General features: G+C 60.9%; 51 protein-coding genes. 22 read left to right on the top strand and 29 right to left on the bottom strand.

From position 1 onward, the window contains the following. Positions 1-409: 409 nt before the first annotated feature. From ACLD1Y_RS08400 to ACLD1Y_RS08390, 3 genes are read right to left on the bottom strand one after another with little or no spacing between them, the layout of a single operon-like run. Complete coding sequence (locus ACLD1Y_RS08400; RefSeq protein WP_429477165.1) at positions 410-1,321, bottom strand: DMT family transporter; 912 nt, start codon at positions 1,319-1,321, stop codon at positions 410-412. Continuing rightward, positions 1,315-2,283: a 2OG-Fe(II) oxygenase gene (locus tag ACLD1Y_RS08395; RefSeq protein ID WP_429477164.1), complete on the bottom strand. Its 969-nt coding sequence runs from the start codon at positions 2,281-2,283 to the stop codon at positions 1,315-1,317. Before ACLD1Y_RS08395 ends, ACLD1Y_RS08400 begins: the two co-directional genes overlap by 7 nt. Continuing rightward, positions 2,252-3,283 (bottom strand): L-histidine N(alpha)-methyltransferase, encoded by a 1,032-nt coding sequence (locus tag ACLD1Y_RS08390; protein WP_429477163.1) that lies wholly within the window; start codon positions 3,281-3,283, stop codon positions 2,252-2,254. Before ACLD1Y_RS08390 ends, ACLD1Y_RS08395 begins: the two co-directional genes overlap by 32 nt. A 160-nt stretch (positions 3,284-3,443) precedes the next feature. On the opposite strand from ACLD1Y_RS08390, the gene ACLD1Y_RS08385 reads away from it, so the two are divergent. After that, the gene (locus ACLD1Y_RS08385) at positions 3,444-4,301 is read left to right on the top strand and encodes a LysR family transcriptional regulator (protein WP_429477162.1); all 858 of its coding nucleotides are present in this window, start codon (positions 3,444-3,446) and stop codon (positions 4,299-4,301) included. On the opposite strand, the gene ACLD1Y_RS08380 is transcribed toward ACLD1Y_RS08385, so the two are convergent. Continuing rightward, positions 4,291-4,632, bottom strand: coding sequence for a helix-turn-helix domain-containing protein (locus ACLD1Y_RS08380; protein WP_429477161.1), 342 nt, complete (start codon positions 4,630-4,632; stop codon positions 4,291-4,293). The genes ACLD1Y_RS08385 and ACLD1Y_RS08380 overlap by 11 nt on opposite strands. A gap of 88 nt (positions 4,633-4,720) precedes the next feature. After that, entirely contained in the window at positions 4,721-4,936 is a 216-nt protein-coding gene (locus ACLD1Y_RS08375) for a hypothetical protein (RefSeq protein ID WP_429477160.1), read from the bottom strand. Between the two features lie 661 nt (positions 4,937-5,597). Between ACLD1Y_RS08375 and ACLD1Y_RS08370 the strand changes: the two genes are divergently transcribed. After that, positions 5,598-7,253 carry an ABC transporter substrate-binding protein gene (locus tag ACLD1Y_RS08370; protein WP_429477159.1) on the top strand — a complete coding sequence of 552 codons (1,656 nt, stop codon included), beginning with the start codon at positions 5,598-5,600 and terminating at the stop codon, positions 7,251-7,253. Between the two features lie 19 nt (positions 7,254-7,272). Here ACLD1Y_RS08370 and ACLD1Y_RS08365 read toward each other — a convergent pair whose 3' ends face one another. From ACLD1Y_RS08365 to ACLD1Y_RS08355, 3 genes are read right to left on the bottom strand one after another with little or no spacing between them, the layout of a single operon-like run. After that, on the bottom strand, positions 7,273-7,800 hold the full coding sequence (locus ACLD1Y_RS08365) for a GNAT family N-acetyltransferase (RefSeq protein WP_429477158.1): 528 nt from the start codon (positions 7,798-7,800) through the stop codon (positions 7,273-7,275). 32 nt (positions 7,801-7,832) lie between these two features. Continuing rightward, a complete protein-coding gene (locus ACLD1Y_RS08360) occupies positions 7,833-9,404 on the bottom strand; it encodes a sensor domain-containing diguanylate cyclase (protein WP_429477157.1) in 1,572 nt (523 codons plus the stop codon). A 48-nt stretch (positions 9,405-9,452) separates the two neighbouring features. Then, positions 9,453-12,005, bottom strand: a complete 2,553-nt coding sequence (locus tag ACLD1Y_RS08355) for a PAS domain-containing protein (protein ID WP_429477156.1) — start codon at positions 12,003-12,005, stop codon at positions 9,453-9,455. A 116-nt stretch (positions 12,006-12,121) separates the two neighbouring features. Between ACLD1Y_RS08355 and ACLD1Y_RS08350 the strand changes: the two genes are divergently transcribed. After that, positions 12,122-13,930 carry an ABC transporter ATP-binding protein gene (locus ACLD1Y_RS08350; RefSeq protein ID WP_429477155.1) on the top strand — a complete coding sequence of 603 codons (1,809 nt, stop codon included), beginning with the start codon at positions 12,122-12,124 and terminating at the stop codon, positions 13,928-13,930. A gap of 27 nt (positions 13,931-13,957) precedes the next feature. Here the strand turns inward: ACLD1Y_RS08350 and ACLD1Y_RS08345 are convergent, their stop codons facing one another. Then, positions 13,958-14,803 carry an aldo/keto reductase gene (locus tag ACLD1Y_RS08345; protein ID WP_429477154.1) on the bottom strand — a complete coding sequence of 282 codons (846 nt, stop codon included), beginning with the start codon at positions 14,801-14,803 and terminating at the stop codon, positions 13,958-13,960. Positions 14,804-15,003: 200 nt separating this feature from the next. On the opposite strand from ACLD1Y_RS08345, the gene ACLD1Y_RS08340 reads away from it, so the two are divergent. Further along, positions 15,004-15,909, top strand: a complete 906-nt coding sequence (locus tag ACLD1Y_RS08340; protein ID WP_429477152.1) for a tetratricopeptide repeat protein — start codon at positions 15,004-15,006, stop codon at positions 15,907-15,909. Positions 15,910-15,935: 26 nt separating this feature from the next. On the opposite strand, the gene ACLD1Y_RS08335 is transcribed toward ACLD1Y_RS08340, so the two are convergent. From ACLD1Y_RS08335 to paaG, 17 genes are all read right to left on the bottom strand, one after another. Further along, positions 15,936-16,532: a hypothetical protein gene (locus tag ACLD1Y_RS08335; protein ID WP_429477150.1), complete on the bottom strand. Its 597-nt coding sequence runs from the start codon at positions 16,530-16,532 to the stop codon at positions 15,936-15,938. Positions 16,533-16,597: 65 nt separating this feature from the next. Beyond that, entirely contained in the window at positions 16,598-17,251 is a 654-nt protein-coding gene (locus ACLD1Y_RS08330; RefSeq protein WP_429477148.1) for a 3-oxoacid CoA-transferase subunit B, read from the bottom strand. 3 nt (positions 17,252-17,254) lie between these two features. Beyond that, the gene (locus tag ACLD1Y_RS08325) at positions 17,255-17,941 is read right to left on the bottom strand and encodes a 3-oxoacid CoA-transferase subunit A (protein WP_429477147.1); all 687 of its coding nucleotides are present in this window, start codon (positions 17,939-17,941) and stop codon (positions 17,255-17,257) included. A 413-nt stretch (positions 17,942-18,354) separates the two neighbouring features. Continuing rightward, positions 18,355-19,515 (bottom strand): GGDEF domain-containing protein, encoded by a 1,161-nt coding sequence (locus tag ACLD1Y_RS08320; protein WP_429477145.1) that lies wholly within the window; start codon positions 19,513-19,515, stop codon positions 18,355-18,357. A 363-nt stretch (positions 19,516-19,878) separates the two neighbouring features. Next, on the bottom strand, positions 19,879-21,933 hold the full coding sequence (gene paaZ, locus ACLD1Y_RS08315; protein ID WP_429477143.1) for a phenylacetic acid degradation bifunctional protein PaaZ: 2,055 nt from the start codon (positions 21,931-21,933) through the stop codon (positions 19,879-19,881). Between the two features lie 29 nt (positions 21,934-21,962). Continuing rightward, positions 21,963-23,609 carry a cation acetate symporter gene (locus ACLD1Y_RS08310; protein WP_429477141.1) on the bottom strand — a complete coding sequence of 549 codons (1,647 nt, stop codon included), beginning with the start codon at positions 23,607-23,609 and terminating at the stop codon, positions 21,963-21,965. Further along, the gene (locus ACLD1Y_RS08305) at positions 23,606-23,914 is read right to left on the bottom strand and encodes a DUF485 domain-containing protein (protein ID WP_429477139.1); all 309 of its coding nucleotides are present in this window, start codon (positions 23,912-23,914) and stop codon (positions 23,606-23,608) included. The genes ACLD1Y_RS08310 and ACLD1Y_RS08305 overlap by 4 nt, the downstream gene beginning before the upstream one ends. Positions 23,915-23,961: 47 nt before the next feature. Then, positions 23,962-25,038, bottom strand: coding sequence for a 1,2-phenylacetyl-CoA epoxidase subunit PaaE (gene paaE / locus ACLD1Y_RS08300; RefSeq protein WP_429477137.1), 1,077 nt, complete (start codon positions 25,036-25,038; stop codon positions 23,962-23,964). A 33-nt stretch (positions 25,039-25,071) separates the two neighbouring features. Next, positions 25,072-25,596 carry a 1,2-phenylacetyl-CoA epoxidase subunit PaaD gene (paaD, locus tag ACLD1Y_RS08295; RefSeq protein WP_429477135.1) on the bottom strand — a complete coding sequence of 175 codons (525 nt, stop codon included), beginning with the start codon at positions 25,594-25,596 and terminating at the stop codon, positions 25,072-25,074. Continuing rightward, positions 25,583-26,344 (bottom strand): 1,2-phenylacetyl-CoA epoxidase subunit PaaC, encoded by a 762-nt coding sequence (paaC, locus tag ACLD1Y_RS08290; protein WP_429477133.1) that lies wholly within the window; start codon positions 26,342-26,344, stop codon positions 25,583-25,585. Before paaC ends, paaD begins: the two co-directional genes overlap by 14 nt. Positions 26,345-26,352: 8 nt before the next feature. After that, positions 26,353-26,634: a 1,2-phenylacetyl-CoA epoxidase subunit PaaB gene (paaB, locus tag ACLD1Y_RS08285; protein ID WP_007943393.1), complete on the bottom strand. Its 282-nt coding sequence runs from the start codon at positions 26,632-26,634 to the stop codon at positions 26,353-26,355. Between the two features lie 15 nt (positions 26,635-26,649). Further along, positions 26,650-27,639, bottom strand: coding sequence for a 1,2-phenylacetyl-CoA epoxidase subunit PaaA (gene paaA, locus ACLD1Y_RS08280; RefSeq protein ID WP_122486330.1), 990 nt, complete (start codon positions 27,637-27,639; stop codon positions 26,650-26,652). 336 nt (positions 27,640-27,975) lie between these two features. After that, the gene (gene paaK / locus ACLD1Y_RS08275; RefSeq protein ID WP_429477131.1) at positions 27,976-29,301 is read right to left on the bottom strand and encodes a phenylacetate--CoA ligase PaaK; all 1,326 of its coding nucleotides are present in this window, start codon (positions 29,299-29,301) and stop codon (positions 27,976-27,978) included. 105 nt (positions 29,302-29,406) lie between these two features. Further along, the gene (gene pcaF / locus ACLD1Y_RS08270; protein WP_429477129.1) at positions 29,407-30,612 is read right to left on the bottom strand and encodes a 3-oxoadipyl-CoA thiolase; all 1,206 of its coding nucleotides are present in this window, start codon (positions 30,610-30,612) and stop codon (positions 29,407-29,409) included. Then, the gene (gene paaI, locus ACLD1Y_RS08265) at positions 30,605-31,054 is read right to left on the bottom strand and encodes a hydroxyphenylacetyl-CoA thioesterase PaaI (RefSeq protein WP_429477127.1); all 450 of its coding nucleotides are present in this window, start codon (positions 31,052-31,054) and stop codon (positions 30,605-30,607) included. Before paaI ends, pcaF begins: the two co-directional genes overlap by 8 nt. Continuing rightward, positions 31,047-32,564, bottom strand: a complete 1,518-nt coding sequence (gene paaH, locus ACLD1Y_RS08260; RefSeq protein ID WP_429477125.1) for a 3-hydroxyacyl-CoA dehydrogenase PaaH — start codon at positions 32,562-32,564, stop codon at positions 31,047-31,049. Before paaH ends, paaI begins: the two co-directional genes overlap by 8 nt. A gap of 3 nt (positions 32,565-32,567) precedes the next feature. Continuing rightward, the gene (gene paaG, locus ACLD1Y_RS08255) at positions 32,568-33,359 is read right to left on the bottom strand and encodes a 2-(1,2-epoxy-1,2-dihydrophenyl)acetyl-CoA isomerase PaaG (RefSeq protein WP_429477617.1); all 792 of its coding nucleotides are present in this window, start codon (positions 33,357-33,359) and stop codon (positions 32,568-32,570) included. Between the two features lie 335 nt (positions 33,360-33,694). On the opposite strand from paaG, the gene paaY reads away from it, so the two are divergent. The 3 genes from paaY to feaR all read left to right on the top strand — a co-directional run bounded on the left by paaY (position 33,695) and on the right by feaR (position 36,291). Beyond that, complete coding sequence (gene paaY, locus ACLD1Y_RS08250; protein WP_429477123.1) at positions 33,695-34,291, top strand: phenylacetic acid degradation protein PaaY; 597 nt, start codon at positions 33,695-33,697, stop codon at positions 34,289-34,291. Positions 34,292-34,370: 79 nt separating this feature from the next. Beyond that, complete coding sequence (gene paaX / locus ACLD1Y_RS08245) at positions 34,371-35,294, top strand: phenylacetic acid degradation operon negative regulatory protein PaaX (protein ID WP_429477121.1); 924 nt, start codon at positions 34,371-34,373, stop codon at positions 35,292-35,294. Positions 35,295-35,376: 82 nt separating this feature from the next. Next, on the top strand, positions 35,377-36,291 hold the full coding sequence (feaR, locus tag ACLD1Y_RS08240) for a transcriptional regulator FeaR (RefSeq protein WP_429477119.1): 915 nt from the start codon (positions 35,377-35,379) through the stop codon (positions 36,289-36,291). A 114-nt stretch (positions 36,292-36,405) separates the two neighbouring features. On the opposite strand, the gene tynA is transcribed toward feaR, so the two are convergent. Beyond that, positions 36,406-38,694 (bottom strand): primary-amine oxidase, encoded by a 2,289-nt coding sequence (gene tynA / locus ACLD1Y_RS08235; protein WP_429477117.1) that lies wholly within the window; start codon positions 38,692-38,694, stop codon positions 36,406-36,408. Between the two features lie 686 nt (positions 38,695-39,380). Here tynA and ACLD1Y_RS08230 point away from each other — a divergent pair. From ACLD1Y_RS08230 to ACLD1Y_RS08165, 14 genes are all read left to right on the top strand, one after another. Further along, positions 39,381-40,094, top strand: coding sequence for a hypothetical protein (locus tag ACLD1Y_RS08230; RefSeq protein WP_429477115.1), 714 nt, complete (start codon positions 39,381-39,383; stop codon positions 40,092-40,094). 138 nt (positions 40,095-40,232) lie between these two features. Beyond that, complete coding sequence (locus tag ACLD1Y_RS08225) at positions 40,233-40,502, top strand: hypothetical protein (RefSeq protein WP_429477113.1); 270 nt, start codon at positions 40,233-40,235, stop codon at positions 40,500-40,502. A 353-nt stretch (positions 40,503-40,855) separates the two neighbouring features. Further along, a complete protein-coding gene (locus ACLD1Y_RS08220) occupies positions 40,856-41,704 on the top strand; it encodes a glycine betaine ABC transporter substrate-binding protein (protein WP_429477111.1) in 849 nt (282 codons plus the stop codon). Positions 41,705-41,793: 89 nt separating this feature from the next. Continuing rightward, a complete protein-coding gene (locus ACLD1Y_RS08215) occupies positions 41,794-42,906 on the top strand; it encodes a quaternary amine ABC transporter ATP-binding protein (protein WP_429477109.1) in 1,113 nt (370 codons plus the stop codon). Beyond that, entirely contained in the window at positions 42,903-43,751 is an 849-nt protein-coding gene (locus tag ACLD1Y_RS08210; protein ID WP_429477107.1) for an ABC transporter permease, read from the top strand. Before ACLD1Y_RS08215 ends, ACLD1Y_RS08210 begins: the two co-directional genes overlap by 4 nt. Next, positions 43,748-44,593, top strand: a complete 846-nt coding sequence (locus ACLD1Y_RS08205; protein WP_429477105.1) for an ABC transporter permease — start codon at positions 43,748-43,750, stop codon at positions 44,591-44,593. The genes ACLD1Y_RS08210 and ACLD1Y_RS08205 overlap by 4 nt, the downstream gene beginning before the upstream one ends. A 1-nt stretch (position 44,594) precedes the next feature. After that, positions 44,595-45,608, top strand: a complete 1,014-nt coding sequence (locus tag ACLD1Y_RS08200; RefSeq protein ID WP_429477103.1) for a GlxA family transcriptional regulator — start codon at positions 44,595-44,597, stop codon at positions 45,606-45,608. Between the two features lie 138 nt (positions 45,609-45,746). Beyond that, entirely contained in the window at positions 45,747-46,469 is a 723-nt protein-coding gene (locus tag ACLD1Y_RS08195; RefSeq protein ID WP_429477101.1) for a GntR family transcriptional regulator, read from the top strand. 82 nt (positions 46,470-46,551) lie between these two features. Further along, on the top strand, positions 46,552-47,871 hold the full coding sequence (locus ACLD1Y_RS08190; RefSeq protein ID WP_429477099.1) for an NAD(P)/FAD-dependent oxidoreductase: 1,320 nt from the start codon (positions 46,552-46,554) through the stop codon (positions 47,869-47,871). A gap of 160 nt (positions 47,872-48,031) precedes the next feature. Continuing rightward, entirely contained in the window at positions 48,032-49,363 is a 1,332-nt protein-coding gene (locus tag ACLD1Y_RS08185; protein ID WP_429477098.1) for an MFS transporter, read from the top strand. A gap of 39 nt (positions 49,364-49,402) precedes the next feature. Next, entirely contained in the window at positions 49,403-50,305 is a 903-nt protein-coding gene (locus ACLD1Y_RS08180; RefSeq protein WP_429477096.1) for a dihydrodipicolinate synthase family protein, read from the top strand. Continuing rightward, positions 50,305-51,801, top strand: coding sequence for an aldehyde dehydrogenase (locus ACLD1Y_RS08175; RefSeq protein ID WP_429477094.1), 1,497 nt, complete (start codon positions 50,305-50,307; stop codon positions 51,799-51,801). Before ACLD1Y_RS08180 ends, ACLD1Y_RS08175 begins: the two co-directional genes overlap by 1 nt. Before the next feature lie 116 nt (positions 51,802-51,917). Continuing rightward, the gene (locus ACLD1Y_RS08170) at positions 51,918-52,796 is read left to right on the top strand and encodes a DMT family transporter (RefSeq protein WP_429477092.1); all 879 of its coding nucleotides are present in this window, start codon (positions 51,918-51,920) and stop codon (positions 52,794-52,796) included. A 282-nt stretch (positions 52,797-53,078) separates the two neighbouring features. Beyond that, complete coding sequence (locus ACLD1Y_RS08165) at positions 53,079-53,570, top strand: hypothetical protein (RefSeq protein WP_429477090.1); 492 nt, start codon at positions 53,079-53,081, stop codon at positions 53,568-53,570. 142 nt (positions 53,571-53,712) lie between these two features. Here ACLD1Y_RS08165 and ACLD1Y_RS08160 read toward each other — a convergent pair whose 3' ends face one another. Next, entirely contained in the window at positions 53,713-54,339 is a 627-nt protein-coding gene (locus tag ACLD1Y_RS08160) for a helix-turn-helix domain-containing protein (protein ID WP_176995578.1), read from the bottom strand. Between the two features lie 5 nt (positions 54,340-54,344). Next, entirely contained in the window at positions 54,345-54,503 is a 159-nt protein-coding gene (locus ACLD1Y_RS08155) for a hypothetical protein (protein WP_236418504.1), read from the bottom strand. 222 nt (positions 54,504-54,725) lie between these two features. Between ACLD1Y_RS08155 and ACLD1Y_RS08150 the strand changes: the two genes are divergently transcribed. Then, on the top strand, positions 54,726-56,825 hold the full coding sequence (locus ACLD1Y_RS08150) for a TonB-dependent receptor family protein (RefSeq protein ID WP_429477087.1): 2,100 nt from the start codon (positions 54,726-54,728) through the stop codon (positions 56,823-56,825). Positions 56,826-56,985 lie beyond the last annotated feature (160 nt).

Raw genomic sequence — 56,985 nt, 5'->3', positions numbered from 1 at the left:
GTGTTGACTACCGCCGTGAGGCGGCGCCTGTAGGTAGGTTGAAAAATATTACGCGATCTCGCTTGCGAAGAAGTGACTGAGGTGCGCCTGCTGCAGATTTTGCCTTCAGCGACGGGCTATCCGTGACACGTTTTCAACCATCGCGGTCTCTTGGTAGTGCAACTCAACATCGAACCCCTGGCCCTGAGCGTGACACGCCTGGGTAGTGTGCTCAGTGTCGACAGCCAATTGACCCTGCTGCACCTCACCGCAACACCCCCAGCCTGAGTTAACGCATTGGCGCGGAGAAGGCGAATAACCCGATTACCCAACGAAGTTTCGACGGGTTTGTGTTGCCGAGAACGTTGCTGGAAGAGCGGGAGGGGAACGCGACGACAGGCAAGCTTACGCAACGTTGATAGGTAACGACTTACTCGTCCGTAAAGGAGAGCTTGGCGGTGCCACGCGTGATCAAAATGCCCACGGCAACCACCGCGATTCCGGCGTAGGTGGTCCACTGAATCACCTCCCCAAACATCCATGCCGCCCAGATCAAGGTCACCGGCGGCTCCAGGTACACCAGGGCCGCCGCACGGGTCGCTGACATCCCTTTCAGCAGGCTCCACAGGCTGAGGTAGGCGACAAACGTCGAGAATACGGTCAGCCAGGCAACGGACACCCAGACCTGCGGGCTGCTCGGTAGCTCAATCAAACCCAGTGGCAGGCCTGTGCCCGTTAGCAGGATCAGTGTCGCCACCGATTGCAAAAACAGCGGCATCAGTAACCCATCCCTGCTGTGATCGGTAGCCAACAATGCTTGCCGTCGTTGATACAGCGTGGCGATGGACAGGGTAAGCGCCGCGATCAGCGGCAGCGCGTACAGCCCGAGGTTGAGACGCTGGGTGGAGAGGCTGTATTCGCCAGCAATTACCACACTGACCCCGGCGAACCCGACCCCCAGTCCCAGCCATTCCTGCACGCCGCTGCGTTCATGCTGGCCGCGGCTGTTGATGGCGGCCGTGATCAAGGGTTGCAAGGCACAGATGATCGCGGCGATCCCGGCGGGCAGGCCGCCGCGAATGGCAATGTAGACGCTGACCAGATAGGCAAACTGAGCCAGAAAACCGATGACCGCGTTGTAGCGCACCTGCGCCCAGGTCAGCGCCCGCAGCCGGTGCAGTACCCACGGTAGCAGGCAAAGGCAAACCAGCAAAAAACGCCAGAACAGCAGGTTGATCGCCCCGGCGTCCTCGGTGCCAAGGCGCGCGCCGATAAAGCCGGAGCTCCATGACAGTACGAACACCCCCTGCAGCAGGAGCAGGTACAGCGGATGGGCTAACACGCGGGCGCCGTGACCCGACCCAGCTCTTCAAAGGTAATCGGATCGATACCGAGCGCCGCAAACTGGTGTGCAGCCTTTCGGCGCAGGCTCCATTGCAGGTGCAGCCAGTTGGGTAGCGTCGCGGGAATGCCGTCGTCGGAGGCCAAGTGCCAAAAGCGGTTGGCGTCCTCGGTGGTGTAGGGGCAGTGGAAGGACAGCACCAGTGACAGCCGACGCCCCGATTTTACCGGTCGCACGCCGTGGAACAGGTGGCTGCCATAGATAAACAACGCATCGCCCGGTTCAGCCAATGCGGCAGTTTCGAAGGTGCGATGGTCCAGGGCGTCGAAGGTGTCGATGGTGCGGTTGTGGAACAGAAATTCGCCACCGATGAAGTCGGAGGGATCGGATAGCAGAATGTTCAGCACGTAGTGGGTGCCGTCGGTGTGCCACATGCCGAGCTGTTCCCGTGGCTGTTCGGCTGACTTGGGGTAGAAATAGTTGACCTGAGCGCGGGCGTTGAGCAGCGGGTAGGGCACCAGCGGCACGCCAGCAATGCGCGAGATCGCCAGCAGGAATGCGCGGCTGCGCATCATATCGTGGAGGAACGGCGACAGTGCGGTGACCCCGCGTGTGCGGCGCGAAATGATCCAGTCGCTGTCGCCTGCGCAGTGTTCAAGCTCGGCGGCGATGCGTTGCAATGCTGCTACGGCGTCGTGGGTGAACAGGCCATGCACGGCGCTCAGGCCGGTAATGGTTTGCACCGCGATATTGGCGTGGGGGCTGCGCGTGTAGCCCAACTCGGCCAAGGTACGACTGTCGCTGATCAATGGGCCGGTCGGTGCCAGCAGGCTGTCCTGCCACTGCAGGTGTTCAAGCGGCGGGGCGGGCAATTTGGGCGTGCGCTGCAAGGTCGATTTGAACGCCAGTTTCAGGCGACCCAGCCCGCGTTCAAAGAGGGGATGCGTATTTGTGCGATCCATGGTTGTTCGCTCCGCAGTGAGGTGGCAGGTACTGGGCGATCTGGTAACGCACCGAGCCATCGCCGCTGACCAGTTCCTCCAGCACGGTGCAGTTGCCATGCAGTGAGCGCATGCGGCGAAATTGTTCGGGCGTGTATTTGATGCAGCTATTGGTCAGCAGGTAGCCGTGGTGGTCCAGGTGCTGCACGGGTTGCAGGGTGACGACGACATGCAACAGGTCATCGGGGATTTTCAGACGCAGCAGGGTGGTTTCGTGCTCGCCGATAGGAAGAAAACCCTGCTGACGCGCAATCAGTTGCGAGAAGCTGTGCATATGCGGGTTGGCGTAGAAGGCATGGATGCACGACTCAAGGCCTTCTTCGTACATCTGCATCTCCGAGATGATGTAGGTCGCTTCGCCAGCCAGGCTACGAATCAGGCGCCCGGTAGCGGCGGGGGCTTCGTTGCCTTCCTGGAAGCCGAGCATGGTGATCAGGGTCAGGTCTTGATCATGACGCAGTTGTGCGTGGGATACGGTGCGATAGTCAGCGGCAAGATAATGAACGCTGCCGCGCTCGGCGATGATGGGCGTGACCGCATCGCGCATGATGCTTTCGGACGTGGCATTGATGTCGATGGCCGTGTAGCGCAGGTTGTTGGCGGCCCGGGCAATCTGCGTCAGTAGAGGCACGGTCTTGATCGGCTCCGGTCCCAGTTCGACGTAGTGCACCCGTTGACCCTGGCTCAGCCTGGCGAGTCGGTCGGCCAGTTGGGTGAGGAGGCTATTGAGCGAGCCGTGGCCCTGAGCGTCGGCGCACAGCCCCTCGGTGTTGACGCCTTGCTCGTTGAGGGTGCACATCAGCAGGAAAAGCTGATGGTTGATGCGCTGCTCCTGCTGGGGGGTGTTTGCGGTATGTTTCAAGGTCGAGTACTTGGCGTGGTTCTCGACGCTCCAGAGCACGTGGCCTTGATACGGCGGGGTGTGTGCCAGCGCCTGGACCACAAGGTTGTTCAAGTTCATCCCTGGGACTCCCTTTCTTGGTTTTGTGAGGTGTTCACTCCTGTTGAGCGGCTAAGTGGGGCAGGGGATCTGCCTTGACCGCACCATAGGCAGGGCGGAAAAATCTGTACAGACGAATAAAGTGAATCGGTGATTCAAGGCAACGAAATCAGGTGATCCCATGGGCACAAGCTTCAATGTCGAGGTGCTGAGAACCTTCCAGGCTGTGGCGCGGCTCGGGCGCTTCAAGGATGCGGCCGAGTACGTGCACCGCAGTCCCTCGGCAGTCACGGCGCAGATCCAGAAATTGGAAGAACAGGTCGGGCAGCAATTGCTCCTGCGCAGCAACCAGTCGGTCACGCTGACTCCGGCGGGGCAGCAACTGTTGAATGAGGCGACGCGTTTTTTGCTGGCGCATGACCGGCTACAAGCGACGCTCTCGCCACAAAAGATGATTGGCAAGGTGCGACTGGGCGTGCCCGAGGGGTATGCGGCAAACGTGATGAATGACCTGTTGCCAGCAGTGGCCGCCAGTCAGCCGAATCTGGCGCTGGAAGTGGTGGTGCGTTCCAGCGCGGAACTCATGGCGCTGTTTGCGCGCCAGCAATTGGACCTGAGTGTGGTCGTCAGTCGTGAGGCATTGGCGCAGGGTGAGAGGCTCGGTGCAACCCAACCGTGCTGGGCGTCGGCACCGGGGTTTCGTCACGATCCGCGCGTGCCCTTGCCACTGGCGCTGCCGTTGAAAGGCTGTCCGTACCGCGAGATGGCGCTGGCGGCGTTGAAAACGCAGGGGATCGCACACCGCGTGCTGCTGGAAAGCGCCAATTGGCAGGCGGTGCGGGCGTGCATGGAAAGTGGTGTGGCGGTGGGGATTGTCGAGCGGCTGGACACTGCGCAGACGCCGCTGGTGTCTGTCAAAGGGATGCACCTACCGCGTCTGCCGCACCATCACGTGTACCTGCTGGCGAATCCCGCCCAGCCTGTCGCTCCCCCGTTACAGGCGCTGATGGTATCGACGCTGCGCCTCTTCAGGGGATAGTCGGCGCGCCTTTGAGTAGCTGCACCGTGTGCATGAGCAATTCAGACTGGCGCTTCAGGTGCTTGAGCTGGCGCTGATAACGCTGCAAATCGCGGTGTGCCTGTACCAGGTGCTCAGAAGTCAACGGCGTCAGGTGGCGCTCGCCGGTCAGCACATACAACACATCCACCCCAACAGCAGCAATCGCGGCGAGGTAGTTGGCCTTGGGCGACCGGCTGGCATCCTCGTAGTGCCGCTGGGCATTGGCTTCGACGCCGCCGGCCTCCCCCAAGGCGCGCTGGGACAGTGTCAGGCGTAGTCGTTCTTCGCGTAAGCGTGCGCCGATCGTCATCGTGGTACGTCCCTGTGTGCGCCTGCGTGATCCATCCTTGGTGAGCGGCATTGGGCAGGCAAAGTGCCTGGGACGTCAATGGTTTTGCCTAGCCCTCGACGGGCGTGGCCGATTGGGGCTGGCGAGCCAACTCTGGCCGAGGGCGTTGCAACGCTTGCAGCAGGCAGCGGGTGGCCACGCGGTCGGTGTCTGACAGGTCGCGGTAGTACTGCAGCACCTGAACCTCATCGCGGGTCAGGCGCAGCACGCCCTGCGCACTGCTGCGGGACGCGGGTTTGGCGGATGACTGAGCCGTGGTCGACATCACGGGGTTCCTCCTCGGGTGGGTCAGTGGGACAGGCGTTCGTCGGGCAGGTCGCGACCGAACGCGCCGGTACGGGTGACTACATAGCGCATTTGCCTGCAACTGGCCTGTGCTTTTTCGCCTGATATCGCGTTTTCAGAACGGGCTGTCGGCGACACCGCACAAGCGTCTCAGACGTGACTGACACGCGAGGCCGGTAGGGCGTGCAACGCCTCCGCCGGGAGGGGGGTTGCCAGCGTAAAAGAGTGAGTACATAATTGCGTACATCGAAACCGCTGAAGTTGAAAAAACTCTAGCTGTTTCAAGGAGATAGAGCGGGGGTCTGAGTCTCGTTTCCCGCTCCAAGCATTAAGAAAAAGCCACTCAATAGAGTGGCTTTTTTTTGCCTGCGATTTGGACCTGTCTAAAATCGCCCGGTGAGCAGCGTTTGTGTGGGTGGTTCTCGGCATCGTAGTGAATTTGGCGGCTTTCACCCTTACGGTTACATGAGACGCCTTGCTCATGAAGGGCCAATCTTGGCCGGTAGCCGTCTGTTGCAGGCAAGCGAGGGTAGCGGCCGCTTGCGGCGTGGCGTGCAATTGCTGGCCCCGCATGAGTGATGTCACAATGTCGAGCCACGCCTTGCACGCTCAATCACGAGCGCGATTCACGGACTCTCACGATGCCCAGCCTCTGTTGCTGTTCTAACGCGCTCGACCGGCCGGAGAGACTTCTGTTGGCTCGGCTGCGTCGACTGCTGTGTTTTGTGTTGCTCTCGGCTCAGGCTGCGTGGGCGAGTCCGGGCACTCAACAGAATGGCGCCGAACAGGTGATTGATGTACAGCTGCGTTGGAAGCATCAGTTCCAGTTCGCGGGCTACTACGCCGCCATCGCCCAGGGCTATTACCGCGAAGAAGGACTGGACGTGCGCTTGCACGAAGGTGGCCCCAATGTCACGCCGGTCGAAGAAGTGCTCTCTGGGCGTGCCCAATACGGCGAAGCCAATAGTGAATTGCTCTACGCACGCCTGCATGGCAAGCCCTTGGTTGCGCTGGCGGTGATTTTTCAGCATTCGCCTTCCGTGCTCGTGGCTCGCACAGACCAAGGTGTTCGCACCGTGCACGACCTGATCGGCAAGCCGGTGATGCTGATGGATGCGCAGACAGATGCCGATTTTCTGGCGATGTTCCGTAGCGAGGGTATACCCCTCGAAAAACTACAACTGCTACCCAGTAGTTTTCAAATTGGGGATCTGGCCAGCGGTAAAGTTGCGGCGTTCAACTCGTACCTGACCAACGAGCCCTTCTACCTGCAACAGCGGGGCGTGGAATACAACATCATCTCGCCCGCCACCTACGGGATCGACTTCTACAGTGACATCCTGTTCACCAGCCAGGCCGAGATAGACGAAAACCCACAGCGGGTCGAGGCCTTCCGCCGCGCTACCTTGCGCGGCTGGCGTTACGCGATGGATAACCCCGAGCAAATCATAGACCTGTTGCTCAACCAGTATTCGGTGGAGAAAAGTCGCGCGCATTTGCAATTTGAAGCTCAGGCCATGCGTCCGCTGGTGGTATCTGACCTGATCGAGATCGGTCATATGAACCCAGGGCGCTGGCAACGTATGGCTGAAACTTTCCTCGAACTGGGCATGGTCGACTCTATCGCCGGTCTGGAAAACTTCATTTACGATCCCAACCCGCCGCAACTCGTCGAGCGACTGCGCAAGACCATTGTTCTGATCAGCATCGGCGCTGTGCTTGTCCTGATATTCGCTCTGGTTCTGTTGAATGCCCAGCGCCATCTACGCAACGAGATCAAGTTGCGCAAACGCGCCGAAGAGGAAGTACACAAGCTGGCTTTCTATGACAGCCTGACTGGCTTACCCAACCGCAATAGTTTTATTCCCTTCGCTAATCAGAGGCTGCTCGACGCAAAGAGTCGTGGAGAGCATCTGGCCCTGTGCTATATCGACTTGAACCACTTCAAGCAGATCAATGATCGTTATGGCCACCAGGCGGGCGATGCCATGCTGATCCACGCAGCCTCGGCCATCAAATCCAATATTCGCGAGTTCGAAATAGCCGCGCGTATGGGCGGTGACGAATTCGTAGTGCTGCTCGACTGCGCGCATCACAGAGGCGATATCCAGCGCATCACCCAGGAAATCTGTAAGGCCATCGACCTGCCCATTCCATGGAAAAACAGCCAGATCAAGGTCAGCGCCAGCCTAGGGGTGGCGTGGTATCCGGAAGATGGCGAAGGTCTGGACGACCTGATTTTCAAGGCCGACACCGCCATGTTCCAAAGCAAAGCCAGTATCGCTGCGCAGGTTTGAAGCTGCTTGCGCACTTCTCTCAGTCGGGTTCCAACAAGTGATCGCGCGCATAGACCAGGCTCGGGGCTTGTCCCGGTACGTCATCCAAGTACCCGCAGTGCTTCATCGAGAGCTTTTCCAGGACGTTGATCGAGGCGCTGTGGCTGGGTCGCACCAGTGCCCAAATGCGCTCAACCCCTAGCGATTCAAAGGCGTGGCTGATAGCGGTCGCGCCTAGTTCCGTCGCAAATCCCTTGCCCCAAGCCTCCACGGCGAATCGGTAACCCAGGTTTAGCCTGGGCTCGCCGCCATAGTTGTAGTGAGCGATGCCGCCAAAGCCTATGACAGTTTCCGGCAATTCACGCTGCGCTATAGCCCACCAGCCAAACCCGTGCTCCTGCCAGTGCGCAAGCCAGGTATCCAATACGTCCTGCGCGTCATTGATACTCACGAGTGGGCCGGCGGGGTTGAACTGCTGGGTCCTGGGGTCCCCGTAGATCTCGAACAGCCGCGTGAGGTCTGCGGGTTCAGGCTGTCGGTAAGTCAGGCGTGAGCTGGAAAGGGCCATCGGTGTGTCCTTCAATCAATATCGGCAAGGTTTCACTGAAGAATGGGCGTGGACGCCACGCAATAACAATCCCTGCCGTTCTGCTTGGCCATGTAGAGCATTTTGTCTGCCGAGGTGATCAACAGGCTGGGCGTCACGGGCTGCTCGCAGGGTTGGCTGCCGGCAATGCCGGCGCTGGCTGTCACGTAGCCCTGTGGGTGGGCGCTGTGCTCGATTTTCAGTGAGCGGATGGATTCCAGGATATCCTTGGCCACCACGGCAGCGCCGAGGCTGTCGGTATTGGGCAGCAGCACGGCAAACTCTTCGCCGCCATACCTCACGGCCAGGTCACCGGGCCTTTTTACCGCGCGTGCAATCGCTTGGCCCACGGCGCCGAGGCAATCGTCACCGGCGGCGTGCCCGTAGGTGTCGTTGTAGCGTTTGAAATAGTCGACATCCAGCATGATCAACGACAGGTGGGAGCGTTGCCGCTTGGCCAGCAGAATCTCATCCACCAGGGCGCTGTCGAGGCGTCGGCGATTGCCAAGCCCCGTCAGGCTGTCGGACAGCGCCATATCGCGCATGGATTGATGGGCCACGCGCAAGGCTTTTTCCATCACCATTCGCTGGCGCAACTGATTCAACACAATCAGCCCGAACACCGTGAAGGCGCTGATCAGGAAGAACAACACAAACCCGGTTTTAAACAGGTCCCAGCGCCACGGGGCAATAATGGATTCGCGCGAAAGCCCGGCTTCAACCACCAGCGGGTAGGTAGTCAGCGCTCTGTAGCCATACACGCGCTCGGTGTCATCCACCACCGCTTTGACCTCAGCGATGCCTTCATTGGATACCGGTAGGAAACGCTTGAAGATCGCACTGTCCGCCAGGCTTTTACCGACGATGGAAGGGAAAAACGGACGGCGCACCAGGATGGTTCCACTGCGCAGCGCCAGTACCAACGCGCCTTTGTCATCGATTTTGAAGTCGCCGTAGTAGTCGACGAAATAGCTGACCTTGATCGTGCCGAGCAGCACCCCGGCAAATGAACCATCGGGGTTATTCAGGCGGCGCGAAATGGGGATGATGAGGTCGTCGGTGGACTTGCTCTTGACCACCTCGCCGATGCGCACGTTTCGATCGGTGTGGCTGCGGTGGTACTGGAAATAATCGCGGTCGGCATTGTTCGCAGGTTCGGGAATCACCTCTTTGTCGGTCACGATCCACTGCCCGTCTGGGCCATAGATAAACAAGCCATGTAGCTGCGGCATCAGCTTGGCCTGCTGGACCAACAAATGGTGGATGCGCAGCACATTGATGGTCTGCAATCCGTCGCCTTCCACCCGTTCACCCAGCGCCGCCGTCAGTACGTCGACCTGGCGAATCGCATCTTCGGCGTGCTGCGCCGTTGCCCGGGCCAGGTTGGTGACAGAGTCGCGGGCCGAATCGAAGGCGGCGTGATAGTCGCGCCAGGTCCGCCAGCCTTCAACGGCCAGGAACGCCAGGATCACCGTCAGCATAAAAATGACCGTCAGGCGAAACGCAGCGCCGGGGCTCACGGCTGCGAAGGCAACCGCTTCAGTGACGTTGTGCGCCTGGGTCTTTGGCTGTTTGCGTCCAAGCATCTAAATGTCCTTGTGCTGATGAGAGAAGATAGCTCAAAACCACGCGCCTCAACGCTTGATCAGTGCGTCTACCTGCGCCACCAGCGCTTCAATTGCAAAGGGTTTGGTCAGTACTTCCATGCCTGGCCCAAGGCTCACCTCGCCGATGGCGGCACTCTCGGCATAGCCCGTGATAAACAGGGTTTTCAGATTCGGTCTCACCTCTCGGCCGGCGTCGGCCATCTGGCGGCCGTTCATGCCGCCGGGCAAGCCGACGTCTGTGATCAGCAGGTCAATATGCACATCGGACCGCAGCACCTTCAGGCCGGCAACGCTATCACCGGCCTCTATCAAGCTGTAGTCGAGCCCGCCCAGCACATCCATCAGCAGCATGCGCACGCTCGGTTCATCATCCACGATCAGGATGGTTTCACCGGACTTGGCGGGAGTGGCCGAAGCATGATTGATCTCTCGATTGTCTTCCGACGGCCTACCGTCAAATCGCGGCAGGTAAATATTGATCGATGTACCTTGGCCAACTAAGGAGCTGATGCGGGCGTGGCCACCCGACTGTTTGGCGAAGCCGTAGATCATCGACAGACCCAGGCCGGTGCCCTGGCCGATGGGTTTGGTGGTGAAGAACGGGTCGAAGGCTTTGGCCAGCACCTCGGGTGTCATACCCATACCCGTGTCGGTGACGCTCAGGCACAGGTATTGCCCGGCAGCGATCTCGTGAGCGACGGCCATTTGTGCATCGACAATGACATTGGCGGTCTCGATGCTGATGCGTCCGCCGTGGGGCATCGCGTCACGGGCATTGATGCACAGGTTCAGCAAGGCATTCTCCAACTGGCTGGCATCCACCAGGGTCGGCCAGCTGTTCGCCGCGCACAGGGGTTCGACGGTAATGCTTGGGCCTACCGTACGCTGGATGAGTTCGCCCATGCCTTCCACCAGCCGATTCACATCCGTGGCCCTGGGGTCGAGGGTCTGTCTGCGGGAGAACGCGAGCAAGCGGTGGGTCAATGCCGCCGCCCGTTTAGTCGCGCCTTGGGCTGTGACAATGTATTTGTCGGCCTCCAGCCATCGACCCTGGGCGATCCGCATCGCGATCAACTCCAGGGAGCCCGAGATCCCGGCCAGCAGGTTATTGAAATCATGGGCCAGGCCTCCGGTCAGTTGGCCGACGGCTTCCATCTTTTGCGACTGACGCAGTTTCTCTTCGGCCTGGATCAACTCAGCGGTGCGCTCGGCGACCCGTTGCTCCAGGGTTTCATTCAACACCCGCAGTGCCGTCGTGGCGCGGTCGCGCTCGGCTTCAACCGAGCGCCGGCCTTCAACATCGATGACCACCCCCGGCAGACTTACGGCCGAGCCGTCTTCGGCAAGGTCCACGCGGCCGTTGGCTTCGATCCAGTAATACTTGCCGTCGGCCCGGCGTACCCGGTACTGGTGCGCGTAGGCGCCGCCCCTGAGCAGCGCAGCGGTGATGGCGGTCGACAGCCCCTCGCGGTCCTCCGGATGCACCGTCGCTACCACTTGGGCCATGCTCAGGCCTTCGTGGCCCAGGGCAGGATCCAGGCCGAACGCGTGGGCGAAGGCCTCATCAATGGTGAAACGGTCGTTGGGCACGTCCCAGTGCCAGGTGCCGATGATTGCGCCAGCCGCCAGCGCAAGCTGTACGCGCTGAACGTTTTGCCGGGCAATGGCTTCGCTGATGCGCAGGCGCTCTTGGGCATTCCTGCGTTCGGTGACATCGCTGAAAATGATCGCGATCTGCCGGTCGGCTGGCGCACCCACGCGCACTGCACGCACGTCGAACCAGCGCTTGAAGGCTTCGGCGTAGTTTTCAAAGGTGGCAGGCTCGCCGGTCTTGGCCACATGCCCGTAGGTCTCGAACCAGAAGCGCTCCAGATTGGGGGCAAACTCGGTGACCCATTTACCGCGCAGGTTCACCCCGGCCTGACGCTCGAACGCGGGGTTGGCTTCGACGAAGCAGTAATCGATCGGTTGATCGTCGGCGTCGAACTTGACTTTGACGATGGCGAAGGCGGATTCCACCGTCTCCAGAATCGTGCGAAAACGCTCCTCGCTCTGACGCAATGCGGATTCGGCAATGCGCATGCGCGACAGGTCGAGCATCGCACCAATCATCCGCAGGGCCTTGCCCTCGGCATTGCGGATCACATGCCCGCGGTCGAGCACGTCTACATAGGTTCCATCCAGGCGGCGGAACCGATATTCCTCGGTCCAGGCCGTGCCGCTGCCGTTGATCACGGCAAAGATAGAGGTGCTTACACGCGCACGCTCCTCGGGGTGGATCTGGCTGACCCACCATTCACCCGATGTGTCCAGCGTCGCCAGGCAATAGCCGAAGGTGCTTTGCAGCGCCTCATTCCACAGGATCTGGTCGGTTTGCATATCCCAGTCCCAGATCGTATCGCTGGTGGCCTTGACGGCCAGTCGATAACGTTCTTGGGTTTGCGCCATGGAAATACGCGATACTTGCGCGTCGGCGACGTCCGGCAACGGGTCGCGAGCGCCTTCTGCCAGCTGAGCGCGCAGCCTTACGATCTCTGCTTCCAGCTGATCACGATTGAGTTCACTCAAAGCTTTTTCCATATATCGCTCAGGTAGCCGCGTCAGTCGCGAAGAGTGACAGAGACCATAGTGACAAGCGCGCACGCCACGCGGTTCCGGGCGCTGATCCTACACCTGATAAGGAGCCCATCCCAGCCATGCTGCTGTTCAATCGGTTGAGCGTATTTTCCACCCAGGCGCGCAGGGCACTCGGGCTGGTGTGGGGCACCTCACGCCCCCTGTTCCTGGGCCTGCTGCTGGCGACAATAGTCGCAGGGCTGCTGCCAGCACTCGCGGCCTGGATCGGCCAGCGCATTGTGGATGGGGTGGTGCACGCCATGCAGGTGCACGCCTCTGGCAGCCAGGCACCCGTGTGGCCGGTGATGCGCTACGTTGTGGCCGAGGCCGGTGTGCTGGCGCTGTTGGCCGCTGCGCAACGGGCGCTGTCGATGCAGCAGTCGCTGTTGCGGGTGAGGTTGGGGGTGAAGGTCAACTTGATGGTGCTGGAAAAAGCCCAGACCCTTTCGCTGCTGCAATTTGAAGACGCCGAGTTCTACGACAAGCTGGTGCGCGTACGTCAGGGCGCCTCGACGCGGCCGCTGAGCCTGGTGACCAAAGGCTTGGGGTTGGTGCAGAACCTCATTTCGCTGGTGAGTTTTGCGGTGTTGCTGGTGCATTTTTCGCCCTGGGCACTGTTGATCCTGGTGGTCGGCGCGCTGCCGGTGTTCTTCGCCGAGACGCATTTTTCGGGCAATGCATTCCGGCTGTTCCACCGGCGCGCCCCCGAGACGCGTCAGCAGAATTACCTGGAGTCCCTGCTGTCCCACGAGGCCCACGCCAAAGAGGTCAAGCTGTTTGGCCTGGCCCCGCTGTTACTCAAGCGCTACCGCGACAACGCAAACCGACTGTATGCAGAAGACCGCCTGCTGACCGTGCGCCGCGACGCCTGGGGTTTTGGCTTGGGCCTGTTGGGCACCGCAGCGTTTTACCTGGCCTACGCCTGGGTAGTACTCGACACCGTGCGTGGCCAGACCAGCCTGGGCCAGATGACCATGTACATCGTGCTGTTCAAGCAGGGCCAAAGTGCGATCACCGCCAGCCTCAGCGCAATCGCCGGGCTCTATGACGACAGCCTGTTCCTTTCTGACCTGTATGAATACCTCGAAACGCCCGTGATCATTCCCCATGGCCGGCTCACCCAAGGGGCCCGACCGGGCGATGGCCTGCGCTGCGAGCGGGTGAGTTTTACTTACCCAGGCGCCACATCCGCTGCGCTGCGTAATATCAGCCTGCACTTGGCGCCGGGGCAAAGCCTGGCGCTGGTGGGGGAAAACGGCTCGGGCAAGACCAGCCTGATCAAACTGCTGACCCGTCTGTATACCCCGGACGAAGGCCGTATCCTGCTGGATGGCAGCGACCTGCAGGAGTGGGACGAACAGACCCTGCGCCAGCGTATCGGGGTGATATTCCAGGATTACATCCGCTATCAGATGACCGTCGGCGAGAACCTTGGCGTGGGCGACGTCGACGCCATGAACGACCAGGCCCGCTGGCGCAGCGCGGCCACCCAAGGCGTCGCGGCCGAATTCATCGAGCGTTTGAGTAATGCCTATTCAACGCAGCTGGGGCGCTGGTTTGGTGGCCAGGAACTGTCCGGCGGGCAGTGGCAGAAAGTCGCCTTGTCACGGGCCTATATGCGTCAGGAAGCCGACCTGCTGATCCTCGATGAACCCACAGCGGCGCTTGATGCTGGCGCTGAGGCGGCGGTGTTCGAGCACTTTCGCGAGCATGCCAAGGGCCGTATGACGCTGTTGATCTCTCACCGCTTCTCCAGCGTGCGCAGTGCCGATCACATTATCGTGCTGGAGGCAGGGCAGATTCTGGAGGAGGGCAGCCACCGCCAACTGATGGCGGCGGGAGGGCGTTATGCCCAGCTGTTCGACGTTCAGGCACGGGGCTATCGCTAGACAACTCGACAGCCCCTGCGATAGCGATCAGAACTCCTCGTACACCGCTGGATCCTGATTGTTTATACGGCCGGTGGGGCTGGCGAGCCGAGCAATCACGGCCAGGTCATCGGCTGACAAGGCGAAATCAAACAGGCTCAGGTTTTCGCGCTGACGCTCCACCGAACTCGCTTTGGGCAAGGCAATTGTGCCGAGTTGGTAATGCCAGCGCAGGATCACTTGCGGGATGCTTCTACCCAGGCGCTCGGCGATGCCTTGCAGCGAGGGATCCTTAAGCAGGTGATTGGCTCGCCCCAAGGGGCTCCACGACTGCGTGACAATCCCGTGGGCTTTGTTCCAGGCCAGTTGCTCGTGCTGCGGGAAAAACGGGTGCAGTTCGATCTGGTTTACAGCCGGGGTCACGCCGCTGCCGTTGATCAGCGTCTCCAGGTGCTCCGGCAGAAAATTGCAGACGCCAATGCTCTTCACCCAGCCACGTTTGCGAGCTTCCACCAGTGCCCGCCAGGCCTGCACGTACAAGCCGTTGCTCGGGTTGGGCCAGTGCAACAAGTACAGGTCGAAATAATCCAGTTGGCTGCGATACAACGACTCTTCAATCGTCGTCAACGCCGCTTCAAATTCGTAGTGCCGTCCGGGCAGCTTGGAGGTTATGCGCAGCTGCTCGCGCGCAACCTCACTGCGCCGCACCGCTTCACCCAGCGCGCCTTCGTTCTCATAGTTCACCGCACTGTCGATCAAATGGTAACCGGAGCCGATGGCAGCCCGTATGACCTCAACGCCTTCGGAACCATTGAGTTTATAGGTGCCAAAGCCGACCGCCGGCAGGGTGATGCCATCATTGAGTTCAAGGGTGGGGATGCGTGGTTCAGACATCGCAGATGCCTCCTGTAAAGACGTGAGTCGAGTGCGGATTGAAACTTTTTGAGGGCGTGGGGGGCTCACGGTTCCAATTGATGTGCCGGCGGTGTCGGTTTGGTTGTGACAAGGAAGCCGTCAGAGGTACGCCCTGACGGCTCCTTTGGCTGATCAATGGCATAATCCCGTCCTTTCTTTTCAACGGATGCAAGGACGCGATGTTCAAACCCCTATCCCTCCTGTTTCTCTGCGCCGCGATCACGGGCTGCCAGAGCCTGACCCGACCCGCCGATTACGACTCCTCGCTGGTGAGCATGCGCTGCATGCTGATCGCCGGCAAAAAACCCTTCGAGCGTGACAACCTGCTCTACATCGAGCGCTTTGCCGATTACGGCAATGCCATGTGCAAAACCTCGTTGGGCAAGATGTACAAGGAAGGCGGATACGGTGTCGATCAGGATTTCGCCAAGGCGCGCGCGCTGTTTGTCGAGTCTGCCCAGCTCAATCCCGTCACCCATATTCTGCTGGGGCAAATGGCTGAGCGCGGTGAAGGCGAGCCGGTGGACTACGCCAAGGCGCGGGAGTTTTATCGTCTCTCGGGCAAGAATGCGGCATTGCCATTGGGACGCTTGATGGAGGAGGGCAAAGGCGGCCCGCAGGACCTGCCGGGAGCCTTGGCGCTGTATCTGGCGTCGACCGAGCGGTTTGGTGATGACGCCTGGGAGGCGATGAATCGTTTGCGCCAACAGGGCCAGCCACTGAGTGAGGCGCAGGCGGTGCGGTATCGCCAGCTTTGGATGTCGGGGTTCCTGAAGGAGCAGAACCGCCGCATGGCGGTTCGAGAGGTGTTCGATGCAGTCAATGCCACAGGCGCGGCCAAGAGCGTGAAGTTGTCCTATCGGTTCAAGTCCGACAGCGGTATACCGCAGGTGACGATGGTCAGCGCGTCGGGCGATGGGAATGTAGACAGTTGGGTCATGAAGGCCGCGTCACGCATTTCGATGGCGGACTCAGCGCCGCTGACGGACAGCTCCGGCGAGCAGGAGATCGTGGCGCCGCTGATATTCTCGCCTCAGGATACTCAACATATGAACGGAATATGCGGGAGAAAGCCCTGCAGTTGATGGCCGGATGAGACCGCACGGACGGGCTAATACACCGGCTGCCCCGGCGCCGTAAACGGCTTGTAATTGGGGTCCTTGTAGCGATCATCCTTGTAGTAGGTCTTAGCCCTCGGGCTGTCGTGGGGGTAGGTGACTTCCAGGTTGGGTGTAAGGTGCCAGCCGCTGCCTTTTGGGTCGCGCTCGATCAGCGACGGGTACGCCTTGCAGGTCCCGCTTGAACCCGAGGTCATCTCGAACTGGTAGTAACGGCCAGGCTGGGGGGTGAAGACCGCCGTGATGGAGCAGGACCGCGTATTGGGCCCCTCCCAGAACATGCCCACGTGGGTCTCGATACCCGGTCGCACCTTGGTTTCGTAATAGTCGAACGTCAGGTCCTGCCCGGCCTTGGGCATGCCGATGTCTTGTGTGTGGATAAAGGGCAGGGGCCCACTGCGTATCACGCCGCCTGAGCGCACACCGTTTTCATACTGGTAGATATCGGCATGCTGGGTGAAGTCGACGATGCGGAGATAGGCCGGGTTCGGCTCGTTTTCCGGTGCGGTGAAGTAGTAGGTCTTGGGTAGATACTGGCAACCAGCAAAGAAGGGCAGGATCAGCAAAAGGCGCGAACGGGGAAAAGGCATGATCAGTTCCTGGTCTGAGGTGTTCTACAGACCACAGGTTGAACACTCTATTCCCCGTCCAGGGCTTATCCTTTAGTCGCGTCTACCAGGCGTGCACCCGTCAGGCCTTGCAGCTCGGCAAAGCTCAGGCCCGGGACGATCTCGATCACCTGCAGGCCGGTGTCGGTGACGTTGATCACACACAGGTCCGAGTAGATGCGGTCGACACAGCCCATGCCGGTGACCGGGTAGCTCAGTTGCTCGACGATTTTCGGTTCGCCTTGACGGGTCAGGTGCTCGGTCACGACGAAGACTTTCTTCGCGCCGATGGCCAGGTCCATGGCGCCGCCTACGGCTGGGATCGCATCGGGTTCGCCGGTGTGCCAGTTGGCCAGGTCACCGTTGCTCGCTACCTGGAAGGCGCCCAGCACACAGATATCCAGGTGCCCGCCGCGCATCATCGCAAACGAATCGCCGTGGTGGAAAAAGCTGCCGCCCTTGAGCATGGTCACGAACTCTTTGCCGGCATTGATCAGCTCGGGGTCTTCTTCACCTTCGGCCGGTGGTGGGCCGAACGCGAGCAGGCCGTTTTCCGAGTGCAGGAAGATATCCTTGTCGGCCGGCAAGTAGCTGGCAATTTTCGTCGGCAAACCGATGCCCAGGTTGACGTAGGCGCCTTCAGGAATGTCTTGTGCAACGCGCTGGGCGATGGCGTCGCGGGAAAGCTTGGTGTAAGGCATGGGTTAAACCTCCTTGGCCGGTTGGGCGATGCCGACGCGAACCACGTGCTGCACGAAAATGCCTGGGGTCACGATATGTTCCGGGTCCAGCGCGCCCAGCTCGACGATCTCGCTGACCTGAGCGATGGTGGTCGCAGCCGCCATGGCCATGATCGGGCCGAAGTTGCGCGCCGATTTGCGATACACCAGGTTACCCCAGCGGTCACCTTGGTAGGCCTTGATCAAAGCGAAGTCGGCCTTGATCGGGAACTCCAGCACATAGTGCTTGCCATCGATCTCACGGGTTTCCTTGCCCTCGGCGAGCAGGGTGCCGTAGCCAGTGGGGGTGAACACCGCGCCCAGGCCGGAGCCTGCGGCCTGGATACGGCAGGCGAGGTTGCCCTGGGGCACCACTTCCAGCTCGATCTTGCCGGCACGGTAAAGGCCGTCGAAGACCCACGAGTCCGCCTGGCGCGGGAACGAGCAAATGATCTTGCGCACCTGGCCGGACTTGAGCAGCGCCGCCAGGCCGTAGTCACCATTGCCCGCGTTGTTGCTGACCAATACCAGGTCACGCGCACCGTGTTCGATCAGTGCGTCGATCAGCTCGGCAGGTTGGCCGGCCGGGCCGAAGCCGCCAATCATGATGGTGGCGCCATCCTTGATCTGGCTGACGGCAGCTGTCACAGATTTATCGGTTTTATCGAGCACAATTCCCTCCTGGGGAGTGTTCTGGAATATTGGGTATTCAGGCCGGGCTTATGACATCTTCATCAGGCGCGTAAAGAGCAATTAACTCACCAGGCGGGATAAATAAAAGTGTAAACAAGAGGCGAATAAGGTCCGCACCGATAATGGCTAATTCTTTCGGGCGTTAATGTCACAGCAACCTCGCGGTGCACCTGAGTGCATAAGACGACGGTATGAAAAGTTATACCCGTGGCAAACTAACTGGCGGCTGTTAGTTGCGGATATGCACTATTCGATTGTTATTATTGGGGCTGTTTTGCTGATGGACATCATAACTTTGCACGGCGTACAGACAAGGGTCGAAAGGGGGAAATGTTCGATAATCGCCCAAATTGATTTTTTCGCGATTGAGTCGGCAAGGGGTTATTAGGGGTTTAAAGCGCCTGGGCCAGCGCTGCAAACCGCACGGTATTGCGCCCCGACGCCTTGGCCTCATACAGCGCCGCATCCGCCCTGGCCAGCAAACTTGCGCTGGTATCGGCGTCGTCAGGCACATCGCAACAAACCCCGATACTGATCCGCAGTTCAATACTTGCCTCTGCATACAGCGCCGGTGCCAGGGCCAATGAAGTGCGCAGTTCATCGAGCACCGTCCTGGCGGCCTCGGGATGGGTGCACGGCAGCAGCAGCAGAAACTCCTCGCCACCGTAGCGACCGATGCTGTCAGTCGAGCGAAGCCGTTGGCTGAGGTGGTTGGCGCAATGGCGGATGACCTCATCGCCTGCCAGGTGCCCGTGCACATCGTTGATCTGCTTGAAATGGTCGATATCGACCATGGCCACCGCGAGGCTGGAACGGTCTCGACGAGCACGCTCCAGTTCTTGGGTGAATCGCTCCAGGATGGCGCGCCGGTTAAGAATGCCCGTCAGCACATCCCGCAGCGCCATGTGCTTGAGCAATGACTCGCTGCGTTCCTTGGCCAACAGCACCAGGCCCAGGGAGATCATCATGGCGGTGAACGTGCCAATGCTCACCGAGATGGTCTGCTTGAGGTTGCTGACGTCGTAGCGCATCTCGGCGGCGCCACCGCCCAGTATGGCCACCACACGCATGCCCAGCCCGATCAGGCTAATGCTCGAGCCGATGATCAACAGCATCCGCGCACGGCCCTGCGGGGGAATGTGGCGAAGGGTCCAGTAGATGATCAAGGCGCATTGCAACATCAACACCAGCGAGGCCGCGAGCATGCGCGGCTCCAGGGTGTCGATCAGGCTCACCATCAACACCAGCATCAACGCCGCCGGTGCGAACACCCGCCACCAAGACACCGGTAACTCCACGATCCGAAACAGGCTGGCGCCATAAAACGCCAGCGCCACGGCCAGCAGGGAGTTGGCGACGCCATAGGTAAACCACAGCGGTGCATGCCCGTAAAAGGTGTAGCCCACATAGGCCAAGGCATGGGCCAGCAAGCCGAAACCGATGGTCAGCAGCCCATCACGCTGATTGAACTGACCGACCAGGATCAGACAAAACGCCATGATCGTCGCGACCAAGGCAACACAGCCAAACAGCGTGGGGGTATGAGCGATCATGGCGTCTCACCGAGCGATGGCAGGCCGCACAGCTTCCATGCGGGGGTTGATCCTGGGGGGATGGGAGCCGCTGAGTATAGGGAGGGGAGGCGGGTATTTCTATGGTCGCTCTCCCCTGGTCGCCTTTGGGCTAAGCATGACGTTTACAGAGGCGCTTTGGGTTTTGGCTTGCCAGCTTTGGGCGTACCCAGCACTCGATTCAATTCGCCAGCAACGGCGATCAATTGCTGTTCATGTGGCGAGGGAGCTTGCTCCCGTTGGACTGCGCAGCAGTCCCGTTCTTTGAGCAAAGAGCGGGGCCGCTTCGCGACCCAGCGGGAGCAAGCTCCCTCGCCACAGGTCATCGGCGTTGGTGTTTTCGCTTTAAACCTCCCGCTTCACCACCAGCGTCAAAATGTCATAGCTGGCCACCAGTTCCCCCAACTGGTTAGTCACCTCCACATCCCATGCCACTACGCCTTGTGGAATACCCTGCGGGCTCGCCTTGCCCTGGTCGATCTTGCGTTTGCAGGTCAGGCGCGCCTGGATGGTGTCGCCGATGCCTACCGGGTTGATGAATCGCAGGGTGTCCAGGCCGTAGTTGGCCAGTACCGGGCCGGGGGCCGGGGAGACGAATAGGCCGGCGGCGGCAGACAGCACGAAGTAGCCATGGGCGATGCGCTTGCCGAACTGCGATTCCTTGGCCGCGATGTCGTCGAAGTGCATGTAGAAATGGTCGCCCGACAGGCAGCCGAAATTCACCAGGTCCGCTTCGGTGACAGTACGGCGGTGGGTCAGCAGGGATTCGCCGACCTGCAAATCCTGGAAGAAGCGGCGGAACGGGTGCACTTCGGTTTCGATCACCTTGGCGCCGCGCACGTATTCGCCGGTCACCGCCGCCAGCATGGTCGGTGAGCCCTGTACCGCGGCGCGTTGCAGGTAGTGTTTCACCGCGCGCAGGCCACCCAGTTCTTCACCGCCGCCAGCGCGGCCTGGGCCGCCGTGCTTGAGTTGGGGCAGGGGCGAGCCGTGGCCGGTGGATTCGGCGGCGGACTCGCGGTCCAGTACCAGCAACCGGCCGTGCCAGGCGGCGGCTACCGGGATGGCTTTGGCGGCGGTCTGCGGGTCTTTGGTGACCAGGCTCGCCACCAGGCTGCCTTTGCCGCGTGCGGCCAGGGCCAAGGCTTCGTCCAGGTCGTGGTAGGCCATCAGCGTGCTGACCGGGCCGAACGCTTCGATATCGTGGGCGCCGCCTTCGGCGTGTGGGTCATGGGATTGCAGCAGGGTCGGAGCGAAGAATGCGCCCTGGCTGACGTTTTCACCGCGTGGCTCAAAACCGTCGCGGGCGCCGAACAGCAGGTCGCTGCTGTGCAGCAAGGCTTCCAGGCGCTCGGCCACATCCTTTTGTTGATCGTGGGAGGCCAAGGGGCCCATGCGCACGCCTTCCACCGACGGGTCGCCGACCACCACCTTGGCCAGGCGCTCACGCAGGCGGCTGGCGACTGCATCGATATGCTTGGCCGGCACGATGGCGCGGCGGATGGCGGTGCATTTCTGCCCGGCCTTGACGGTCATCTCGCGGGCGACTTCCTTGATGAACAGCTCGAACTCTTCATCGTCCGGCGTAACGTCCGGGGCGAGGATCGCGCAGTTCAGCGAGTCGGCCTCGGCGTTGAACGGCACCGAGTTACGGATCAGGTTCGGGTTCACCCGCAGCTTGGCAGCAGTGTCGGCGGAGCCGGTGAAGGTCACCACGTCCTGGCCTTGCAGGCGGTCGAGCAGGTCGCCGGTGCTGCCGATCACCAGTTGCAGGCTGCCCGCCGGCAGAATCCCGGACTCGTCCATCAGGCGCACCACCGCTTCGGTCAGGTAGCTGGTGGCGCTGGCCGGCTTGACGATGCACGGCACACCCGCCAAAAAGCTCGGCGCGAACTTTTCCAGCATGCCCCAGATCGGGAAGTTGAACGCGTTGATGTGCACCGCCAGGCCACCACGCGGCACCAGGATATGGGTGCCGGCAAACGTGCCTTTTTTACCCAATGGCAGCGCCGGGCCTTCGTGGACGATATTGCCCGAGGGCAACTCCCGCGAGCCCAGGCTGGCGTAGGTGAATAGGGTGCTGTTGCCGCCTTCGATATCGATCCAGCTGTCGGCGCGGGTGGCGCCGCTGTGGTGGGAGAGGGCGTAGAGCTGTTCCTTGCGCTCGCTCAGGTACAGCGCCAAGGCCTTGAGGCGTTGCGCCCGTTGCTGGAAGTCCAGCGCCATCAAGCCGCTGACACCCAGGCTGCGGCCATGGGCGACGGCTTCGGCGAAGTCCGGGTGCTCCTCATGAGTGCGGGCGAGTTCGTGGCCGTCGATGGCGCTGCGCAGCACTTGGGCACCGTGTTGGCCGATCCAGCGACCGGCGATAAAACTTTGCAGGGTAGGGGCGTGAGACATCACGGTTCCTCCAGGGTAGAAAAAAGGGATTAGTGTTTGCTGGCGCCCGCTGCGCCGATGCCGGTCATGGAGCGGATGAACTGCGCCAGGTAGCGGCCACGTTCAAGGGCGGCGCGGGGTGAGGTGTCGGTGACGGAAAACACCCAAGCGCTGAAAAACGCCAGGCTCATGGAAAACAACGCCGGGTTGGAATACGGAAACAGCGCCTTGTCGTGATGCAGCACGTTGACCCACACCGCCGGGCTCAGCACCAGCAGCACAATCGCCGAGACCAGCCCGGCCAGGCTGCCGGCCACGGCGCCACGGGTGGTCAGGCCCTTCCAGTACATCGAAAGGAACAGCACCGGGAAATTCACCGACGCGGCAATCGCCAGCACCAGGCCGGACAGGAACGCGATGTTCTGCGACTCAAACAGCAAGCCAAGGATGATCGCCAGCACGCCGATGCACAGCGTGGCGATGCGCGATACGCGGATCTCCTGCTGTTCAGTGGCCTGGCCCTTGCGCATGACGCAGGCATACAGGTCGTGAGACACCGCCGACGCGCCGGACAGCGCCAGCCCCGCCACCACCGCTAGGATCGTGGCAAACGCCACCGCCGAAATGAACCCGAGGAACAGGTTGCCGCCCACCGCTTGCGCCAGGTGCACGGCGATCATGTTGCCGCCGCCGATGATCGCGCCGTTGGCATCACGGAAGGTTGGGTCGGTGCCCACCATGACAATGGCGCCAAAGCCGACCACGATCAGCAGCAGGTAGAAGTAGCCGATAAAACCGGTGGCGTAGAACACGCTCTTGCGCGCTTCCTTGGCGTCGCTGACGGTAAAGAAACGCATCAGGATATGCGGCAGCCCGGCGGTGCCGAACATCATGCCCACCCCCAAGGAAATCGCGTCGATGGGGTTGGACAGCAAGCCACCCGGCGCCATGATCGCGCTGCCCTTGGCATGCACGGCGGCGGCCCCGGCAAACATCGCCTCGGTGCTGAAACCGAAATGCTTGAGCACCATGAACGCCATGAAGGTGGTGCCGAACAGCAGCATCACTGCCTTGATGATCTGCACCCAGGTGGTCGCGAGCATACCGCCAAAGGTCACGTAGAACACCATCAGCACGCCCACCAGCATCACCGCGTACAGGTAGTCGATGCCAAACAGCAGCTCGATCAACTTGCCCGCGCCGACCATCTGCGCCACCAGGTACATCAACGCCACGGTGAGGGTGCCGAAGGCCGAAGTCAGGCGCACCGGGGTTTGCTCCAGGCGGTACGACACCACGTCGGCAAAGGTGTACTTGCCCAGATTGCGCAGGCGCTCGGCGATCAGGAACAAAATGATCGGCCAGCCTGCCAGTACGCCCAAGGCATACAGCAAACCGTCATAACCATTGAGGAACATCATCGCCGAGATGCCCAGGAAGGACGCCGCCGAGATCATGTCGCCAGCAATCGCCAGGCCGTTCTGAAAGCCCGTCATACCGCCGCCAGCGGTGTAGAAGTCACTCGCCGAACGGGTGCGTAATGCCGCCCAGCGCGTCACGCCAAAGGTGAACAGTACAAACACCAGGAACATGCCGATGGCGTTCCAGTTCAGCGGCCGCGACACGTCATCGGCAGCGATGGCCAGGTCGGTGGCCAACGCCAGCGGCAACAGAAACCACGCGATCAACCGGCTCATGCTGCGCACTCCTGCTTGAGCTTGTCGTTGAGCGGGTCGATCACATGGTTGGCGCGGTACACGTAAAAGCCGGTCAGCGCGAACGCCAGCAACACGATCACCACACCCACCAGCATGCCCACCGTGGTCACGCCGCCGCTCAGGGACTGCCCGAGGGTGGCGGGGGAGAACGCCACCAACAGCACAAAGCCGAAATACACCACCAACATGATCAGCGACAGGGACCAGTACAGGCGCTGTTTGCGCCGTACCAACTGGATAAAGTCGGGATGCCGGTGGATACGTTCGATAGCGTCGGGGGTCATGGCGGTGGTCCTTTTTATTGTTGTGTTGGGGGGGGGGGCGGCACGCGTCAGAGTTGGTCGAAGTCCAGCACCACCTTGTCGCTGATGGGGAAGGCCTGGCACGACAGCACGTAGCCGGCCGCCACTTCGTAGTCTTCCAGGGCGTGGTTGCTGTCCATTTCCACTTCGCCTTCGATGACCTTGCATTTGCAGGTCGAGCACACGCCGGCCTTGCACGAGTACGGCAACTCGGCGCCCTGGGCGTTACCCGCATCGAGGATGCTCTGGCTGTTGCGCGGCAGGTCGAAGGCCAGGGCGCGGCCGTCGCTGATCACGGTGATCTGGCTGACGGCGGCGTCCAACTCGCGGGCGGCTTCGCGGGCTTCACGTTTTTGCTGGCTGCCAGCGGCGGCGAACAGTTCGAAGTGGATGCGTTCAGGCTGCATGCCGCGGGCCTTGAGGCTGTCGCGCACGGTTTCGGTCATTTCCTGCGGGCCGCAGATGAACGCAGCGTCGAGGGTTTTGACGTCCAGCCAGCGGGAGAACAGTTGCGCGCATTTGTCGGCGTTGATGCGGCCGTTGTAGAGGTCCACATCCTGCTGTTCACGGCTGAACAAAAAGATCAGGTTCAGGCGCTGCAAATAGCGGTTTTTCAAATCTTCCAGCTGCTCGCGAAACAGCGCGCCGGAGCTGGAGCGATTGCCGTATAGCAGCGTCACGCGGCTGTGGGGCTCGGTTTGCAGGGTGGTCTTGATGATCGACAGGATCGGCGTAATGCCGCTGCCGGCCGCGACGGCCAAATAGTTGCCGTGGCGCGCAGGGTCCAGTTCAACATGGAAATGCCCGGCAGGCGGCATCACTTCCAGGCTGTGCCCGGTCTTGAGCTGTTCATTGGCAAACGCGGAAAAACGCCCGCCGGCCACGCGCTTGATGGCGATGCGCAGTTCGCCGTCATTCACGCCGGTGCAGATCGAATAGGAGCGGCGCACTTCTTCGCCGTCCAGTTGGGTGCGCATCACCAGGTGCTGGCCCTGGGTGAAGTGGAAACTGTCTTGCAGGTGCTGGGGGATCTCGAAGGCGATGGACACCGCGTCACGGGTTTCGCTGCGTACGTCCTTGATCACCAGGCTGTGAAATTTGCTCATTGTTATTCTCCCACCGAGACGGCCAGTGGCCCCTCAGATGCACTTGAAATAGTCGAACGGTTCCAGGCACTCACGGCAGCGGTACAGCGCCTTGCAGGCGGTGGAGCCGAACTCGCTGAGCACTTCGGTGTGGCTGCTTGCGCAGTGCGGGCATACCACCACCGGGCTTTCGCCCAGCAGGCTGCGCTTGTTGGCGCTGCCCTGGGGCGGTGCGATGCCGTAGGCGCGCAGGCGCTCGCGGCCACCTTCGGTGATCCAGTCGGTGGACCAGGCCGGGGTCAATTTGCGCTCCAGGTGCGGCGTGCGAAAACCAGCCTGCTCCAGCGCATTGCGGATATCGCTCTCGATCACTTCGGTGGCCGGGCAACCGGAGTACGTGGGCGTGACCACCACATGCAGGTGGCCCGCCTGCCAGTCCAGATCGCGCACGATGCCCAGGTCGACCACGCTGACCACTGGTACTTCCGGGTCCATCACTTGGGCGAGGGTGGCCCAGGCGGCGGCTAGCTCCGTGGGCTGCGCCGGGCGGTCGCTGGCGATCAGCTCACCAGGTCGCATCGGGGTACGCTCGGGGCAAAAACTGCATTTCGGCCAACAGGATGCCCAGGTGCTCGGTGTGCAGACCGCGCCGGGCATTCAGGTAGAAGTAGCTCGGCGCGGGCGGCACGGGCAGGGTCGCGCTGGCGAAAATCGCGCCCACGGTGTGCTGCCAGGCGGCGGCGACCTGCGCGGTGTCCGGGGTGATGCCGGCGGCGCATAGGCGCTGTTCGCTGTCATCGGCGCTGGTCAGTTCGACGGTGAAGCGCCACACCTCGGGGATCGCCGCGAGCATGCGTGCATGGCTTTCGTCGGTGCCGTCACCCAGGCGTTCGACCCATTCACCGGAGCGGCGCAGGTGATAGGTGACTTCCTTGACCGCTTTGGCGGCGATCCCGGCAATACGTTCGTCGCTGGACTGGCTCAGGCCCGTCAACACCGGCAAGTGCCAGGCGTCGTACAAAAATTGCTTGAGAATGGTCACTGCATAGTCGCCGTTGGGTTGCTCCACCAGCAGCAGGTTGCGGTAGGCGCGCTCATCGCGGCGGAAGGCCAGGTCGTCGGCGTCGCGGCCGTCGTCCAGCAGTTCGGCGGCGTAGTCTAGCCAGTTGCGGGCCTGGCCCACCAGGTCGAGGCCGACGTTCATCAGCGCCAGTTCTTCTTCCAGCGCCGGTGCGTGGCCGCACCATTGGCACAGGCGCTGGCCTTGGATCAGGGCGCTGTCGCCCAGGCGCAGCAGGTATTCGATCAAATCGGTTGGCGTGTTCATGGTCGACCTCACATGTGCCCGACTTCGGCCGGCAACTCGTAGAAGCTGGCGTGGCGGTAGACCTTGTCGTCGGACGGGTCGAACAGCGGGTCTTTTTCATCCGGCGACGAGGCGGTGATCAAGGCCGAGGGCACCACCCACAGGCTCACGCCTTCGCTGCGACGGGTGTACAGCTCGCGGGCGTTCTCGATGGCCATGGTGGTGTCGGCGGCATGCACGCTGCCCACGTGTTTGTGGTTCAGGCCGTGCTTGCTGCGCACGAAGACTTCAAAAAGGGTCCATTCAGACATAGCGGCAACTCCAGATCAGGCAGCGTTCTTATTGTGTTTTTTACGGGCGTGGGCCACGGCGGCTTCGCGCACCCAGGCCCCGTCTTCAATGGCTTTGCGGCGGGTGGCTACGCGTTCCTGGTTGCACGGGCCATTGCCCTTGAGCACTTCGTAGAACTCGTTCCACTGGATCTCGCCGAAGTCGTAGTGGCCGCGCTCGGCGTTCCACTTCAAGTCCGGGTCGGGGCAGGTGCAGCCCAGCAGTTCCAGTTGCGGGATGGTTTGGTCGATAAAGCGCTGGCGCAGCTCGTCATTGCTCTGGCGCTTGATCTTCCAGGCCATGGACTGGGCGCTGTTGGGCGAGTGCTCGTCGCTGGGGCCGAACATCATCAGCGACGGCCACCACAGGCGGTTGATCGCGTCCTGCACCATGTCTTTTTGCGCCTGGGTGCCGTGACGCATCATGGTCAGCAAGATCTCGTAGCCCTGGCGCTGGTGGAAACTCTCTTCCTTGCAAATACGCACCATGGCCCGGGAGTAGGGGCCGTAGGAGGTGCGTTGCAGCACCACCTGGTTGACGATCGCAGCACCATCCACCAGCCAGCCCACGGCACCCATGTCGGCCCAGTTCAGGGTCGGGTAATTGAAGATGCTCGAATACTTGGCCTTGCCGCTGTGCAGCTTGGCGATTTCTTCATCGCGGTCGGCGCCCAGGGTTTCCATAGCGCTGTACAGGTACAGCCCGTGGCCGGCTTCGTCCTGGATCTTGGCCATCAGTTGCAGCTTGCGCTTGAGGGTCGGCGCACGGGTCACCCAGTTGCCTTCGGGCAGCATGCCGACGATCTCGGAGTGGGCGTGCTGGGAGATCTGCCGGATCAGGGTTTGACGGTAGGCGTCGGGCATCCAGTTCTTGGCTTCGATCTTGATTTCGGCATCGATCTTTTCTTGGAAGTGGCGCTCCTGCTCGGACATCTCCGACAGGTCCTTGATGCGCTTCACTCCGGTTTCTACAAGCTGTGCGTACATGGTGAGTCTCCCGCCGTGAATCTGGTTAAAGGCATGGAGAACTTTATAAGTGATACAGAAATATTTATCAAACACAAAATAACGTGTCATTAATATTTTTGTATCGCTTTGCGCTGGATAGGTTTTCTGCAGGCAAAAAAAAAGCCCCTGCTGGGGCTAATGCTGTCCATTTGGATTGAGTGATTACCTGTGGCGAGGGAGCTTGCTCCCGCTGGAGTGCGCAGCGCTCCCATTTTTTTGGGGCCGCTTCGCGCCCCAGCGGGAGCAAGCTCCCTCGCCACAGTTGTCCTTAAGTGGGCAGCGTTAGCGCCGGAGCGGGGCTGTAAAGTGCAGCAGTCATGCTTTTGGGCGGTTGTCGATCACGTGGCAGGCCTTGCCTTCGGAGCGCTTGATCGAGTGCATGGGCTGCAACACGATACGGGTGCTGATACCGATGTAGGTCTTGATGTGACGGCTTAGCTCGCCCGCAATGGCTTTTTGCTGTTCGTCGCCCAGGTGTTGGTGCTCGGCCTTGAGTTCCACATGCACGTCGACGCTGTCCAGGTTGCCATTGCGATACAAATGGATCTCGTAGCACTCGCACAGCTGTTTGACTTTGAGCACCTGTTCCTCGACCTGGGTGGGGAACACGTTGACCCCACGAATGATCAGCATGTCGTCGCTGCGGCCGGTGATCTTGTCGATGCGCCGCATGGGCCTGGCGGTGCCGGGCAGCAGGCGCGTGAGGTCGCGGGTGCGATAGCGGATCATCGGCAGCGCTTCTTTGCTCAGGGAGGTGAACACCAGCTCGCCCATCTGCCCGTCCGGCAGTACCTCACCGGTGACCGGGTCGATGATTTCGGGGTAGAAGTGGTCTTCCCAGATGGTCGGGCCGTCCTTGGTTTCGGCGCATTCCATGGCCACTCCAGGCCCCATGATTTCCGACAGGCCGTAGATGTCCAGGGCGGTGATGCCCAGGCGCTGTTCGATGGCACTGCGCAGCTCGCCGGTCCAGGGCTCGGCGCCGAAGATGCCCAGGCGCAACGCAAGCTTGTGCGGGTCGAGGCCCTGGCGTTCGATCTCGTCGGCGATGTTGAGCATGTAGGACGGCGTGACCATGATGATGTCAGGCTGGAAATCCTTGATCAGTTGCACCTGTTTCTCGGTCTGCCCGCCGGACATCGGAATCACCGTGCAGCCCAGGCGTTCGGCGCCGTAGTGGGCGCCGAGGCCACCGGTGAACAGGCCATAACCATAGGAGATATGCACCTTGTCGCCACGGCGGCCGCCGGCAGCGCGGATCGAACGGGCGACCACGTTGGCCCAGGTGTCGATGTCGTTCTGGGTATAGCCGACCACGGTGGGTTTGCCGGTGGTGCCGCTGGACGCGTGCAGGCGCACCACGTCGTGCATCGGCACGGCAAACATGCCGTAGGGGTAGCTGTCGCGCAGGTCGGACTTGGTGGTGAAGGGAAACTTGGCCAGGTCTTCCAGGCAGGTGATGTCACGCGGGTGCACGCCCAGCGCATCGAAGCGCTGACGGTACAGCGGCACATTGTTGTAGGCGAGGTTGAGGCTCCAGCGCAGACGGTCCAGTTGGTGCTGGCGCAGCTCGTCGATGCTGGCGGTCTCCAGCGGGTCCAGCACAGGTTCAAGCACGGTTTGGGCAATTGGCATGTTCATGACTTCACTCGAATTATTGTTGTGTTCCAGCCCTGTTGCACCAGGGCTTTGAGTGCATGCCCCAAGGATACCGCTCGGCTCCTTGGGCATTGGGATTATTTGGTCCTATAGACGCTCGATGATCAGCGCGATGCCCTGGCCGACACCGATGCACATGGTGCACAGCGCGTAACGGCCTTGGCGTTCCTCCAGCTCGTGCAGGGCGGTGGTCACCAGGCGTGCGCCGCTCATGCCCAGCGGATGGCCGAGGGCAATCGCACCGCCGTTGGGGTTGACCCGTGGGTCGTTGTCGCCCAACCCAAGTTCACGCAGCACTGCCAGGCCTTGGGCGGCGAAGGCTTCGTTGAGCTCAATCACGTCCATGTCCGCCAGGCTCAGGTTGGCCAGCTCCAGCACCTTGCGCGTGGCCGGCACTGGGCCGATGCCCATGATGCGCGGCTCCACGCCAGCGGTGGCCATCGCCACTACCCGGCCACGGGCCTTCAGGCCGTAGCGTTTGGCGGTTTCGGCATTGGCGAGCAACAGTGCGCAGGCACCGTCGTTGACCCCGGACGCATTACCGGCGGTGATGCTGCCGCCTTCGCGAAAGGGCGTGCCGAGTTTCTGCAATTGCTCAAGGGTGGTGTCGCCGCGTGGGTGCTCGTCATGCTCCACCACCTTGGCTGGGCCTTTGCGCTGAGGGATCTGTACCGCGACGATTTCCTTGGCCAGGCGCCCGCTGGCCTGGGCTGCACCAGCCCGTTGCTGGCTGCGCAGGGCAAACGCATCCTGGTCGGCGCGGGAGATGTTGAATTGCGCGGCGACGTTCTCGGCGGTCTCCGGCATGGAGTCGATGCCGTAGGCCGTTTTCATCAGCGGATTGACGAAACGCCAGCCGATAGTGGTGTCGTACAGCTCGGCCTGGCGCGCAAACGCCTGCTCGGCCTTGCCCATTACCAGCGGTGCGCGGGACATGGATTCCACGCCGCCCACTAACATCAAACCGGCCTCACCGCAGCGAATGGCGCGGGCGGCGCTGCCGATGGCGTCCAGCCCGGAGCCGCACAGGCGATTGAGGGTGGTGCCTGGCACGCTTACCGGCAGTCCCGCCAGCAGGGCCGACATGCGGGCCACGTTGCGGTTGTCTTCACCGGCCTGGTTGGCGCAGCCGTAGATCACATCGTCCACCGTGCTCCAGTCCACGTGCGGGTGGCGGCGCAGCAGTTCGCGCAGCGGCACCGCGCCAAGGTCGTCGGCGCGCACACTGCTCAGGGCGCCAGCGTAGCGGCCGATGGGGGTGCGCACGGCGTCGATGATCAAGGCGTCATTCATGTGGGGTCTCCTGCGCCAGCACCGGGCCGCGCACTTTGTAGGATTTGCCATGGAACAAGGCGATCAGCTCGCCCCGTTGGTTTTCGATACGCACGTCGTAGTTGCCGGTGCGGCCGGAACGGCTTTGCTCGATGCAGTCTGCGTTCAAGGTGTCGCCCAAGCGGGCCGGAGCGATGTAGTCGATGCTGCAGCCCATGGCCACCGTGGCCTCGTTGTAACTGTTGCAGGCCAGCGCGAAGGCCGAGTCGGCCAGGGCAAACAGGTAGCCGCCATGGCAGGTGCCGTGGCCCTGGAGCATGTCGGCGCGCACGCTCATGCCCACGCGGGCGCTGCCCGGTGCGGCCGAGAGCAGGCGCATGCCCATGCCCTGGCTGGCGGCGTCGCGCTCGAACAGGGCTTGGGCGCAGGCGCTGGCCAGGCGGTTGGCGTCGTGGTTAGTCATGCAAGTGCCTCCCTTCGGCCACGCGGCGGCGCAACAGCAGCGACGGCCGGTAGCGTTCTTCGCCATAGCTGGCTTGCAGGTGTTCCAGCACACGCAGCACATGCTTGAGCCCAATAGCATCGGCCCAGGCCAGCGGACCTTGGGGGTAATTGACCCCGGCGCGCATCGCCAGGTCGATGTCGGCGGCCGAGGCCACGCCGTGCAGCAAGGCGTCGGCGGCTTCGTTGGCCAGCATCGCCACAGTGCGCAGTACGGCGAGAGCCGGGCTGTCGCTGAGCAGGCTTACGGCGAACCCGGCGTGTTGCAGCAGGGCTATGCCGTCTTCAAGTGCATTTGGGGTGATGTTGGCTGCGTAACTGATGGCGATGCGGCGGGCGCTGGCGTAGTCGAAGGCCAGGTCCAGCAGGATCAGGTTGCGCAGGCCATCTTCCTGGGCGCGCTGGCACGCCATTCGCCCGTCGCTCAGGGCCAATACGGCATCGCCGACCCGCAGCAAGCCTTGGCCGTCGCGGTTGATCACGTCGATGGCGTGCTCGCGCAGGCGTGGAAGCAGTGTGTTGGCGATGCCCAGGTCACCCTCGACCACACAGGTGGTGACGGTGCGCGCGCTGCGGGTGGTTTTTGCTGGTGCGCGCTCTGCGCCGTCTGCATAGCGGTAGAAACCCTGGCCGCTCTTGCGCCCTAGACGGCCTGCGTCTACCAAGTCTTTCTGGATCAGCGAGGGTTGGAAGCGGTTGTCGCCGTAATAGGCGTCAAACACCGAGCAGGTCACCGCATAGTTGACGTCATGGCCGATCAGGTCCATGAGCTCGAAAGCACCCATGGCAAAGCCACCGGCGTCGCGCATCAGCGCGTCCAGGGTTGGGACGTCGGCAACGTGTTCCTGCAACAGGCGCAGGCTTTCAGCGTAGAACGGGCGGGCCACCCGGTTGACGATAAAACCCGGCGTCGAGCGGGTGTGCACCGGCTTTTTGCCCCAGGCCTTGGCGGTGGCGTACAGGCAGTCGGCCAAGGCCGGGTCGCTGGCAAGGCCCGAGACGATTTCCACCAGCGCCATCACCGGCGCCGGGTTGAAAAAATGCAAGCCCAGCAGACGCTGCGGGCGTTCCAGTTGGGCGGCAATACGGGTGATCGATAACGAAGAAGTGTTGCTGGCCAGGATGCACTGCGCGCTGCAGATGCCTTCCAGCTGGCGGAAGAGGGCGCGCTTGACCTCCAGGTTCTCGACGATGGCTTCAATGACCAGCGCGCAATCGGCCAAGGCATCGATGGATTCCACCGCCTGCAAGCGGGCGAGGGTAGCGGTGCGGGCCTCGGCCGAGAGCTTGCCGTTTTCGACGCGCTTGCCCAGTTGCCGGTCAATACCGTCGATGGCTTGGGCGGCGGCACCGGGGCGATTGTCCAACAGCAACACAGGGTGCCCGGCCTGCGCTGCCACTTGGGCGATACCGGCGCCCATGGCCCCGGCGCCGATCACGGCGATGCGCGCAGTGGTATTCAGTGCAGTCATGGCTCAGCGCCCCTTGAAACTTGGCGTGCGTTTTTCCATAAAGGCGCTGACGCCTTCGCGATAATCCTCGCTGCGCCCGGCCAGGCGTTGCAGGTCTTTTTCCAGTTCCAGCTGTTCGTCAAAGGTGTTGCTCAGGCTGGCGTTGAGACTGCGCTTGATCAGCGCCAGGCCGTAGGTCGGCTGGGTGGCCAGGTGACGGGCCAGGGTCAGGGCTTCATTGCGCAGTTCGGCATCGTCAACGCAGCGGTAGATCAAGCCCCATTGCTCGGCCTGTTCGGCGCTCAAGCGGTTACCCAGCAACGCCAGCGCCTTGGCCCGGGCCATGCCTACCAGGCGCGGCAAAGTCCAGGTACCACCGGAGTCGGGGATCAGGCCGATCTTGCAGAACGCTTGGATAAAACTCGCCGAACGCGCAGCCAGCACCAAGTCGCAGGCCAGGGGGATGTTGGCGCCGGCCCCGGCGGCCACGCCGTTCACCGCGCAAATCACTGGCAGCGGCAGGTCACGCAGCTGGCGGATCAGCGGGTTGTAGAACTGCTCGATGGACTGGCCCAGGTCGGGCGCGCTGCTGCCCGGCGCGACGTTACGGTCGCTGAGGTCTTGGCCGGCGCAGAAGCCGCGGCCTTCACCGGTCAGCAGCAACACACGCACATCGGGGTTCTGGCGTACTTGCTGGAGGGCTTCTTTGACTTCGCCGTGCATCTGCGCGTTGAAGCTATTGAGCTGCTCCGGCCGGTTGAGGCTCAGCAGGGCGACGCCGGCGTCGATGGAAAACAGGATGTGTTTAAAGGCCATAGGCATGGCGGCTGCCCTCGGTGCACGCACGGCTTGAGTGCCGGCTCATTATTGGATCGGCCACAGGTGGCCGGTTTTGCCCGAGTATAGCTTTAACGTGATACACAAAATCAAGTATGAAATTGATTTAACGTGTCCTATTTGTGGGTTGTAGCTGTCGGGTTTTGAGGTTTTTTATAATTAAACGCCATATTTTATTGGTGTTTATGACATTTTTTAGCGTTTTGAAGCACGTTGATAAAAGCGATACGATTTTTTGTTCTTTGTGTGTGTCAATCGATGTGATACAAAATAAGTCTGCATGCGCATCGCTTTGCGCCCCCAAGGAATTCTCTATGACGTGCTACAGCCTCAATGGCCTTACTCCGGTGGTTGACCCCACTGCCTATGTGCACCCTTCGGCCGTGCTGATTGGCGATGTGATCATCGGCCCCCATTGCTATGTCGGGCCGCTGGCCAGCTTGCGGGGCGATTTCGGCCGTATCGTGCTGGAGGAGGGCGCCAATATTCAGGACACCTGTGTGATGCACGGTTTTCCGGAGAGCGATACGGTGGTCGAGCGCAACGGCCATATCGGCCACGGCGCGGTGTTGCATGGCTGCCGCATTGGCGAAGATGCGTTGGTGGGCATGAATGCCGTGGTCATGGACGGTGCGCGGATTGGCCCGCGTTCATTCGTCTCGGCCACGGCGTTCGTCAAGGCCGGGTTTGAATGCGCCGAGCAATCCCTGGTGATGGGCACGCCGGCCAGCGTCAAACGCAGCCTCAGCGATGGGGAAGTCACCTGGAAACAGACCGGCACCCGCGAGTACCAGCAACTGGCCAAGCGTTGCCTGGAACAGATGCAGGAGTGCGCGCCCCTGGATGCCGTCGAACCCGACCGGCCACGGGTCAGCGACAGCGGCCTGCGGCCCAAGGGGGCCGCGCTGTGAACCGGCATTGCATGTGCAGGATGGTCACAAGGCCCGCTCGCCGGGTATATTTCAGCCTTTTTTCCTGTCCGGTACGCCCATGTCGTCCCTAGCCCCGTTGAATTCCCTGATCACGCGCTTTCAGGAGCAGACGCCGATTCGCGCCAGTTCGCTGATCATCACCCTGTACGGGGATGCCATCGAACCCCATGGCGGTACCGTCTGGCTGGGTAGCCTGATCCAGTTGCTCGAACCCATTGGCATCAATGAGCGGCTGATCCGCACCTCGATTTTCCGCCTGACCAAAGAGGGCTGGCTGACCGCCGAGAAGGTCGGGCGGCGTAGCTATTACAGCCTCACCGGCACCGGTCGGCGCCGCTTTGATAAAGCCTTCAAGCGTGTGTACAGCTCCACTGTGCCGGCCTGGGACGGTTCCTGGTGCCTGGTGATGCTGACGCAGTTGCCCCAGGACAAGCGCAAACAAGTGCGCGAAGAGCTGGAGTGGCAAGGTTTTGGTGCAATTTCCCCAGTGTTACTGGCGTGCCCGCGCAGCGACCGCGCCGATGTGAACGCCACCTTGCAGGACCTGGGCGCCCTGGAAGAAACCATCGTCTTCGAAACCACCGCCCAGGACGTACTGGCCTCCAAGGCCCTGCGTTTGCAGGTGCGTGAAAGCTGGAACATCGAGGAGCTGGCCACCCATTACAGCGAGTTCATCCAACTGTTCCGCCCGCTCTGGCAAGCCCTGCGCGAGCAGGAAAATCTGCTGCCGTCCGACTGCTTCCTGGCACGGGTTCTGCTAGTGCATGAGTACCGCAAATTACTGCTGCGCGACCCGCAGCTGCCGGACGAGTTGTTGCCCGGCGACTGGGAAGGCCGCGCCGCACGACAGCTGTGCCGCAATATCTACCGTCTGATCTTCGCCAAGGCCGAAGAGTGGTTGAACAGCGCACTGGAAACCGCCGACGGGCCCTTGCCGGATGTCGGCGAGAGTTTTTACCGACGCTTTGGCGGGCTCAAATAACTCGCCATCAACCAAGCAACCTGCTGTGTGTTTTAGCGTGGATCGACGTAGATAATAAAAATAAGCCTGCGTGAGGCCTCACATGACTTCTACAACTGCACATCGCCGTGATGGGTTCGACCAATGGATCCATCAGATCAACCAGATCTGCGGCGCGTTCAACGCACAAACCCTGGGCGATGAATTTTCCGGGCACATCCGCGAATACCACAGCGGTGCGCTCAAGCTCAGTTTTGTCGATGCCTGCCAGGCCCGCTTGTACCGCACACCACGGGAAGTCGCGGCGGGCGAGGGCGGCAAGTACTTCGCGGTGTTCCAACTCGACGGCACCGCGTGCATGGCCCAGGGCGATAGCCGGGTGGCGTTGTCTGCCGGTGATGTCACCCTGATCGACGCGTCGCAACCCAGCGATTTCACTTACAGCGAAAGCTCACGACAGTTGTCGTTGATTTTGCCGTACTCGCTGGTTGAGCAGTCCCTGCGTTTCAACCCGGTCAAGTGTGGGCACCGGATCGCCGCGTCGTCACCCATCGCCACGCTGTCCCACCATTTGATACTGGACGCCACGCGCCAGGCCAACCTGAGCCAGCAGGAAAGCGAGGCCACCCTGGATGCGGTGGTCAGCCTGCTGCGCCCGGCCATCACCCAGTGCGAAGGCGCGGAGGATCCCCACGAGCGGATCTTTCGCAAGACCCTGGGCTATATCGATGAGCACATTCGTTCCGAAGACCTGTGCCCTGAGTTGCTGGCGCGGGAGGTCGGTGTGTCGATGCGTGGGTTGTACCGGATGTTTGCGCGCAAGGGGTTGGTGGTGGCGCGTTACATCAAGAATCGCCGCCTGGACCTGTGTGCTGAATCCCTGCGCCAATCCCGTGCCGAGCAGAAGCTGTCGGCGTTGGGGTATTCGTGGGGGTTTTCGGATTCGAGTTATTTCTCTACGGCGTTCAAGTCGCGCTTCGGTATTTCGCCGGGGGAGTATCGCAAGCAATATGCCTGACTCTCTGTAGGAGCGAGCTTGCTCGCGAAAAACGTCAACGATAACGCGTGAATCCTGGAAGAGCGCGGTGTCTATGAGTTTTTCGCGAGCAAGCTCGCTCCTACACAAAAGCCCTTATTGAGGTGAATTGAGGTTCAGCGTCGGCGTTTCATCAAAGAAGTTCCACGGCTTGAGCAGCACGTGCACCCACTCGGTCGGCATGATCGGCCACTCTTCGGCACGGGCGATGTGGGTGGTGCCGGTGGTCAGCCACACCACGTCGTCGCTGTTCTCGATGGACTGGTCATCCTTGGTGAACTGCCCAAGGCCGGTGTCGGTTTGCGAGCGGTTCGGGTATTTGCCTTCCGGGTACTTCTCATCCGGGTTGTAGCGTGTCACCCACAGCTGTTTGTCCATGAAGCTGAGGCGGTGATACAGCCATTCATCCTTGCCGAAATTGGCGCCCTTGGCCACCGGGTGCGTGCCACCGGCATACGGAATCAGTTGGTAGGAAACTGGGTTGCCGACTTTGTTTTCCTTACTGAAGTTGGTCAGCAAGCGCACGGTGGACGGGTCGAATTTCTGCGCGGCTTGTTGCTCGGTGCTGACCACCCGTTGTTCGGTCTGCATGGTGCTGGTGCGCGGGCCGCCACGCTCGTTCGGTGCAATCACCGGGTTCACTTCCACCAGCGAGTTGCTCTCGCCATCCACGTCCATGTCCAGGCGGAAGTTGTAGATGTGCTGGTGGGTGGTGCCGACGATGTTGTGGTCCAGCAGGGTGCCGTAGCGCGTGTCTTCCTTGGCGCTGGCTTCGTGCATGGTCTTGGTCTTGACGCCCTTGACCGCTTCGATGCCGGTGGCGCCGGCGTCGATACCGATGGTGCCGTTTTGCTGGAAGACCCAGTCGAAGATGTAGTCGTAGTTGCCCACGGTGCTGATCCAGCGAATCACCAGTTCACGGCGCTCGGCGCTGAGGTTGGGCTGGCCCATTTCCTGGTGCTTGTATTCCGGCCCTGCGTAGCGCTCGAACACCGCGATGGCGTGGGGGATGGTGGTGGGTGCGCCGGTGTAGTCGGCGATGGTCGCGTCCAGCAGCACGGCGTTTTCCGGGGCGTCTTTGCCACGGGCAATCGGCGAGGTGAGGGTGCCCATGCCGTAGTCGCCCGAGTCCAGGTAGGCTTTGAAGTACCAGCCAGCGTCCGGGTCGCCGTAGGGTACGATCATGCCGCCCAGGTTGCCTTCGTACATGATCTTGCGTTTCTTGCCTTTGTCGTCATAGGTGACGGTGGACAGGATCGGCCCCACGCGTGAGTCCAGGCGCACGTGGAAGTCCCAGTTCTGCCAGTGGATGCTGTTGCCGGTGATGGTGTAGTTCTTGCCTTCGGGCTCGATGATCTCCAGCGGCTTGAGCGCCACGCCCTTGCGGCCACGACCGTCATAGGGGGTGGGCTTCATTGGCACCGGGACCACAGCGCCGTCTTCGATCTTGATCAGCTTTTTCTGTTCAAGGTCGACCACCGCCACCAAGCCTTCAATCGGGTGCGCCCAGTAGTTGCCGTCGCCGGTGTCGAGGTAGCTGACGATCTTCAGCAGGCGCTTGTCCTGGGTCAGCCCATCCTTGCCATCGAAGTAGCCGACGGTCAGCGGCGTGGCCACCACCTTCTTGATATCGGTAATGCCGCGCTTGGCCAGCGCCTGGGCGTAGTCGGCGCTGGTTTCGATCACCGATTGCACGGTGGCGAAATCATCCAGCAATACCATGCCGTGGGCGCCTTCAATCGGCTTCCAAGACAGCAGGGTCTTGCTGTCCAGGTCGACCTGCCCTTCGATCACATGCTTGCCATCGAGCACCACGATATTGGCCTGGCGCGACTGGGTGGGTTTTTGCCCGCTGTAGATGAAGTTCCACACCTGGTCCTTGGGCGGCGTGTGTACCGAGACTTCGGTGAAACGGAAACCCGGTTTGTAGTGCTCGGACTTTTTAATGATCTCGACAGCACTGTTGATCTCATCCGCGCTCAGCGGGTTGAGCGGGCTGGGGCGGGTCTCGATGACAAAGGTCTTGTCCAGGCCAGACTGGAACACCTGGTTGATAAAGTCCTTGGACATGTAGGCCGTCTTGCCCTTGAACACCACCGGCACCGGCAACTCCATGCGCTTGCCATTGAGCACGGCCACCTTGCTGTCGGGCTTGACCTTGACGTAGGCCCCGTCCTTGGCAATCACGAACACGTTGGCGTAGTCGTCCCACTTGACCGAGGCGCCGAATGCTTCGAGTGTCGATTGCAACGGCACCATTTCAGCGGCACCACCATGGGCCTGCGCGGTTGACTGCAAGCCAGGCAGGCCGAAGGTGCCCAGGGCGATGGCCAGCGCGAGTCGGGCCAGGGGCGTTCTTTTGAGCAAAGCGGTGGGCGAGAGCATTTCTGAGTTCCTTGAGGTGAACCGAGGACAGGTCAGGTAGCACTTTGCTACAGCGGATAGATTGATGCTTTTGGATTCTCGCCAAAATCCTTGTGCTGCGTGCCTGAATGGCACATAGGGGGTGAATAGGCGCTGACAGGTACGCCACTCCAGCGGACCTGAACCGGATCACTAGATATCTGAGGTGTTTGGGGAGGGGTGGAGGGGCGCGAGGGGGCAAGTGCCGGGCAAAACCTCCCACCGCCACCTCTGCAGCTGAATGTAACCGCGGTGACTCGTCGATCAGCAGAAAAGCTGAGCCACCGAAAGCAGGCAAATCACTTGGACAATCACTTGGGCCCGAATGGGATGTTTCATCGCAACTACCCTCTTTTACAACTGCGGGTGGGAGTGCCGTGAGCGATGTAAAGAACCGCGCCAGACAGTTCCAGAATGGCAATGCCGTCCTGGATCGCCTGCAACACATGCAGCTGTTCCAAAGAGTATAGGTGCTGCAACGAATTCGTCACGATTGCGCTGTTCAGCGGTACTTGCGGCTGCCGTTACAACTATCTGCCCTGCACCATTGCACTTTTTTTCATTTGCCTGATCTATCTTTGTCCCAGTCCCGCCGATCTCCCGCGTGGGCAGATGAACCAGATCGGGTGCCGATGGATCGCACGTTTCCTTTTTTGAACGTTATACGCATGCACCGGCCACTGCTGCTGGCTGCGGTGTTGATGCTGTGTGCCGGCGGTTGTACCCAGCAGCAGGGGCGGGATATCGCCAAGCAGTTCAGCAATGGCAAGCCTGATGAGTTCTTTCAGACCAGCGTCGATCGCATGGCCACCCTGGGCATGCGCGACAACCTACAAAGCTTGTATCTGCTGATGAACAAGCTCTATCTGCGCAACCCCAGCCAGTGGCGTCAGTCCGGTTATCCGGATGCAGTGACGGCTGCACGAGAGATTCGCCAAGCCATCGAACAACGTCGATCCCTGCCGGCCCTGGGAGACCGCCGTGACCTTGCGGCGTTGAGTTACTCCCTGAGCCCGGAATTCAAGGGCGATCGGGTCGGGGCGTTTATCTACGCGATTGGCAGCATGCTGGTGACCGCCCACGGGGGGCGCACCGAGTTCTACATGACCGATTCAATCAACCCGCAATTTGTCAGTAACGCCGCGCGCAATATCGAGAAGGCCACCTGGCTGCTCAGTAAACGCCAGGATGCCAACGGCGTGTTGTTGCTGTTCTCCAACGAGATCTCGGAGGAGGGCAGCAACTTAAGTTTTGCGGTCGAGTTCGGCAAAATTGTTGCGCGCCTCGACCTGTTGACCCAGATGCTGGATGAGCGCTACCGGCGCATTGGGCTCAACTATGCGCAAAGTTTATTGCTGATGAATTTCTTGCCGGTGCAGTGACAGGTCGAGCCGCTAGGACCTTCTGGTGCGCTGTTTCTCTTTCCCGTGTAGGACGCGGCCTATCTTGTATTCCGACGCTTGAAACACCCTTCGGTGCGCAATAGCCTCGGATTTTTCCGAAGAAAGGAGGCTTCTACCATGGGTAAGCGAAAAACGGTTTGGCCCACTGATCACGAAGTCCGCCTGCGCTTTATCCTTCTCGCCGTGATCGACACTGCGAGTGTTGAAGGTGTGTGCTCGGAGTTGGTGTTATCGGCGCACAAACTGCTGGCTGATTCACCCACGCAGGCGCAATTGCTCAAGGCGCTGGGCTGTATCCTGGCCACCGATGAAATGCAAGGTTTCCGGTTCCCCCTAGGGTCGGAAGCAGAAGAATTCATGCAGGCGCTGGAAAAAACTACCCCTTAGTTTCACGGCTTGTTCCTGTTTTTTTGCGCGTACCCGAAGACAGTCTCGAGTCTATTCTTTACGGAATACGCGCTTCCCCCCTCCCGGCTTATGCCATTTCCGTCTACGGCGGAGCATTCCAAAAACGACGCGATACTTTTCTATAACCGACCTGTCGGTTTTACGTCGACTCTTTATAACTCACTGAATTTAAACGAAAAAATATTATTCATATTGTGTTTTATCTGAATTCTATATGTATACAGAGAAAATACATTCTATTGACCGGCACTTTTGACCATGCGAGTCTCAGTTGCACAGGCAGCCTTTACCGGGGCTTGAAACTAAAAAAACAACGTAGAACGAGGCGCGCCATGAAGAAATTTTGGAAGACCGTTTGTGCGGTTGCGTTAGTAGGTATGGTCGTACTTCCGGTCCAGGCTGAAGAAAAAACCATCACCGTCGGCACCATGTCGTGGGAAGACTTGACGCCGATTACCGGCATCACCAAGAAAGTTTTGGAAAACGCCGGTTACACCGTGAAAGTTGTGGAATTCTCCGAGATCGGCATCGCGTACGCCGCGTTGACCAAGGGCGATGTGCAAGTCCTGGCCTCGCAAACCGATTACGCCACCCAGGATTACTGGAACAAGAACAAAAACCGTCTGGAAAAACTCTCCCCAGTGTCCTACGGCTTGTACCAGGCCATTGCGGTGCCCAAGTACGTTGATATCGATTCCCTTGAGCAACTCAACGACAACGCCGACAAGTTCAGCGGCAAGATCATCGGCATCGAACCCGGTTCAGGCTTGATGAGCGACGCCAACAAAGCCGTGAAGGACTATGGTTTCAAGCTGCAATTGCTTGAAGGCAGTACCGCTGCCATGACCGCCGCCCTCAAATCCGCCGTCGACCGTAAAGAATGGGTGGCCGTGACTATCTGGGAGCCGTCGTGGATGGCTCAGAAGTTCGACCTCAAGTTTCTCAAAGATCCAAAAGGCTCCTTTGCACCGCCGCAGGCTTACTACTGGATCGGGCACAAAGGCTTCACCGCCGAATACCCCCACGCCCGTGAAGTCATCGCCAGCGTGTACGTGCCATTGGCCGATATCACCGCCATCAACGGTGTGGTCAAGGACGGCAAGACCATGGATGAAGCCGTCGCCGGCTGGGCCGACAACCACGCTGACTTGATGAAGCGCTGGGCCAATATCAAACAATAAGCTTCGATGTTTTTTTGCCACTGCCAGGTACGGATAACGCGTTCTGATCAATTAGAAAAACCAGTCCAACTGGTTCAATAGGCTTAAGAATGACAACGGTCAAAATAGACACCAACGAAGTGCTTGTGGATTGCCAGTCGGTCTGGAAAATCTTCGGTCAGAATGCCAAGGCGGCGATGGAAGCGGTGGTCCATAAGGGCCTCGGCAAAACCCAGGTCCTGCAGGATTTCAGCTGTGTGGTCGGGGTATCGGATGTGAGCCTGCAGGTTCGCCGCGGTGAAATCTTTTGCATCATGGGCTTGTCCGGCAGTGGCAAATCAACCCTGATCAGGTTGCTCAACAAATTGATCACCCCCAGCGCCGGCAAGGTGCTGGTCAAGGGTAAGGACTTGTCCGCCTTGTCCCCCGCGCAATTGCGCGATGTACGGGCAAAAAATATTGGCATGGTATTCCAGAGCGTGGCACTGCTGCCTAACCGCACTGTGCTGGAAAACACCGCCTTCGGCCTGGAAGTACAGGGCGTCGGCAAGGCTGAACGCTACGCAGTGGCAGAACGTGCGTTGGCCAAGGTCGGTTTGACCGACTGGGCCTCACGCTACCCCAGCGAATTGTCGGGCGGCATGCAGCAAAGGGTTGGACTGGCGCGGGCACTCACCGCCGACCCCGAAATTATCTTGATGGACGAGCCGTTCAGCGCCCTCGATCCATTGATCCGCCGTCAATTGCAGGACGAATTCCGCCAGCTCACTAAGGAGCTGGGCAAATCCGCCGTGTTCATCACCCACGACCTGGAAGAGGCGATCCGCATCGGCGATCGAATTGCCATCATGAAGGACGGGGTGATTATCCAGGTAGGCACCGCCGAAGAGATCGTGTTGAACCCGGCGGATGACTATGTAGCCGAATTCGTCGCGGGCATTTCACGCCTGCACCTGGTCAAGGCCCATTCGGTGATGACGCCGATTGCGCGCTACACCCAGGCCTTCCCGCTGTGCGACTTTTCACGGTTGACCCAGACTTCGCCAGACACCGATATCGATGCACTGATCGGCCTGACCATGCACGCCGACCTTGAACCACTGGCCGTGGTCGAGCACGGTGTGGTGATCGGTGTGATCACCGCCAAGGACCTGCTGCGCGGCGTGCAGGGCATCCCCAACGAGGCCCAGGCCATCGCGCCCGTGCTGGAGACCTCGCCATGAGCACCCCGGACTTCTCGGTGCAATTCGATGCCGCCGTGGACTCGGGCCTGATGTGGCTGCAGGACAACGGCGAGGCGTTCTTCGAGGGGGCTAACGCCGCGTTGACCGCCGTGTTCAAGGGCGTGCAATGGTGCATTGCAGCGCCGCCGTTCTACGTGATTGCCCTGGTGATTGGCCTGTTGGGCTGGCGCATGGTGGGCGCGCGGTTTGCCGTGTTATCGGCGTTGGCGTTGTTGGTGTGCAGTTTTATCGGCCTGTGGCCTGAAACCGTCAGCACCTTGGCGCTGGTACTGACGGCGACCTTGCTGGCGCTGTTGGTGGCTGTGCCGTTGGGCGTACTGGCAGGGCTTACGCCAGCGTTCGACCGCGTCGTCGACCCGTGCCTGGACCTGATACAGACACTGCCGCCTTATATCTACCTGCTGCCGGCTATCGCCTTGCTGGGTTACGGCCCGGCCACCGCGTTGCTGGCCACCTTTATCGTCGCGGTGCCACCGGCATTGCGCCTGACCTCCCTGGGCATCCGCATGACCCCCAAGGAGTTCGTCGAACTGGGGGATGCCAGCGGCGTCACGGGCCTGCAGATGTTCTTCAAGATCCGCCTGCCATTCGCCATGCCTAGCATTATGGCGGGGGTCAACCAGAGCCTGATGATGGCGTTTGGCATGGTGGTCATCGCCGGCATCGTCGGCTCCGGTGGCCTGGGCGAAACCATCTATGGCGCAGTGCGCACCCTGGATATCGCCAAGTCGATCAATGCCGCCCTGGCCATCGTTATTCTCACCATGATCCTCGACCGCCTCGCACAAGCCGCCGCACAGTCGCGGATGGGAGCAAGCCAATGAACCTGACGGATTTCCGTTTTTCGCCGGGCGCATTCCTGGCACCCGCCATCGATTGGTTGAACGCCAACCTGCATGGTTTGTTTGTGGTCATCAGCAAGATCATCGAGACCACGCTGGGCGCCATCGAGACCACATTGCTCGCGCCCCATGCGTATGTGCTGATCGCCGTAGTGGTGCTGGCGGCGTGGGTGCTGGCCAACTGGCGCGTGGCGTTATTTGCTGGCGTGATGTTGGCGTTTTGCCTGTTTGCCGGGCTGTGGGTAGCGTCGATGCAGACCATCGCGCTGGTGTCGGTGGCGGTGCTGATTTCGGTCAGCGTGGCGTTCCCGCTGGGCATCCTGGCGGCGCGGGTCAAACGTGTGGATGCGGCGCTGCTGCCGATCCTCAACATCATGCAAACCGTGCCGCCGTGGGTGTACCTGATTCCCGCCGTGATGCTGTTCAGCCTGGGCCGGGTGCCCGCGATCATCGCCACCATCGTGTATGGCATTCCGCCGATGCTGCGCCTGACCACCTTGGCGTTCAAGCAATTGCCCAAGGACTTGCTGGAGTTGGGTCAGGCCATGGGTGCCTCGCCACGGCACATCCTGTTCAAGATCGAGTTGCCCACGGCGGCTCCTACGCTGCTGGTGGGGTTGAACCAGTGCATCCTGCTGTCGCTGGCGATGGTGGTACTGGCTGGATTGGTCGGTGCAGGCGGGCTTGGCGCCGAAGTGACCCGTGGCTTGACCCGCATGGAAATGGGCCTCGGTTTGCGTGCCGGCCTGGCGATTGTGGCAGTGGCGTTGTTGCTTGATCGCCTGTCACGCGGCGCGTTGCAGCGCCAGGCACGGCGAACATAACGTGGTAGCACGACGTCAATTCAGCGATGCCATGCAGTGCAAGAACCTGCGCTACCTCAACGATCATCACGGCCAGGAGGTGCGCAAGGCGCGGGCGGGGTTTGTGCTGTTGGAGCATTTTTCCCTACCGGCCTTCACCCAGGCGTTGGACACCATCGTCACCGCCAACCTGCTGCGGCCCGAGTTGTTCGCCACCCAGACCTTTGGCCTGACGGCAGACGAAATTACCAGCGACCTGGGCTTGGTGATCCGCCCCGATGCGCGCTTGACCCTTTCGGCAGTGCTCGACCTCGACCTGTTGGTGATCTGCGGCGGTTACCGCACGCCGCTGCGCTACAACGATGAGCTGAGCGTATTGCTGGGCGCGGCGGCGGAGCAGGGCGTGGCCTTGGCCGGAGTGTGGAACGGCGCGTGGTTCCTGGGGCGGGCAGGGTTGCTGGAAGGGTATCGCTGCGCGGTTCACCCGGAGCACCGTCCTGCCTTGGCCGAGATCGCCCGGCTGACCCATGTGACGAGTGAAGCCTACGTGGTGGACCGCAATCGCCTGACGGCATCGAGTCCCACCGGGGCCTTCTATATGGCCCTGGAATGGATCCGCAGCCTGCATGGCAAAAGCCTTACCGATGGCATCGAAGACATCCTCGCGTTTGAAGCCTCGCGGTTTCGGCGCGTCAAACCGATGTTGAACGTGTCGGTGAGCGGCCCGCTGCGGGAGGTGATCAACCTGATGGACGTGAACCTCGAAGAGCCGCTGCAAATGCACGACCTGTGCCTATACGCCGGCCGCTCGCGGCGCCAGATCGAGCGCTTGTTCAAGGAGCAACTGGGCACCTCGCCGCAGCGCTACTACATGGACCTGCGCATCACCGAAGCACGGCGCCTGTTGCAGCACACCTCGCTGACCATCGTCGAGGTGTCGGTGGCCTGCGGGTTTGTTTCCCCCAGCCACTTCAGCAAGTGCTACAGCGCCTATTTCGGGCATCGACCCTCGAAGGAAATCCGCCTGGTCAAATAGCCCAAAGGCCACGTGGGCAAAGGGCTATAGCTGATGTTTATGTTGTGTATTTTAATTGTAGACACAAAGTATTTTGTTGTTTTATAGTGCGAATACAGGTAGTAGACCGTGTGCACTTACTACTAGGAAGGTTTCACCATGGCTACCAAAGAACTCAGCACCCCGGCTCCTGTCGAGCCAACCCTGGACCGCAAGGCTGTTTTGGGTGAAGCGCTACGGCGCCGCATCCTCAGCATGGAGCTGGCACCGGGGGCCGTGGTGGACGAGTTGGCGCTGTGTGATGAGTTCGGTTTGTCGCGCCCACCGGTGCGTGAACTGATGCGGCAGATGGCGGCGGAGGGGTACATCGACCTCGAAGCCAACCGCGCTGCACGGGTGTCGGCAATGAGTTACCAGTCGCTGCGCAGTTTCTTTTTGGCGGCGCCATTGATCTACATCGCCACCACCCAGTTGGCCTGCTCCCACGCAACGCCGGCCGAGATTGTGGAGCTGAAGCGGATACAGGCTTTGTTTCGTACGGCCATCGACGAAACCGATGTCGAGAACCGTGTGTTGTACAACGACGAGTTTCACCTGCAGATCGGCAAAATGGCCCACAACGCCTACCTGATGCCCAGCTTGCAGCGCTTGCTGATCGACCACGCCCGCTTGGGCAAGATCTTCTACCGCCACCCGACCACGGTGGATATGCAAGAAGACCTGGAAGTGGCCGCCCAGCAGCACGACGACATGATCAGCGCAATTGAACACCACGATCCGGTCTTGGCCGGGGAAATCGTGCGGGCCCACCTCGAACTGTCCCGTCGGCGGATGTCCGAGTACGCGGCGCCCGAAGGCCTGGATGTACCGCTCACCTTCTGACCTGTCGAGACCGGCCAGTGTGACGCGATACAACCGGGTAGCTGTTAGCTCTAACAACTATAAAAGAACCCAGGTCGCGAACATGGCACTCATTAGAAACACCCCGGCAGACGATTCAACCTGTGGCTGGTTTCACCTCAGCCCACCACGCGTGGCCCGGCCACCGCACATGGGTACGCGAACCGCGCGCTGGGCCGTGGTAGGGGCGGGGTTCACCGGCCTTGCGGCGGCGCGCCAGTTGGCGCTGAATTTCCCGGACGACGAGATCGTGCTGATCGAAGCGCAGGAAGTCGGCTACGGCGCTTCCGGGCGCAACGCCGGCTTTGCCATCGATTTGCCCCACGACATCGGCGCCGAAGACTATATCGGCGACATCGCCACCGCCAAGATCAGCATGGAACTCAACCTCGCCGGGCAATCCATGCTGCGTGCGCTGGTGGACCAACACGGCATCAACTGCCAGTGGCGCGATTGCGGCAAGTACCAGGCTGCCATCGAGGACCGTGGCATCGCTGTGCTGGATGCCTATCGTCGTGGTCTGGACAAACTTGGCCAGCCGTATCAAGTGATCGAAGGCGACGAATTGCCCAGCCGCATCGGCACCCGTTTCTATCGCAAGGCCCTGTTCACCCCCGGCACCGCGCTGGTGCAACCGGCGGCGCTGGTCAAAGGCCTGGCAGACACCTTGCCGGCCAACGTCACCCTCTACGAAAACACCCCGATTACCGAAGTGGAATACGGCGACAAAACCGTGCTGATCCACAAGCACGGCCGCATCGTCGCCGACAAGCTGGTGCTGACCAACAATGCGTTCGCCATGAGCTTCGGCTTTCTCAAAAGCCGCATGCTGCCGATCTTCACCTACGCCAGCCTGACCCGCCCGCTGGACGAAGAAGAGCAAGCGCGCCTGGGTGGCGACCCGTTCTGGGGCGTGATCCCCGCCGACCCGTTTGGCACCACCTTGCGCCGCACCGTCGACAACCGCTTGCTGGTGCGCAACAGCTTCAGTTTTAACGCCGATGGCCGCAGCAATCCCAAATACCTGCAGCGGTTTGTGAAGCGCCACAAAGCGTCTTTCGACCGGCGCTTTCCGCTGCACCGCGAGGTCAATTTCGACTACACCTGGGGCGGTTCCCTGAGCCTGTCGCGCAACCACATGGCGCACTTCGGCGAGTTGGCCAAAAACGTCTACGGCGCCCTGTGCTGCAACGGCCTGGGCGTCACCCGCGGCACCGTCACCGGCACCTTGCTGGCTGAATGGCTGGCGGGCAAAAGCAATCACCTGGTGGACTTCCTGTTGACGTCCCCAGGCCCGAGCAGAAACCCACCGGAGCCGCTGCTATCAGCGGGTGTAAACATGAACTTGCTATGGGGGCAAAGCCGCGCCGGCCAGGAAAGCTGATTCGCACCACTCAAGAGACGTAATACCGAACTTAATCTATTGATCGGAAAACAGCAGGCGTATTAGCGACTGCGGTTTCTGATTGAGACGGCTTTCATTCGCCTGGATTTCAAGTGTGCGTTGTACCCGGCGAATGAACGAAGCGAAGTAGGAGATAATAATGACAAGTCCGAATGCCTCAGTTGAGGATGTACCTCTTAATAACTTTCACCGTTTGCTCACGGCCCGTTCGGGCGGTGGTTCTTTCGTCGATGGTTATGTTTTAAGCATTATCGGCATTGCGATGCTGCAAGTAACCGGCGCACTGGAACTGACCGAGTTCTGGCAGGGGCTTATTGCCGCGTCTGCCTTGATCGGTGTGTTCTTCGGCGGTTTCATCGGTGGTTGGTTGACCGATAAGTTGGGGCGCAAGAAAGTGTATTTCATCGGCCCCTCGTTATTTATCCTGTGTTCCCTGGCGCAGTTCTGGGTCGAGTCGGCGTGGGTGTTATTCGCCTTGCGATTCATCATTGGTTTGGCGGTGGGTATTGAATACCCGGTGGCCACTTCGTTGTTGGTCGAGTTCCTGCCGAAGAAACAACGCGGGCCACGGCTCGCCGCACTGACCATCCTGTGGTTTGCCGGTGCTGCGTTCGCCTATGTGGTGGGCAACGCCATTATCAATACCGGTGCCGACGACGCTTGGCGTTATGCCTTGGCCAGCGCTTCGGTGATTGGCCTGGTGTTGTTCGTATTGCGCCTGGGCACCCCGGAATCGGCCCGCTGGTTGCTCAGCAAAGGCCGCGATGCCGAAGCCGAACACGTGATCAAACGCGTCTACGGCCCGCACTACTCGCTGCGTGACCTGCCGGAGCAACCGGACGAACGCAAGATGACCTTCCGCGACCTGCTGCGCTCGGGTTACGGCAAGCGCCTGTTTTTTGTCTCGGTGTTCTGGTCCTGCTCGATTATCCCGGTTTTCGCCGTGTATGCCTTCGCGCCCAAAGTGCTGCAAGCCCTGAACCTCAAAGGCGAGTGGGCCTCCTACGGCTCGATGTTTATCACCTTGCTGTTTGTGGTCGGTTGCGTGCTCGCCACGCGGCTGATCAACACCATCGGCCGACGCAGCATGCTGATCCACAGCTTCCTGTGGTCGGGCCTGGCGCTGTTGTTGCTGGCGGCCTTCTCCAACAGCCATGAGCTGCTGGTGCTGTGCCTGTTCGGCGCCTACGCCGTGTTCATCGGTGGCGCGCAAGTGCTGCAACTGGTCTACCCCAACGAATTGTTCCCCACCGAAATCCGCGCCTTTGCCGTGGGTATCGGCACCTCGCTGTCGCGGGTCGGCGCTGCGGTGGGCACTTACCTGGTGCCGCTGTCGCTGACCTCCATCGGTATCGGCAACACCATGTACGTCGCGGCTGGCGTGACCTTTGTCGGCCTGGCAGCCGCCTGGGCCATGGCCCCTGAAACACGCTCATTGAACTTGCGGGACGCAGCGGCATTGAGCAGCTGAACGAAAAAAACCACCCCTTTTATTGTTGGAGAAACACCCATGAAATTTGAAGGCATCTACACCCCGGCAATCACCCCGTTGACCGCCACCGGCCAGATCGACACTGCAGCCTTCGCCGAAGTGCTGGAATACCTGATCGAATCCAAGGTGCACGGCATCATCATCGGCGGCTCCACCGGTGAGTACTACGCGCACACCTCCCAGGAGCGCATTGACCTGGCCGCCCACGCCAAGGAAGTCATCGGCAACCGCGTGGCGCTGATCGTCGGCACTGGCGCCATCCGCACCGAAGACTCGGTGGAATACGCCAAGGCTGCCCGCGCCATCAAGGCCGATGCGATCTTGGTGGGTTCGCCGCCGTACGCACTGCCCACCGAAGAGGAAAACGCCATCCACGCCCTGGCTGTAGACAAGGCGGCTGACCTGCCGATCATGCTCTACAACTACCCGGGCCGCATGAGCGTGAGCATGGGCAACGAATACTTCAAAGCCGTATCGGCCTCGAAAAACGTCGTGGCCATCAAAGAAAGCTCCGGCGACATGGGCCAAGTGCACCGCCTGGCCACCCAGTTCCCGAACATCGCGCTGTCCTGCGGTTGGGATGACCAAGCCTTGGAATTCTTCGCCTGGGGCGCCCGCAGCTGGGTGTGTGCCGGTTCCAACTTCGTACCGCGTGAACACGTGGCCCTGTATGAAGCCTGCGTGATCGAAAAAGACTTCGACAAAGGCCGCAAGATCATGGGCGCGTTCATGCCGCTGATGGACTACCTCGAAGGCGGCAAATTCGTCCAGGCCATCAAGGCCGGCTGCGCCTTCAACGGCCTGCGCACCGGTAGCGTTCGCGCACCGCTGCAACCGCTGACCGAAAGCGAAAACCAAGCGCTGCAAACCGTTATCACCAACCTCAAGCGTGACGTTGCGCACATTGTCGGAGGTGCATGATGACTCACCTGCTCACCGCCGCCGAATACGCCGCCATAGCCAAGGACATCCAGTTTCCCACCCAGTCCTTCATCAATGGCGCGTTGCACACCTCTGCCTCGGGCAAGACCTTCGCCACCACCAACCCGGCCACTGGCGAGTTGCTGGCTGAAATCACCGCGTGCAACAGCGCTGATGTGGATTACGCCGTGGCTTCGGCCAAGCAGGCCTTCGACGATGGCCGCTGGCACAAACTCAGCCCCGGCACGCGCAAAAAAGTCCTGCTGCGCTTTGCCGACCTGCTGGAACAGCACTCCCACGAACTGTCCGTGCTTGAGAGCCTGGACAGCGGCAAGCCAGTGCGCGAGTGCCAGCTGACCGACGTGCCGGAAACCATCCACATGATCCGCTGGCACGCCGAGCTGATCGACAAGATCTACGACAACACCGCGCCGGTGGGCCACGACGCCCTGACCCTGGTGGTGCGCGAAGCCATCGGCGTGGTCGGCCTGGTGCTGCCGTGGAACTTCCCGCTGCTGATGCTGGCCTGGAAAATCGCGCCGTCCCTGGCGGCCGGTTGCTCCATCGTGGTCAAGCCTGCCAAGGAAACCACCCTGACCGCGCTGCGCGTGGCCGAGCTGGCGTCCCAGGCGGGCATTCCCGACGGCGTGTTCAACGTGGTCTCCGGTGGCGGTCGCGAAGTGGGTGAGCCGTTGGGTCGCCATATGGACGTGACCATGGTCAGCTTCACCGGCTCCACCGACACCGGTCGCCTGTTCCTGCAATACGCGGCCGAGTCCAACCTTAAGCGCATCGTGCTGGAACTGGGCGGCAAGAACCCGGCCGTGGTCATGAACGATGTGGCCGACCTGGACCTGGTGGCCGGGCATATCGTCAACGGTTCGTTCTGGAACATGGGCGAGAACTGCTCGGCGTCGTCGCGCCTGATCGTGCACGCCGATATCAAGGACGAGTTGCTCAAGCGCATTGGCGTGCAGTTGCAAGATTGGAAAATGGGCAGCCCGTTGGACCCGGACAACCGCCTGGGCTCTATGGTGAGCAAGGCGCACTTCGACAAAGTCAGCTCGTACCTGGTAAACGCCAGCGAAGGCAACCAGCGCGTAGTGTTCGGTGGCAAGACCGAAGACGGCATCTACGTGCAACCGACCGTGGTCGATGGCGTGAGCGCCGACAGCCTGTTGTTCAAGGAAGAGATCTTCGGCCCGGTGCTGACCGTCACCACCTTCAACACCCTGGAAGAAGCCGTCAGCCTGGCCAACGACACCATCTACGGCCTGGCCGCCTCGGTGTACACCGACAACCTGCGCAACGCGATCAAGCTGTCCCGCGAGATCCGCGCCGGTATCGTCACCGTCAACTGCTTCGGCGAAGGCGATGCCTCGACACCGTTCGGTGGCTACAAGCAGTCCGGTTTCGGCGGGCGTGACAAGTCCATCTGGGCCCATGACCAGTACACTGAAATCAAGACCATCTGGATCGACACGTCCGAAGGTTAACCACACCAGGCGCCCCTCTACAAAGCTCCACGCAAGCGGCGATTGGGGCGCCTCTCTCTCAACCGGGTCAACAATAAGAAAGCCACGGCCCAGCTCGTTTTCGCGAAGCTCTTTTCATGACTGCCTATCGTACTGCCCTTACTTCTGCCCACGTCACCGCAATACTGTTTGGCTTGACCGGAATTTTTGGCGCGCTGATCCATGCCAGCGCCAGTGTGATCACCTTCGGCCGTGCGGCGTTTGCCATGCTGGCTTTGGCGGTGTTCGCGCTTCTACAGGGGCGCGCGTTGCTGCGCGGCCTGAACCGCAAGAAACTCGTTGTCTACTTCATCTCGGGGCTGATGCTGGCCGCGCACTGGGTCACGTTTTTTATCGCAATCAAAGTGGGCGGGGTGGCCGTGGCAACCCTGGGGTTTGCCAGTTTCCCAGCCTTTATCACCTTGCTCGACATGGCAGTGTTCCGCGACCGGCCGCACCTGGCCGAATCGCTGTTGCTGCTGCTGGTGACCCTTGGCCTGGTGTTGGTCACGCCGTCGTTCGAACTGGCCAACCAAGGCACTGTGGGATTGCTATGGGGTATCGCCTCCGGCTTGTCGTTCGCCTTGCTAGCAATGACCAACCGCCGCGCCACCGATGGCCGTAACGGCGTGCAAGTGGTGTTCTGGCAGAACGCGACCGTGGCATTGATCATGGCGCCCTTTGCCCTGTTCGACCTGGTGGAGCTGGGGCCTATGGACTGGACCAACCTGGCCATCCTCGGCGTGCTCTGCACCGCAGTGTCCCAGGCGTTGTTCGTCAAAAGCCTCAAGGGCCTGAATGCGCGCAGCGCCGGCATGATCATTTCGCTGGAGCCGGTATACGCCATTGCCTGCGCCTGGTGGCTGTTCCACGAGGCGCCGTCGTACCGGATGTTGGCGGGTGCGGCGTTGATTGTGTTGGCGATTGTGCTGTCGGCTCAGGGCAAAGGCCACGGACCGCAACCGGCCACGGGTTGAGTCGCGGTTTTTTTGCCGATGGTTAGATCGATTATTTCCTTCTGATTGGTCGGCATAATTCTTTCGAATATCCATAACGCCGGTTATCACCTTTGAATGGACGGGGAGGGCGTTATCGCGACGGAATACCTGTTATCGCATCCGTTTGGGCTGTTTTGTTCGACTAAGCTCTCCCCCGAGCATCCAATCCTGCTGCTCTGTCGCCGTCTTGCGCCGCCGCCGGGCGTCTCTAGAATCGGCGCCAGAACTTAGCCATTTCCTGTCGATTACGGAGTTTCGAACATGATGAATGCAATGCAGATGCCGATGAACACCACCATGCCGATGATGCCAATGATGGGCATGCCGATGATGATGGCCACCATGACCTGCAACATGGCCGGCGACGCCATGATGTGCACCATGAAACCTGCCGCTGGCATGGACATGGCTCAGTTCAAGACCAACGCCGAAATGATGGCGATGATGATGAACTGCGGCATGCCGATGATGATGCAGTGCGCCAACCTGTCGATGATGTGCATGTCGGCCGACGCCATGAAGATGATGAAGGACATGAACATGCCGATGATGGCCATGGGCATGCCCATGAACTGCATGATGGAATGCACCCTGATGGGTGACAGCATGCAGTGCAAAATGATGCCAATGCCCGGCATGAGCATGGCCATGATGGAAAACTGCTGCATGCTCATGAACAAACTGATGAACGACTGCGCCATGCCGATGATGATGAGCTGCAACGGCATGCCGATGATGTGCTGCACCTGCTAACAGGACGCACACAAAACAACCTGTTGTGGCGAGGGAGCTTGCTCCCGCTGGGCTGCGCAGCGGCCCCAAAATATTGGGAGCGCTTCGCACTGGAGCGCCAGCCCGTTCCAGCGGGAGCAAGCTCCCTCGCCACAAGTAGTGGTTAGTCCAGGCGTTCGGGGTAGGTGATCACCAAGAACGCCACGGCCTCGCTGTCTGCGGGGTTGCGGTAGCGGTGGGGCTGGTCGGCGTAGAACAGAATCGAATCGCCGGTGGAGAGCAGGTAGCGTTCGTCATTGACGCTCACCTCCAGCACGCCTTGGGCCACCACCAGGTTTTCCTGGATGCCAGGGCCGTGGCCTTCGGAGACTTCTTCGCCCAGCGCCCGCAGGCGAATCTCATAAAATTCCGATTGGCGCGCCGTGTCATAGGGGAACAGCGCACGGCTGATAAACGCGCCATCGGCACTCACCAGGCGCTTGCTCTGTTGCGCCGGCAACACCTCCACACCTTCAAAGGCGCGGTCCTCCAGAAACGCCGCCACCGACACCTTCAACCCCTTGGCAATCTTGCACAGCACCTTGATCGACGGCACGCTGCGCCCGGACTCGATCTGCGCCAGCATTGCCCGGCTTACGCCGCAGGCCCGTGCCAAGCCGTCCAGTGACAGATGGCGCTTGCTGCGCAGGCGTTGCAGGTTGTGGGCGACGCACAGGCTGATCACATCGTCGTCGGTGTTGGGTTTGGGCAGTGGTTCGGGTGGTTCAGGCAGCACATGCAGGAAGTTCATCGGCCTTAAGCCCGGCGCGTGTCACTGGACGCTGCGGCCTGTGCGGTAAACACCGCAAGCCCGGCACGCGCCGCGTACATCGCCCACATCAGCTCAGCCGCGGCGCGCGCCTGGCGGCGTTTACGGTGGAGCGTGAAGTCGATGACGGTGGCGGATGTTTGCATGGGGGCGGTCTCGTGGGGCGTGGTGAACTCAGTGGCTCCACAGTAATCGTTGGCGGTTATTTCTTTAAATACTGAGTTTGCATGTGGTCATTCGATTTTGGACTTAGAAATAATCCTGGTCCGACGTTGTTGTGGGAAAGCTCTGGTCCGTTAATAAGGAGTGACTTGGCGTGCCTCGCTGCCATCCCATCCCATGCCCCCCGAATCCCAAGGACCTGCCCGATGCTGTTGCGCCAACCTCCGCTGCTGTTTGCCGCCCTGACTTTGAGTTCACTGGTCCACGCCGAAGACCTGCAGCTGGCCCCGGTGGAAGTCACCAGCAGCGAAGCCAGCGCCGCCGAAGTCGCCCAGGCCCAACTCAAGAGCGTGCCCGGCGCCACCAACTACATCGACATGAACAGCGTGCAGCAGGGGCGGGTCAGTACCAACGAAGACGTGTTCAAGTACCAGGCCGGGGTCTACGCCAAGGCGGCGAACAACGAAGGCATCAAGCTCTCCATTCGCGGTTCGGGCCTCAACCGCAGCCCCGGCGCCCACGGTTCCGGTTTGTACGAGATGTTCGACGGCCTGCCGCTGACCGGCCCCGGCGGCACGCCCTACGAATTGAAAGTGCCGCTGTGGCAAAGCCGCGTCGAGGTGCTGCGCGGCGCCAACGGCTTTGACCAGGGCGCACTGGCCCTGGGTGGCGCGGTCAACTACGTGACCCGCACCGGCTTTGACGCACCCAAGCTGCAACTGCGCTACGAAGCGGGCAGCAAGGGCTATGCCCAGCGTGAGATCAGCTCGGGCCAGGTGTTGGGGGATGCCGATTACTACATCAGCCTCACCGACTCCGAATCCGATGGCTACCAGCGCCAGAGCGCCGCTACCGGCAAGGGCTTCGCGGCTAACTTCGGCTACCGCTTCAGCCCCGAACTGGAAACCCGTTTCTATATCCGCTACCGCGAAACCACCAACGACACCCCTGGCAAACTCACCCGCGACCAGATCAGCCACGATCCACGCGCCGCCAACAGCCTCAACGCGGCCCGCGATTCCAAGCGCCTGGAACCGGGCTCCACCTGGATCGCCAACAAGACCACCTTGCGGCTGGACGACAATTCCCGCCTGGAATTCGGCCTGGCGTACCACGACTACCCGATGGACCTGCGCGAAGGGACTATTCGCCTGAAAGTCGCCTATACCGACATCAGCAGCACCCTCAACTACATCCGCGAGGACACGCTGTTCGGGCATGACAGCAAGACCACCGTTGGCTTACGCACTACCCAGGCGATGCCCAATAACGGCGGTTCGGAATACGTGCGCATTCCGGGCGCCTACGCCCCCGGCACCAAGACCCGCGACTACAGCTACCTGGGCTCCGACACCGTGCTGCATATCGGCAACGACCTGGAACTGGTGCCTGACCTGTGGCTGACCACGGGGCTTGCGGCGATCTACACCCGCCGCGAAACCGAAGTGAGTTACCCAGAGACGGATGCAAAGGTGAGCCAACATGCCTGGGACTACGCGCCGCGCATCGGCCTGCGCTATGACTTCACCCCGCAATTGCAGGTGTACGGCAACCTGAGCCGAGCGGTTGAGCCGCCGCACGCGTGGTCGATGATCTGGGGTTCCAACAAGTACTTCACGAGCGGCCCGGCCAAAGGGATGGCACGTGAAGGCATCAAGCTAAAAAACCAGACCGCCACCACCCTGGAAATCGGCGGCCGTGGCGAACAATGGTTCGGCCAATGGGACCTGGCGCTGTACCGCTCCGAAGTGCGCCACGAACTGCTCACCGTGGAAACCCAGGCCCAAACCTCCACCACCAACGCCATCACCGCCGAAAACAACGCCAGCCCCACCGTGCACCAAGGCGTCGAACTGAGCCTGCTCAGCCCACTGTGGGAGGGCGGCCGCAACGGTCGGGTGGCCTTGCGTCAGGCCTACACCTACAGCGACTTCCACTACCGCGACGACGACCGCTTTGGCGGCAACACCTTGCCGGGCATCCCCAAGCACTACTACCAGGCGCAAGTGCGCTATAGCCATCCGACCGGGTTCTACACCAGCCTCAATACCGAACACGCGTCCAAGGTGGCGGTGGACTACGCCAACTCCTTCTACGCCGCGTCGTACACCCTGCTGGGTGCGACCTTTGGTTATGACGCGCCCAAGCAGGATTGGCAGGCATGGGTTGACCTGCGCAACCTGACCAACAAGCGCTATGCCAACACCGTCACACCGGGTTACGACGACAAGGGTGTGGACATGGCGCGTTCCACCCCAGGCGATGGCCGAGGCATCTACACCGGCGTGTCCTGGGCCTGGCGCTAACAGAAATGTGGGAGGGGGCTTGCCCCCGAAGCTCTGGCTCTGGCTCTGGCTCTGGCCCCCCGGTGTCAGGGTAGTTGTCGTGTCCTCCCCTTTTTAAAAGCAATTCGGGGGCGGCAAGAGTATGGTCATGCCTTTCTACTCAGAAGAACGTAAAGCTGCG

Source organism: Pseudomonas sp. 18175 (assembly GCF_050432925.1).
In the GTDB taxonomy this organism is placed as follows: Bacteria; Pseudomonadota; Gammaproteobacteria; order Pseudomonadales; family Pseudomonadaceae; genus Aquipseudomonas.
This window is presented reverse-complemented; position numbering and strand designations above follow the sequence as displayed.

Bases quoted from the DNA above. Each gene is read 5' to 3' on its own strand.
- paaY (WP_429477123.1), top strand. From the start codon at position 33,695: ATGACGTGCTACAGCCTCAATGGCCTTACTCCGGTGGTTGACCCCACT.
- ACLD1Y_RS08210 (WP_429477107.1), top strand. From the start codon at position 42,903: ATGAGCACCCCGGACTTCTCGGTGCAATTCGATGCCGCCGTGGACTCG.
- ACLD1Y_RS08395 (WP_429477164.1), bottom strand. From the start codon at position 2,283: ATGGATCGCACAAATACGCATCCCCTCTTTGAACGCGGGCTGGGTCGC.
- paaA (WP_122486330.1), bottom strand. From the start codon at position 27,639: ATGTACGCACAGCTTGTAGAAACCGGAGTGAAGCGCATCAAGGACCTG.
- paaI (WP_429477127.1), bottom strand. From the start codon at position 31,054: ATGACTAACCACGACGCCAACCGCCTGGCCAGCGCCTGCGCCCAAGCC.
- ACLD1Y_RS08360 (WP_429477157.1), bottom strand. From the start codon at position 9,404: ATGCTTGGACGCAAACAGCCAAAGACCCAGGCGCACAACGTCACTGAA.
- paaG (WP_429477617.1), bottom strand. From the start codon at position 33,359: ATGGCCTTTAAACACATCCTGTTTTCCATCGACGCCGGCGTCGCCCTG.
- paaC (WP_429477133.1), bottom strand. From the start codon at position 26,344: ATGAACACGCCAACCGATTTGATCGAATACCTGCTGCGCCTGGGCGAC.
- ACLD1Y_RS08180 (WP_429477096.1), top strand. From the start codon at position 49,403: ATGAAATTTGAAGGCATCTACACCCCGGCAATCACCCCGTTGACCGCC.
- ACLD1Y_RS08195 (WP_429477101.1), top strand. From the start codon at position 45,747: ATGGCTACCAAAGAACTCAGCACCCCGGCTCCTGTCGAGCCAACCCTG.
- paaX (WP_429477121.1), top strand. From the start codon at position 34,371: ATGTCGTCCCTAGCCCCGTTGAATTCCCTGATCACGCGCTTTCAGGAG.
- ACLD1Y_RS08375 (WP_429477160.1), bottom strand. From the start codon at position 4,936: ATGTCGACCACGGCTCAGTCATCCGCCAAACCCGCGTCCCGCAGCAGT.
- ACLD1Y_RS08350 (WP_429477155.1), top strand. From the start codon at position 12,122: ATGCTGCTGTTCAATCGGTTGAGCGTATTTTCCACCCAGGCGCGCAGG.
- ACLD1Y_RS08330 (WP_429477148.1), bottom strand. From the start codon at position 17,251: ATGCCTTACACCAAGCTTTCCCGCGACGCCATCGCCCAGCGCGTTGCA.
- ACLD1Y_RS08305 (WP_429477139.1), bottom strand. From the start codon at position 23,914: ATGACCCCCGACGCTATCGAACGTATCCACCGGCATCCCGACTTTATC.
- ACLD1Y_RS08215 (WP_429477109.1), top strand. From the start codon at position 41,794: ATGACAACGGTCAAAATAGACACCAACGAAGTGCTTGTGGATTGCCAG.
- ACLD1Y_RS08355 (WP_429477156.1), bottom strand. From the start codon at position 12,005: ATGGAAAAAGCTTTGAGTGAACTCAATCGTGATCAGCTGGAAGCAGAG.
- ACLD1Y_RS08335 (WP_429477150.1), bottom strand. From the start codon at position 16,532: ATGCCTTTTCCCCGTTCGCGCCTTTTGCTGATCCTGCCCTTCTTTGCT.
- ACLD1Y_RS08380 (WP_429477161.1), bottom strand. From the start codon at position 4,632: ATGACGATCGGCGCACGCTTACGCGAAGAACGACTACGCCTGACACTG.
- ACLD1Y_RS08365 (WP_429477158.1), bottom strand. From the start codon at position 7,800: ATGGCCCTTTCCAGCTCACGCCTGACTTACCGACAGCCTGAACCCGCA.
- ACLD1Y_RS08170 (WP_429477092.1), top strand. From the start codon at position 51,918: ATGACTGCCTATCGTACTGCCCTTACTTCTGCCCACGTCACCGCAATA.
- ACLD1Y_RS08385 (WP_429477162.1), top strand. From the start codon at position 3,444: ATGGGCACAAGCTTCAATGTCGAGGTGCTGAGAACCTTCCAGGCTGTG.
- ACLD1Y_RS08345 (WP_429477154.1), bottom strand. From the start codon at position 14,803: ATGTCTGAACCACGCATCCCCACCCTTGAACTCAATGATGGCATCACC.
- ACLD1Y_RS08205 (WP_429477105.1), top strand. From the start codon at position 43,748: ATGAACCTGACGGATTTCCGTTTTTCGCCGGGCGCATTCCTGGCACCC.
- ACLD1Y_RS08190 (WP_429477099.1), top strand. From the start codon at position 46,552: ATGGCACTCATTAGAAACACCCCGGCAGACGATTCAACCTGTGGCTGG.
- paaH (WP_429477125.1), bottom strand. From the start codon at position 32,564: ATGACTGCACTGAATACCACTGCGCGCATCGCCGTGATCGGCGCCGGG.
- ACLD1Y_RS08225 (WP_429477113.1), top strand. From the start codon at position 40,233: ATGGGTAAGCGAAAAACGGTTTGGCCCACTGATCACGAAGTCCGCCTG.
- ACLD1Y_RS08390 (WP_429477163.1), bottom strand. From the start codon at position 3,283: ATGAACTTGAACAACCTTGTGGTCCAGGCGCTGGCACACACCCCGCCG.
- paaD (WP_429477135.1), bottom strand. From the start codon at position 25,596: ATGCGACCTGGTGAGCTGATCGCCAGCGACCGCCCGGCGCAGCCCACG.
- ACLD1Y_RS08175 (WP_429477094.1), top strand. From the start codon at position 50,305: ATGACTCACCTGCTCACCGCCGCCGAATACGCCGCCATAGCCAAGGAC.
- ACLD1Y_RS08220 (WP_429477111.1), top strand. From the start codon at position 40,856: ATGAAGAAATTTTGGAAGACCGTTTGTGCGGTTGCGTTAGTAGGTATG.
- ACLD1Y_RS08230 (WP_429477115.1), top strand. From the start codon at position 39,381: ATGCACCGGCCACTGCTGCTGGCTGCGGTGTTGATGCTGTGTGCCGGC.
- ACLD1Y_RS08370 (WP_429477159.1), top strand. From the start codon at position 5,598: ATGCCCAGCCTCTGTTGCTGTTCTAACGCGCTCGACCGGCCGGAGAGA.
- ACLD1Y_RS08165 (WP_429477090.1), top strand. From the start codon at position 53,079: ATGATGAATGCAATGCAGATGCCGATGAACACCACCATGCCGATGATG.
- ACLD1Y_RS08160 (WP_176995578.1), bottom strand. From the start codon at position 54,339: ATGAACTTCCTGCATGTGCTGCCTGAACCACCCGAACCACTGCCCAAA.
- paaB (WP_007943393.1), bottom strand. From the start codon at position 26,634: ATGTCTGAATGGACCCTTTTTGAAGTCTTCGTGCGCAGCAAGCACGGC.
- paaK (WP_429477131.1), bottom strand. From the start codon at position 29,301: ATGAACATGCCAATTGCCCAAACCGTGCTTGAACCTGTGCTGGACCCG.
- ACLD1Y_RS08185 (WP_429477098.1), top strand. From the start codon at position 48,032: ATGACAAGTCCGAATGCCTCAGTTGAGGATGTACCTCTTAATAACTTT.
- ACLD1Y_RS08340 (WP_429477152.1), top strand. From the start codon at position 15,004: ATGTTCAAACCCCTATCCCTCCTGTTTCTCTGCGCCGCGATCACGGGC.
- feaR (WP_429477119.1), top strand. From the start codon at position 35,377: ATGACTTCTACAACTGCACATCGCCGTGATGGGTTCGACCAATGGATC.
- ACLD1Y_RS08320 (WP_429477145.1), bottom strand. From the start codon at position 19,515: ATGATCGCTCATACCCCCACGCTGTTTGGCTGTGTTGCCTTGGTCGCG.
- ACLD1Y_RS08310 (WP_429477141.1), bottom strand. From the start codon at position 23,609: ATGAGCCGGTTGATCGCGTGGTTTCTGTTGCCGCTGGCGTTGGCCACC.
- paaZ (WP_429477143.1), bottom strand. From the start codon at position 21,933: ATGTCTCACGCCCCTACCCTGCAAAGTTTTATCGCCGGTCGCTGGATC.
- ACLD1Y_RS08150 (WP_429477087.1), top strand. From the start codon at position 54,726: ATGCTGTTGCGCCAACCTCCGCTGCTGTTTGCCGCCCTGACTTTGAGT.
- ACLD1Y_RS08155 (WP_236418504.1), bottom strand. From the start codon at position 54,503: ATGCAAACATCCGCCACCGTCATCGACTTCACGCTCCACCGTAAACGC.
- pcaF (WP_429477129.1), bottom strand. From the start codon at position 30,612: ATGAATGACGCCTTGATCATCGACGCCGTGCGCACCCCCATCGGCCGC.
- paaE (WP_429477137.1), bottom strand. From the start codon at position 25,038: ATGAGCAAATTTCACAGCCTGGTGATCAAGGACGTACGCAGCGAAACC.
- tynA (WP_429477117.1), bottom strand. From the start codon at position 38,694: ATGCTCTCGCCCACCGCTTTGCTCAAAAGAACGCCCCTGGCCCGACTC.